Genomic DNA, 54,358 nt, shown 5'->3' on the forward strand with positions numbered 1-54,358 from the left:
GCTCGATCAGGAGATCACCTGAATAGACGCCGATAAAGCTCTGCTTGTTGCCAATCTCCTGACGAACATCGTCGCAGAAAATCACCTCAAGCTGAGTTCTTGTCATGACTGTGTCTCGCGCCTTGCCGTAATCGCATCGTCAACCGTATTCACATCCACTGCCAACGCAGCAGCCAGCTTTCTTACCGTTGACAGCCGCGGATCATCCAAACCGGCCTCGATCCGTGACAAGCGCGACTGCGCACCAGTTCGGAGCGCAAGCCGGTCAGCTCCTTTACCGCCTCGGCCAGCTCGATCATGGTGAGCTCGCCCGGATTGCGGAGATTCACCGGTCCGGCCAGCGCATCCGGGCTGTTCATCAGCCGCACGAAGCCCTCGATCAGATCATCCACGTCGCAGAACCAGCGCGTCTGGGTGCCGTCGCCATAGAGCGTGATCGGCTCGTTGCGCAGGGCCTGGACGATGAAGTTCGACACCACTCGCCCGTCGTTGGGATGCATGCGCGGTCCGTCGGTGTTAAAGATCCGCGCCACCGTGATGCGCAGGCCGTGCTGGCGCCGATCGTCGAAGCACAGCGTCTCGGCGCAGCGCTTGCCCTTGTCGTCGCAGGAGCGCTTGCCCTCGTCGTCGCAGGAGCGCTTGTCCTCGTCGTCGCAGGAGCGCGGGCCGATGGGGTTGACGTTGCCCAATCGTCCTCGGTCTGCGGGTGAATGCTCGGGTTGCCCTAGACCTCGCCGGTCGATGCCTGGAAGAGAAGGCCCAGCCTTGGAGCATTTTGACCGAGAAACCAAAGGGACTGCTCAATGCTTGGCCAGCCAGGCGTCAGATCGCCACCTTCCACTCCCACAACAGACCAACGGTCTGCGTAAGACCCTGCGTACGCAGCGTATCGAGGTATTCATCTGCTGTCTTCGGCGGGTTCTTGAGCGATCGGCGGTGCTTGGCGGCTGCCTCGCACACTCGACCCGGGTGCAGGTCGAGCAGGTCGACGATAAAGTCGTCAGGATGCTGTGCAGCTAGGTGATAGCGCCTGAGTTCCTCAAGCGGGAAGTCCTTCAAATTGAACGTCACGATCAGGCTCGCACCACTGTGAATGGCGGCTGCTACGACGTGGCGATCGTCCTCATCCGGCAGTTCTACGGACGCGATCAGATGGTCGAAATCGGTCACGAGGCAGTCCCGCACATGGGCATTCATCAGCGTGCGGGTGCGCTTCAGGTTCTCCGGCTTCAGGTCTGGCCGCTGCGCGAGGACGTTTCTTGTCCACTCGTCATGAATCATGTCAGACCAGCGCGCCCGGAACAGATCCGTCAGCGCCAAGCGCATCAGAAAATCGCGCAGGGGTGCAGGGTAGAGCACGCATGCATCGTAGACGACGGTGAAGTGGGAGCTCATTCATACCCCATGTCAAGCTCCTGGGCCTGCTCAGTCAGAACATCGAGCGCCTTGCTGCGCTCGGCGTCGATGCGCTCTTTATAGTCGACCACGTCCTGGTAGCGGACGCGTCGATGTGTGCCAACCCTGTGAAACGGGATCTCGCCGCGCTCCAGCAGCTGGACAAGGAACGGGCGCGAGACATTGAGTACATCCGCCGCTTCCTGGGTCGTGAGCTCTGCATGGATCGGGATGATGCTGACCGCGTTGCCCTCGCCAATTTCGGTCAGGACATCCACAAGCAAACGCAGCGCCGACACCGGCATGCGAACCGCATGGGATGAGCCCTTGTTGTCGAAGATCTCAATCTGCTGCGTCTCGGCACGGGTTTGCAGATGGGCTGACAGGACCCGGCCGCTCTCCCGGGCAAGCGCGATCTCTTCTGCCGTCGGTAGCTGGCGGGTGGGTAACAAGGTGGTCATAACAGCCTCTTCGAAATTTCAACCAGCACTAGGGCGGCTTATAACCGAAATAAACGAAAGAGACAATAACGCCATAAGGGTTCGCTTTCGTCGGACAGATGTCGTCGCCGGCACTCGTCGTCCCGGCCGGGAAGCCGGGACCCAGGCCATGGATGGTGAGCGGGCGGTAACCTGCTGAGCTTTGGTGCCTGCCGCGAGGTTGCTTTCCCTGCGCTGGATTCCGGCTTCCCGGCCGGAATGACGGAGGGGAAGGGGCCGGAATGACGTAGTGCCTGACTGCGATGCCGGAGGGAGGATTGACCGGAGCCGGCACCGGGGCGGATGGGGCGTTGTTCGAGCAGGCGGTGCAGGTCACCGATGCCGAGGGGCACACCTGGACCTGGCGGCGCATCGTGCTCGAGCTCGAGCGCCCGAGCCGCAACGGCGATCAGCAACTGACCCTCTTGACCAACCTGCCCGCCGAGGCCGCTGATGCCGCCACGGTGGCCGAGCTCTACCGCAGCCGCTGGACCATCGAGACGGCGTTTCAAAAGCTCGAGGGGCCTCTCAACTCCGAACTCAATACCTTGGGCTATCCGCAGGCCGCGCTGTTTGGCTTCTGCCTGGCCCTGGTCGCCTTCAACCTCTACGCGGTGGTGATGGCCGCCCTGCGCGCCGCCCACCCCGAGGCCAACGTCGACGAGACGGTCTCGGAGTATTACCTGGCCGGCGAGATCGCCCGCACCAGCGAGGGGCTCACCATCGCGGTCGAGGAGCAACACTGGCAGGTCTTTGCGCAGGCCGATCGCGCCCAACTCTGTGCCTTGCTGCTCGCCTTGGCGCAGCGCGTCAACCTCAAGAAGCTGCGCAAGAGCCCGCGCGGACCGAAAAAGCCTCCCACGCCGCGGACCAAGCATAAGGGCAAGCCGCATGTCTCCACGGCTAAACTCTTGGCTGGGCGTTAACACGGCTGGCGACCCACCTTTAAAGGGCTGACCCCAAGGACAACAAATTTCTCGCACTCGCCGAAGCTGCTGGAGCCGAACTCATCGTCGCCAGCGACCCGCACCTCACCGATCTACACCCATGGCGGGGCATCCCGATCATGCCGCCTGCGGCTTTTCTTGTCGGGATCAACTAACAAGCTCGGGCGCGAAAACGGCATCTGCGGCCGCGCCTTGCACCTTGATGCGCGCTATTCTAGCTTGGCCGCGCCACGCTTGGCGCGATTCGGCGTCGAGACCAGCGATCGAGCAACAACGGAGACCCTCGCCATGGCGACACCAGCTGAAGAAGTTTGGGCACTGTTTCGGGAAACCGACCAGCGGTTGAGGCAGCGTTTTGAAGAAACCGATCGCAAGATCGCAACCCTCAGCGAGCTCATCGGCCGGCAAGGCAATCGGCTCGGCGAATTCGTGCAGGAGATGGTGCGCCCGACCGTGGTCCGCCTGCTGCGCGAGCGCGGACTACCGGTACACCAAGTCGCGCCTAACCTCACCGCCTATGATGACAACGGCCAGGTGATCGCCGAGATCGATCTGCTCGCGCTCAACGACCAGGTCGCCGTTGCCGTTGAATGCAAATCCCATCTCAGCCTCGACGACGTCAACGCCCACCTTGCGCGCCTCGCCACCTTCAAGGACTGCTTCCCGCGGTACCGGTCGTATCAGCTCCTGGGCGCCGTGGCCGGCATGGTCGTGCCCGACCAGGTCAGTCGCTTCGCCGACCGCAAGGGGCTGTTCGTGCTCGCCCAATCCGGGCAGGCGATCGAGATCCGCAACGACGCGCGCTTTCAGCCCAGAACCTGGTAACACTGAGGCTCACCGCTCGCCCGGAGCCTGCGTCTCGACGGCAAAATCGACCAGGGTGCGCTGCCTGGGCGCGGTCAGTGAGACACTTCTTCGGGTTCGCCGTACGTTTCGATTCCCAGGCGCCGGGCAACATCTTGAGCGCGGCTGTCGATCATCGGTGAGATGACGATGAGACGGTTGGCCTGGCGCTCGTGCCGCCGCTCGTAGAACCGGGCCTTGCGCTCGAAGGTATACATCCCGGCTTTGTCGATCGAGGATTTCAGCTCACAGAGGATCAGCAGACCGTTTTTGATCAGGACATCGATCTCGACTTGGTCCGGACGGCCGAACACCTCGCCGTTGTCATCGTATTCGCTCACATTGAGCACCTCGACGCCAAAGGTCTTTTCCAAGATGCCGGCCAGTGCGTCGCGAAAGGCCTGCTCCGAGCGCAATCCCCAGCGCGCGCCCAGGGCACCGATGCCGCGGTCGATGCGTTTACCCAGCGCAAGGCTTTCCTCATGGAGCCCCTTGAGCTCTGCCTGGTTGGCTTCCCACTTGCGGTTCTGCTCTTCCCACTTGCGGTTCTGCTCTTCCCACTTGCGCTCGGCTTCCTGGCGCTCGCGCTCGAGGCGTTCGTCGTTCTTTCGCCAGAGTGCGTCTTGGCGTTCACGCTCTCGGCGCATTTCCTCCAGCGTTTGATGAAACCAATCGTTGGTCTCGTCGCGGCGACTGTAGAGGTTGGCGGTCAGACCGAGGATGGCTTCGCGAAAGGAAGGATCGGATTCGAGCCATGCGGGCAACTCGCGCTTGACGGTCTCTTTGAGTGATTCGAGCGTGGTCATCGGCTGCTCCAGGTTGATCCAGCATCAAACAATAGCCTTAGGGTAGCACCGGCGGTTACCTGCAAGTAGGCTGGTCGCAGGTTGCCATTGACCGCGGCCTGGGAGCGGTCTAGGTTTGCCTGCGCACCCTTTTGCAGCGAGCCCAGCCAACGACAAGCGGAGATCGCCTCATGGCATTGCAACCGACCCCCCACCTGAGCTTCGAAGACTGGCTGGAAGGCGAGCGCGCGGCGCTGTTGGCGCTGGCTGAAGTCTATGACCGGATCGACTTCGCCGTTGTTGGGCTGAGCTGACCCTCTCCTCAGGGTTTTGAGTAGCCAAGACTCGCCCCCCAGCGCTTCTATGCTGCGGCGCACCACTCGCGACAAGACGTCGACCAGTCCCTCGCCTCGGCGCGCGAAGGCTGGAATTTGAATGCGGGCTCGGTAAAACCCTCGGTCACAATGAGTACATGATCCATGGAAGCCATCCGCACGATTGAACGGGTCACCCAAGGCGAACTGCATCTGCAATTGCCCAAAGCCTTCTGGGGCAAGGAGGTCGAGGTCATCATCTTGGTCACCGCCAGCGAACCGGCCCCCGTCACCAAGCCACGCAAGAGTCTGCGCGGCAGCCTAAAAGAATATGCGCATCCCGAGCGCATGGCGCGCGAACAGACGGCCTGGTCGGATGCGGTGAGCGACGCGCCATGAGCCTGGTCGATGCCAATGTGGTCCTGCGCTATTTGCTTGAGGATCATGCCGAACTCTCCCCTCGGGCAGCCGAAATCCTTGAACAGCAACAGGTGACGCTCCCTATCGAGGCCGCCTGCGAGGTGGTCTATGTGCTGCAAAAGGTCTACGAGGTCGATCGGGACACCATCAGTCAGCGGCTCACCGAACTGGTGACTGAGGGTCTGGTGCGGATGGACAAGCCCGGCATCTTTCTCCGGGCATTGGACTGTTATCGCCAGCGCGGGCTCGACTTCGTCGATTGCCTGTTGGTGGGCTATCACCTGGAGGAGCAGCAGCCGATCATCACCTTCGATGACAAGCTGGCCAAAGTGATCAAAGCGCAAGCGCGAGGTGGCGCATGACCCAAGACCATCGCCCAGCCCCGCAAACCCGCATAGCACGGCTGGCGGCCATGCGGACTGACGCAGGGCCAGGGCCAACGCGATCAACTTGATGCGCTCTAGTCTAGCTTGGCCGCGTCGATCTTGGCGCGATTCGGCGTTAAGATCAGCGATGGATGAACACTGGAAACGCTCACAATGGCAACATCGGCTGAAGAAATTTGGGCACTATTTCGTGAAACCGATCGTAAGATGCAGGAAAACGACCAGCGGTTGAGGCAGCGTTTTGAGGAAACCGATCGCAAGACGCAAGAAACCGACCGCAAGATCGAGAAGCTCAGCGAACTCATCGGCCGGCAAGGCAACCGACTCGGCGAATTCGTGCAGGAGATGGTGCGCCCGGCCGTGGTCCGCCTGCTGCGCGAGCGTGGTCTGCCGATGCACCAGGTCGCGCCCAACCTCACCGCCTACGATGACAACGGCCAGGTGATCGCCGAGATCGATCTGCTCGCCCTCAACGAACAGGTCGCCGTGGCCGTGGAATGCAAATCCCATCTCAGCCTCGACGACGTCAACGCCCATCTTGCGCGCCTCGCCACCTTCAAGGACTGCTTCCCGCAGTACCGGGCGTATCAACTCCTGGGCGCCGTGGCCGGGATGGTGGTGCCGGACCAAGTCGGCCGCTTCGCCTACCGCAAGGGGCTGTTCGTGCTCGCCCAATCCGGGCAGGCGATCGAGATCCGCAACGACGCGCGCTTTCAGCCCAGCATCTGGTGAAACCAAAGCCGGTCGGCGCGGCGTCGATGAGTTGAAGACCCTAGGGCTTCGGCTCAAAGGGGTTGAGCAGTCTCGCTCCGCTCGACTTTACGTCACGAACATTGCGCGTGACCAGAACCAAATCGTGCTCTAAGGCGGTCGCGGCTAGCAGACTGTCAATGGCAGGGAGTGGGTCGGGCACCCCAAGGATGCCCCAACGCTCAGCAATCGCGACCGAGACAGGTAGGATGCGATCTCCCATAGCCACCTTGAGTGCCTCAAGGCGCTGCGCGAGCTGATCAGCCTGCTGGGGATCGCGGCGACGTAAACGCTCGATGCCCCGTCGAACCTCACCGACAACGAGCACGGAGACATGCAAAGCCTCAGGCTCAACGGAGGCGTACCAGCGCCTCACGCCGGCATTAGCGCGTCTGCCCTTCTGAAGTTCCGACCAGACGTTGGTATCGATCAGATATCCCATTGGACATCTCGTCCGAGATCACGAGGTCGATCTAAGTCTTCATCGGTCAATCCCTCGGTGGTGCTGGCAAACAGCGTCTTGAGATCACCGTCCTTAGTTCCTGGTTGCTCCCAGAGCAACACCACGCGCAGGCGCACGCCGTCCGGCACTTCCTCAGGGAGGTGGATACTGCGCTGCTCTGGCAGCGCATCGAATTCGATAGCGTTCATGGATCAATCCTTAAGTCGATTTCACCGACGTTCGGCTCTTGCCGAGCGCCTGAAATACCTTATCGAGATGGGCGCTCAGGCGTTCCGGGGGCATGTTCGGTGGTGGCGGCTCGCGGTTCGTCGGCGGTGTGCTTCCGGGCACGTGGTTCGCCACGGCCTGGGCGGCGCGAGAGGCGGCGCTGGGGCGATGACGCGCGGCTTGGGCGCGGCGCTGATGGACCTCGGAGAGATAATTCTCGAGCTTCTCCGGGGCAAACAGCGTCGCTGAGCGCAGGTAGCGGGCGCGCTCGGTGTCGCCCCACTGGCGTGTCTTGAGATCGATCACCGCGCAGAGCGTCTCGGGCGTTTGCATGCGCAGGGCGTGATTCGTGAGGCGATAGCTCTCGGTGCCGGGGGTGCTCGGGAAGCAGGTGCCTGCACGCTCTGAGCCCCCACCCGGCGCAGCACCGCGCGATAGCGATTGGTGCGCCGGCAGCCACCGGGCTCGATCTGCAGGAAGCCAAGACTCGCGAGCTGCTTGAGCGCGCGCTTGACCGAACTGAGCGAACTCTTGGAGCGCTTCGCCAGCGTGCGCAGCGAGGGCCAGGCGAAACCGCTCTTGGAGTTGATGAAGTGCGACAGCGAGGTGGCGACCGAGCGCGCGGCGTGGGTCAACTCGGGCTCGGCGCACAGGGCGCGCTGCCAGCGCAGGATGTCCACCGGCGAGGTGGCGAACTGAGCAACGGTGGCGGCTTGGGACATCGGCAATCTCCAGGTCGAACAGGGGTGGAGACCACCGACTGAACGGGTGAGATCACGGATGGACGCGGTATGCAGACGCCACCCCTGATGGGTGGGCTTCTTGCTAGAATACCGCTGGCCACTGGTGCGCTCGACTCGGTTGCAGTCGGGGCTTGACGCGGCGGGTGTTGGTAGCACCCCCGCGACAGTGGCATCCATCCTAGCCGCATCGGCTCGAGGTTGTCGAGTCCCCGTTGCGGATTTTTTTCTCTCCCCCTCTCCCCCGCTCCCTTGGCGCGTCGCGCAGCGCCTGAGCGCGCGCGGGCTGGGCGCGCGACGCGCTGGGCGGGCGCCGTTGCGGGCGTCGCGCGTTCTTAATTCGCCCGTTCGGGGCTCAGCATGGCCCCACCCCTGGGCTCAGGGTGAACCCACCCTGGGGTCAGCAGGAACCCAGCCTGGGTCCAGCCTGACCCCACCGACAGACCAGCGAGCGCGGCGACGAAGCGCGCGGGCGCGCATCGCGCAGGCGCGCAAGGCGTGGCTGAGAAAAGAAAAGGCGCCGCTGGCGGCATCGAATGATGCACGCTCAGCGGCGCCTTTGGAGGGAGGGATCGGAGCGGTGTTAGCCGTTGAGGACGCGGCGGCGGGCGAAGGCCAAGCCTAAGAGGCCGCTGCCGAGCAGGAACAGGGTGGCGGGCTCGGGGACTGAGAAGATGTCGGTGTCTCCACGGAACTCGAAGATGTAGCGTCCTTCGACATCGGAGTTATAGCTGTTGAAAGCCAGCGCATGAGGTCCATCGTTTAAAAACGCCCCAGGCTGGCCTGAGCCGGATAACTCGAAGAACGTCGTGTCAGTCGATCTGGTATTGCTAACGGTGCCCCAAGGGGGCGGGTTAGAGAAACCTGCTAGTGGAGCAGTGGTTGATAAATCGCCGGCTTCCCAGAAAATATCTTCATAGTTAAAGATGATATCAAAATCACCCTCCTCTCCATCATCTTGACGATCAACAAGAATGAGCTGAAAGCTGTTATTACTTTCCCCTGATCCAACGTAAGAATTGACATCAATCCAATTGACGCCAAATGCGCTGTAACCCTCAAAGAAACCTTGGCCGTAGGTGACTGCTGAGCCTATGCCATCATTGACGCTTCGCCACGCATCGACATCTGCGAAAAAAGGCGCAATCATCGTCTGGTCTGCTACGGCCAAGCTAGAGGCTGTATAAGATCCAAACGAGTTAAAGAAAGTTATATTGCCATTTTCGTTGACAAAAGTCCGGTCCCACCTCTCTCCAAAAAAATTGATCTCAAAGCCAAGCTCTACTTCTGGGCTCGATTGGTTTGTACCATTAGCAGAAAGGGTATTGCTGTTAAAAGCATCAAAAACAATAGGCGATGCATAGATCGTCGGCGACAATGCCAATCCAACGGCCAATGTGAAAATAGATTTTTGAAAGTTCATGTTCATCTCCATTAAGTAGAGCGAGATCAGTTGTTGGGCTGACAAGCGATGATGTCTCGATCATCGGCTTGCGCAGGATAAAACCGCACTATAATTAAAAGCAAATTTCGAGCCAATATAATAAAAGCTTAAAAATCAAGATTTTAGCATCTAGGAGCCCAGCAGAACGAAACACGTCAGCAATCAACTGTAAAGCGTAGTATGCCGGACAACTGCTAGTAGACTTGCATGCTAAGCAGTAAAATCAGCATCTTATATGACGCGAGAGGAAAATTCGGGCAGGAAGCGCAACATCAAAACTGTAAAAATTCTCGACAGCCTGGCCTGTCAACTTAGATGACATAAAAGTCTACGCAGCCAATTGTTAGGCCATTGACCATTAAAAGCAGAGGCTGCTTTTATGTTCAGCGACCTCCACCACCAGGAGGTGAAGAAGGTAGTGCTGCAGCAGAAATAACACGGTCAAATGTCACACTCATAGTAAGAACGCCATCAGGGAACATCCATTCGAACATCCCAGAAAGCATTGGCGCATAATGGAGATTCATTTTAACACTCACAAAATCACCAGGCTGAAAATCTCTTTCATTAGGAAATAAACCATGCTCCCCTGCTGCAAGTTCTATGTCAGCACAAGCAAAATCTGGATCATTTGGAGGCCTAAAATAGCGAACACAAAAAATATCGTCAGCATCAATGTGTTTTTCACCAACTGGCAAATCGAACCTTATTTTATCGTATACTAGTGACCTCACTTCATCTGAAAAAAGGCGTTTACCATCTGTTCTCATCCCTTCACTCGCTTGGCGCACCGCATACTCCGCTGTCCAAGATAGGGTTTCATAAACCCGAAGAATATTCGTGACTTCCAAAGTCAGGAACGTCAGAAGAAAAACCATCGGCACGAAGATCATGGCTTCAACGATTGCAGCACCCGCTTGCTGGCGCCGGCGCCGAGGGGCTGAGAAGAATGAGCGAATGCGTGAGGCCATGATCGTTCCGCGTTCCACACCGAGGTGATAAAAGTTACTTGACGATAAAGGGTTTAAGGCTCCCGCCAATGGCTCCACCAAGATCTTTTATATTGTCTAAATTGGCTAAACCAGCTTCATGAGCAATAATAATAAAATCATTGCCGCCAGGCGTACCATTGATATCCAGTTGCTTTGCGAAAACAGCACCTGAGACTGACTGAGATCCGCGGATAAGAACCTCACCTTTTGGTGCATAGACCAGTCCTCTCAAGGTTGCATTGCCGGCCAGGCGCACTTCATCACCGATACTCAAAATAAGCAGTTGAGGGATGGTGTTGCCATCGGCATCTGTGGTCAAGACACTAGACGCGGAGAGTTCCCCAGTATTGAATTGAAGCTTGCCCTCAACCATCAGCGTCAAGGTTGCACGAGGTTCGACGTCGAGGCGTGCGTTGTTGCCTGCGGTCTTGAAGTCACCCGTCACGTGCAGCGTGACATCATCACCACTTCTCACGGTAAGTTCACCTTGGAGAGTGAAGTCATCCACCTTTAGATAGCCGTTGTTGATGCGAGGAGCATCATCGCTCCCCGTAACACCGCTGGTTGTCAGTCGTCCGTCACCGCTGAAAGTCCAATCGCCGAAACTGGGGATATCCTCATAGCTTTGGAAAAACTCTTCGATACTATTGGGAGCATCCTCATCGGGGCCAGTGTTGCTAAAGAGTGGGTCAGGATCTGCACACGGATCTGCATATGTGTCAGTGTTGTTAAAAACGGCTAAATAATCAGGATCCCAGGCTACTTCCTCAGGATTCGTGGTATTAAGGTCAGGATTGGGAACCATTTTTTTAGCGCCATCGCAGACTTGTGCGTCCTCCTCGTCGTTATCTTCACAAAGCCCTCCATGCTTTCGAGCATCCGCCACGATTGCTGTAACAATTCCATCCGCAACCGTAAGATTCCCGCCGACGACCAGATCACCACTGACGTCGTTGATGTTCTGCCGAATACGAAAATCCCCTTGCACAAAAAGGCTTTCAGGTATTTTTAATACAGATCCAGATTGAGGATCTTGTATTGATGTTCTAAAATTCCCTTTTATGTAAATATCTCCGTCCATTTGACCAGAACCACTTTGTGAATGGTCACTGAAGATACCTTGGTTGCCGCTAAATTGCTCACGATCTACCTCGCTATCACCATCACTTTTCACGCCATAAAAAATTAAATCGCCCTTTAATTCTGAGCTTCTGCCCGTGAATGTGAATGCGTCATAAGTGATTACTCCGCCATATCCGTTTTGATCGGGATTTTTTTCAATAGCCGAATTACCGCCAAGGCCGACACCGGTGCTGTTTTCACTCGTTAGCACATATCCTCTAATCCTTGAATTACCACCGATTTGAGCTTTTTCGCACCCGGTAAACCCTCTGAAAATACCGCCAATATCATCCAAATTCACAGGTTCAACGCCAGTACCATCGGCAAACTCAACCAGTGCTTCCGAGGCATATCTAAAATTCAGGTCGGTACGCCCTATCCGAGATTCATCAGAGCCTTCGATCCGAGCTCTGATACGCCCCTGGTCATCAGAAGAAACAGTGCCGCCGCTGATTGGTGGGATCGTTGGGCTATCAGAGTCCTCCGCATAGGCGCTGTTAGACAGGGTAAGCACTTGCAGCACCGACTTTGCAAGAGAGGCAGGCCAGTCCGGTAAATGAATCGAAGTTTCATCGTTTGATGCGGAATCAGGATTGTCTAAAGCAGATTGCCTGCAAACGTCATCCTGCGCGCATTCATAAGCAAGCGAAAGCGCCGCATAGTCGGCCTGATGTTGGCTCATCCTGTTTTTGACTAAAGCAAGGCCTGGCTGCAATATGAAGCCAATGTAAAACATAAAGACAATTGGAACAGAGAAGATCAAGATCATGATCGTCATCGTGCCACGCTGGCTGCGGCATGTTGCGATTAGAGGGGCGCGTTTAATCTTCATGGCTAAATTCGACCTCGTTGAGGGAATTGTCATTTCATTCGTTACAAACGCATTAAGGCGCATCAAAGATTTGTCGATATACTTTGAATTCATGCGTGCGCCACTCTTTTATCATAATATGTTTAATAATTGGGGTGAATGGCTCGAATACGTTGCTCACTTCAACTTCGATAAACCTTCTTTCGTTGGCGCAGGTGCCGTCAACCGTATAAGTGAGTGTGACGGTATTATCTGATTCAAGGGTCAAATTAGGACAAGCATCAATTTCTGTGATCTCGATGTCAACATCATCGTCATCTAGGTCAAATTCAAGACCGCCCACGGCTGACTTGATATGCTCCTCAATCTCTTCCTTAAATTTTTCAGGTTCCACCAATGTAATCTCATCCGCATCTGGGTCATCTATCTGATATTTATTGTCACTTGCTGAATATAAATATCTCCGATACGCAAACTGCGCCCCTGCATCAGTTGCATAGGCCATCTGCTGAGCCCAGGTCGTCAAGCGACCTAGATCCGCCACTAGTATCAGCAAAAACATCAGGATCAGGACGACAAACGGAAACTCGACCATCGCCGAGCCCCGTTGCCGCCCCCAGTTGGCGCCGCGCCGAGGTCTTCTCATACGGAGTGTTAGAAAGGTGTTCATGAGTCATCCAGCCAGCCCCAACGTCGGCGAAGGTCGTTGACTCCAAGTATAGATCATGCCAAGCAGGATGCAGTTCCTTCTCCCGGCTCAGCGATCCCCCCGCAACGCCCGCACCCGCTCAGCGTTGTCGCTCGCCAGCGCGTAGTGCTTGGGCGAGAGCCGCAACGCCTGGTCGAAGAAGGATTCGGCGTCGTCCAGGCGCCCGGAGACCATGGCGATGTAGCCGACATCGTTGTAGGCCTCGGGCAGGTCTTGCACCTTGCCCAGGGCCTGCAGCGCGTCCCGATAGCGGCCTTGGCGCGCGTAGACCAGGGCCAGGTTGCGCCAGGCCAGGCGGTAGTCGGGGTTGCGTTCGCGCGCCTTCTCGAAGGCGGCGATGGCGCCGGCGTTGTCGCCGGCCAGGTAGCGCGAGTAGCCCAGGTTGTTGTGCAGCATCGGCGAGCTGGGCGCCAGCGCCAGGGCCGCTTCGTAATGGCGTTTGGCGCTGGGATAGTCGCGCCTGAGGTCGGCGAGCACGCCCAGGCCATTGTGGGCGCGCGCCAGGCGGGGGTCCTCGCGCACGGCGGCGCGCAGCAGCTCGGTGGCCTCGGCATAGTCGCGCTGGCGGGTGAGCAGGATGCCGAGCCCGGCTAGGGCGTCGGCATGGCGCGCATCGGCCTGCAGGGCTTGGCGGTAGGCGAGCGCGGCGCGTTGGCGGTCGCCGCGCGCCTCGTGGATGCCGCCAATGCGGGTGAAGGCCTCGGCGTTCTCGGGGTCCATGCGCGCGGCCTGCACATAGAAGAACAGCGCCCGGTCGAGTTCGCCCTGGCTGAGCGCGCTGTCGCCGGCGCTCAGCGCCTCGGCGGCGGTCTCGGGCATGCCGGCGGCGCCCGCGAAGGGGCCCTCGCCGCCGGGCGAGAGCGTCTCGCAGCCGCTGAGCAGCAGCAGGCCGAGCAGCAGGCTGAGCAGGCTGGCGGTGCGCGCAAGCCCGCGCGTGGGTTGTCTAGAAGCCGCCACTGAAGCTTCTCCCGATATCCATGATCGGTGGCATGACGGCGATGATCAAGAACGCTGGGATCATGAACAAGCCGATGGGGATGAGCATCTTGTTACCGACCTTGGCCGCCTGTTCTTCGGCGGCCTTGAGGCGTTTGTCGCGCATGTCGTCGGAGAAGATGCGCAGGGTGTTGGCGATGCTGGTGCCGAAGCGGATGGCTTGGATCAGGGTGCCGACCAGGGATTTGATCTCCTCCACGCCGGCACGCTGGACCATGTCCTCGAGCGCGGTCTTGGTATCGAGGCCGGCGCGCATCTGCACCATGGTCAGGGTGAACTCCTTGGCCAGCTCTGGATGCTGGTGGTCGATCTCCCTGGCGACGCGTTGGATGGCGGCGGTCAGTCCCAAGCCAGCCTCGACGCAGACCACCATCATGTCCAGCGCCTCGGGCAGCGCGCGGCGCAGCACGGTCTGGCGTTTGCGCACGCGCTTGGCGAGCCAGGAGTCGGGCAGCAGCAGGCCGATGGATAGGGTCAGGCCAACGAGCATGAACAGCGTGCTTTGGTCCATGCCGAGCAGCCACAGGCTGACACCGACCACTAACGGCAGCACCAGCATACCGACGATTTTGGTGGCGAAGAAGATCGGCGCGGCGCGGTTGGAGCGAAAGCCGGCCTGGGTGAGCTTGATGACGATGCGCCCGCGCTTGCGCGCATCCAGCGGCACCAACCCCTGCCCCAAGCGCTCGAGCAGGCGCAATGTGTTGGGGTCGCGATCGGGTGTGACGGCACCGATCGCGGCCTCGTACTCGGCGACCTGGGCATCGAGGCGGCGCTTGACCGGATCGTTCCAGGCCCGCATCAGCCAGGCGATGACCAAGCTGATCAGGAAGACCGCGAGCGCGCTACCGCCCACCACGCCGAGGCGCAGCAGGTCGACGTTTTCTGCCCAGCGGTTCAACGCCTCGGTGAGTGATGCGAGTAGATCCATGTTGGCCTAGATCTCGACCTTGACCAGCCGCCAGAGGACGAATGCGCCCATGGCCACCAGGCCCAGCGCGACGTAGATCAGCAGCCGGCCAAGCTCAGTGTCGAAAAAGCCGCTGATGTAGCCGGGCGAGATGAGTTCGAGCATGGCGGCGAGCGCAAAGGGCATGGAGCCGACGATCCAGGCCGCGACCTTGTTGCTGGCGGTGAGGGTCTTGAGCTGGCGCTGGAAGCGAAAGCGTTGACGCGCGAGGTGTTCGAGCTGATCGACCACATGTGCGAGGTTACCGCCGGTCTCGCGCTGGATCATGATGGCGGTGTTGAGGGTGGCGATGGTCGGGCTCGGTACGCGCTCGCTGAGACCATCGAGCGCGGCGCGGATCTCGCCGCCGTAGTTGAGGTCGGTGTAGACGATGCCGAATTCTGCCGGCACGACGCCGTCCATGTCGTCGGCGACGATTTTCAGAGACTGCGTCAGCGGCAGGCCGGCACGCAGGCTGCGCGCGAGCATCGAGAGTACATCGGGCAGTTCCTGCTCGACCTGTTGCAGGCGCTTTTGCTTGCGCACTTGCAGCAGCACCAGCGGCAGGCTGGTGGCGAGCAGAGCGCTCGGCGCCGCCGCCACTGGCAGTTCGGCAATCTGCCAGGTCAGCAAGGCGGTGCCAAGACCGAGGGCGAGCATGAACAGCAGGAGCTGGTAGGCCGGGCGCGACACGCCGGCCTGATCGAGCTGTTTGCGCAACGGTTGCAGGGCGTCGGAGAGTTCGAGCCGCCGCTCCAAGGGCGAGAGTTTCTGCAGATAGCTTTGGCGCAGCAAGGAGATGGTCGGCCGATCGTCCAGCTCATCGCCGGCGAGCATCCTGACGCGCGCGCGCAGACGCCGCTGATGCCGCGCCTCTTCGCTCAGGGTCCAGGCGGCGAGCCCCAGCAAGAGCAGCGCCACGCTGAGGAAAACGACGAGCAGGATGAGCGCGCGAGTACTCATTAGCCGCTAATGCAAGCCGCCGCCCAGCGACGGGCCTTGGGTATTGAACACGCTGACATCGAGCTGGATGCCGCGCTGGCGCAGGCGCTCGTAGCACTTGGGCACGAGGCCAGTGGGCTTGAAATCGCCGAGCACATTGCCCTCGGTGTCGATGCCCCGGCGCTCGAACTGGAAGATGGTGGCGGTGGTGATCATCTCGCCTTCCATACCTTGCACCTCGTCGATGCTGATCACCCGGCGCTTGCCGTCTTGCTGGCGCTCGAGCTGGATGAGGATGTCGAGCGCCGAGGTGACCTGCCCGCGCAGAGGCTTGGTGGGCAGGTTGAAGCCGGCCATGGCAACCATGGTCTCGAGCCGCGAGAGGGCATCGCGGGCGGTGTTGGCGTGGATGGTGGTGAGCGAGCCGTCATGGCCGGTGTTCATCGCCTGCAGCATATCGAGCGCCTCGCTGCCACGGATCTCGCCGAGGACGATGCGATCGGGGCGCATGCGCAGGGCGTTGCGTACCAGGTCGCGCTGATTGACCTCGCCCTTGTCTTCCATGTTGGCCGGGCGGGTCTCCAGGCGCACGACATGCGGCTGCTGCATTTGCAGCTCGGCGGAGTCCTCGATGGTGACGATGCGCTCATCGGAGGGGATCTCGGCCGAGAGCACGTTGAGCATCGTGGTCTTACCCGAGCCGGTGCCACCGGAGATGATCACGTTCAGCCGCGCCTCGACCACGGCGGCGAGGAACTGCGACATGGGGCGGCTGAAGGCATGGTATTCCAAGAGCCGTTCCATGGTCAGGCGCTCGACCGGGAAGCGACGAATCGAGAGGCTCGGCCCGTCGATCGCCAGCGGCGGGATGATGGCGTTGACGCGCGAGCCGTCCGCCAAGCGCGCGTCGACCATGGGCGAGGATTCGTCGATGCGCCGGCCGACGCTCGAGACGATGCGCTCGATGATGGTCATCAGATGGTTGTTGCTGTCGAAGGCGACCGGCGTGCGCTCGAGCTTGCCGCGGCGCTCGACATAGATATCGGCGTAGCCGTTGACCAAGATATCCGACACCGTCGGGTCCTTGAGCAGGATCTCGAGCGGTCCCAGGCCGAGGACTTCGTCTTGGATTTCGTTGATGATGCGCGAGCGCGTGGCTTGCGGAACCCCGACTGGCGGCGGGTTCTCCGCCATCAGTCGCTCGCAGGTGTCGCCAATCTGGCGCTGGGCTTCGGCGGGCTCCAGGTTCGTCGTCTGGCTCAGGTCGAGCGCCTTGACCAGGGCCTCGAAGAGGGTGCGCTTCCATTCCAGCTCGATGCCAGAGAGGACAGTGCTGCCCGTGCTCAGGGTGCGCGCCCAGACCTGCCTCGGCTTCGACTTCGCCGGCAGCTGGCTCGAGGCTGGTTGGTTGGCGGGCGGCTGAGCGACCGGTGGCGGGTTCGGCTCCGGGGGTCGGTCGGCGCTCAAGCGGCTCAATCGACGGCTGATGGGCATGATGGGACTCCTTGATCGAATCGCCGCGCGTCAAGCCGGCTGACGTTTGAGGAAACTTAGCCATCCCCGCTGTTGCTGTTCGTGCGGTTCCTCGCCCGAGATCAACGCCCGACTGGTGAGCACTTCGGCCAGGTTCGTCAGCCCAATGCCGAGGGGCGATTTCGGCGCTTTCTCGCACACCGGCTCGCCGAGATTGATGCTCTCGGAGGCGCGCACATAATCATTGGGCAGGGTTTGGATGGCCAATGTCGGGAACACGTCGCGAAAATCGTTGAAGCTCAGCTCGGCGCGGCGATCATAGCGGTTGATGACCAGCAGTAAGCGGTCGCTGTCGATATTCAACCGCTTGTGCAGCAAAAAGATCAAGCGTTTGGTCTCGTGCAGATGGGCGATGGTCTGCTGAGTGGCCAAGGCGATGACATCCGAGCGCTGCAGGATGGCGGCGATGGCGGCATCGATGCGATGTGGGAGGTCCACCAGGATGTTGCTGTAGATGCCATTGATGGTCTCGAACATCGCCTCGACACGGGCCGGGCTGACATCCTCCGGGATGATGATCTCGTCCATGGCGGCAGCGAGCAGATGCACCTGCGTGTCGTGGCGTTGAATATAGGCGCGCAAGGCGACCTCGTCGAGCGATTCGACGAATTGCAGCGCCTTGATCAGCCCGTCGCGCACCTTGAGATCGAGATAGGTGGGCAGACCGCCGAACTGGAAGTCGAAATCCATCAACAGCAGGCGCGGATCAGCACGCGCGCGCAGGGCCATGGCGATGGCGACATTGGCCGCGATCAGGCTCGCGCCGCTGCCGCCCTTGGTGTTCATGAACGAGATCAGCCGCGAGCCGGCGGCGCCACGCCGGGCGCGCTCCTCGCGCACGAGGCGCGCGATGGCGTTCGCGGTCTCCTCGGCCTGCAGCGGCAAGGTGAAGACATCGCGCACGCCCATGCGCATGGCCGTGCGCAGGAAGTCCATATCGTTGTTCGGGGTGATGATGAACAGCGGTGGGCGTGGATTGGGGATGGTCTCGATCAGCTCCCAGACGCCCTCGCGCCAGTCGGCATTGACGCAGCAGAGGATGGCATCCGGCAACGGGTACAGGGCCTCGTCCGGCAGGCTGTTGCTCGGCGCGACATAGGGCGTGAGCGTCAGCATCTGCTGCGACTCGGCAAGCTGCTGCGTGAGTTCCTCGACCCTCTCGGGCGAGCGGCCGACGATGAGAAGCTCAAGGGAGACGAGCATGGTCAATTTCCGCCGATATCACCGAGATCGCCGAGGTCGTCGAGCGTACCGGTTTGTTCCCGATAGGCATCAAAGGCCTTCCTAGACTTTTCGCCATCGAGTCCAGGCGCCTCGCGTGATGGGTCAGCCGTTTGCAGAGCGATCATGTGACGCACGGACTCGCCGAAGGGCGGGTCGAGCACGGTCGGCTCGGCGCAGCCGGTGAGCAGAACAGCGGCGATGGATAAGGAGAGTAAGAACTTCATGGCTGTCAGCTCATTTTACAAATCATGTCCGAAGGGACCCTCGGAGCCGCGTTTGTCTGGTCCGAGACGGCCCTTGCCCTGCCCTGCTGCTGTACTGCTTGGTCGGTCTCCATCTGGGGTGCCATAGAGACGCCCCTGCAGATAGAACTCGACATCGCCTGGATCAACGAAGTCTTCGGTCGGCAATTTGACTAAATCAGGATCGTACGGCCGTGCGAGGCGTGGCGTAACAAAAATGACCAGTTCAGTTTGGCGTTTTTGGAATTGCTGACTACGGAATAGACTCCCTAGGACTGGAAGATCGCCGAGGCCGGGATAGCGATTGCCGCTACTGCGTGCGGTTTCACTGAGTAGACCAGCGATGGCGATAGTCTGCCCGCTGGGCACTTCAACGGTTGCATCCGCACCACGCTTACGCAGGCTTGGCACTGCCAGTGAGGAGCCACCGCCTCCGACAACTAAAGCTGCTTCATCACTGAGTTCGGAGACTGAAACGTTGACCTTAAGACTAATTAAACCATTACCAAGCACAATAGGTAAGAATTGAAGTTGAATTCCGAATGGCTCGAATTCGATGCTCGTGCTTTGGAACTGACCGTCATCCGTTCCGCTTCCATTAAAAACTGGTACTGGAAATTCGCCACCCGAAAGAAATTCGGCTTTTTGCCCGCTTAGGGTGGTCAAGTTCGGTTCTGCCAGAATGCGCGCAAGTCCTTGGGACTGTGCAATATCTAACGCGACGGTAGTGCCAAGAAAATTACCACCAAGCAGTTCAAGTACCGCGCCCGTAGACGGCAAGACCATGCCTCCGATGATTTCTCTTGCGCCAAAACTTCCACTGTTATTTTGACTAAAATCTTGACGGCCAGATTGAGTAAACCCCTCACGGCCGGCTTGAGTGAACGCTTGACCGCCAGCCTGGCCGAAACGCTCTCCTCCGAATTGATTAAAGCGCTGATTGGTCGTTTGACTGCTGTTAAAAGGTGATCCGTTGGTAACACCATTCACAGAGGTAGACCGTGAACTTGCGCCGAACCCTGAATCAACCCTGGAGCCGGCGCTTGCATCAAAACTCGAGCCAGCACTTGTATCAAAACGTGAACCAGCGCTCGAGTCAAAACGCGAGCCGGCGCTCGAGTCAAAACGTGTACCCGCAGTTTGACTCAAGCTGCCTGTGTTAGCATTCCTCATCAGGTCGATCTTGACATCACCGCCGTCATACATGCCGATGAAATCAATTCCCATCTGTTTGCCGAACGAGCGTTGAACCTCGGCGACTCTGACCTCAAGCAGGACTTGCTGGGCGCCACCAACCTGCAACAGGTTGATGACCGTGCCGTCTTCGCCAGTAAAGCTCTTCGCTATCCGCACGGCGGCATCGAGCCGGCTTGGACTGGACGCTTCGCCGCTGAGCACGACAGCGCCTTGAGCAGATGAGACCCGAATCTCCTCCTTGGGCAGGAACTGATGAAACTTGGCTTTGAGCGTCTGCAGATCGTGCGTCACTTCGAGACCGATCTGGCGCCTGACACGATCGCCCTCGCCCCAGAGGATCATGTTCGTGGTGCCGAGTTCCTTGCCGTTGATGTAGATCTCGCGCTCGTTGATCGAGAGGATATCGGCGATGGCAGGGTTACCGAGCGAGATGCGGGCCGCCGGCACGGGCAGTTCGAGCACGCGCGATTTGTTGAGCGGTACGGTGATGGTGCCTTGATCGAGTTGCGGGCTCGGGCGCACCGAGTCCCAGGGGCCATTCGCCTGCGCGGGCAGCACGAGGAGAATGATCGCCTGCAACGCTAGCAGCCTGGTGAACCAGCGCAGCCGGTGCTGACGCCATTGATTGCGCACCGCAGGCTGTCTGTTGCAAGCGTTCATTGACAATTTTGCCCAGTAAAGGTATCGCACTGATTTGTACCGCGAATCAGAGTCAGGGCCTGGGTGTCGAGTGGCTGCGTATCGGATTGATTGCGTAACAAAAACCGTACATTGTTGCCGCTCGCGGCAAGGGCCAGCAATTTTGCTTGCTCTGGCGTGACCTCGAGCGTCACCGTGCCAGGTGTTTGTACCTCATCGCTGATCGTCGCTCCGCGCGGATTCAGGCTTTGATCAAGCGCAAGCACCTTGATATTGCTCAATATCAATCGGTTACGCGGGGCATCGTTCAATCCACCCGAGCCTAGCAGGACATCGACCCGAGTGCCGGGGGTGAGCGATCTCATTTGACCGGCTGTGACGCCGATACCAAAGGTGATAGCGCGCTTGCCTTCCGAGATAACCGACATCAGCGGTAACCTGTTGTCCTTGCTCAACCGCGTGGGCAGGAGGATGTCGCCCTCAGCGATTTCTCGGATCACGAGATTGCCGAGGACCTCTTCAGGGCGGGCGAAGGCATCTCCCGGCCTCTCAACGGGTAATACATCGCGCACGGTGACATCGTCTCTCGTGACTTGAGTGCCGATCGGCAGCTCTCGCGCGGCTACCAACACGGGGGCGGTCTCCGGCTCCGGAGTTCTACCCCGCTCCGCTTCGAGCCGGGCTTGTTCTTCCGCCAGGCGGTCTATCTCGGCCTGCAAACGCTCTCGTTCGGCTCGCAACTCGGCTTCGGTTCTCGTGACTCGTGCTTGCTGAGTGTCCATCCAATCGTTAATGAGAAAGGCAACGCCAGCGGCGAGCGCGAGCGCGATGAGGATAACCGCTAGGCCACTGAGTTTCATCTAAACGACTACCCCGAATCGACATTCAGCAAGGCTCAATCGAAAAGAAACGGCGCCGCCAGAACCGCGCAGGCGATGGCTGGTGCCATCGGCAGACGAGCGCCCATTGATTCGTTCGGGCTGGGTCTCATGTAGACGAACCGCCCAGAGGTGAACGAGGTTCGCGCCATCACCCGATAGCGAGCAAACGGCCCAGAGCGCCCCTGATGCCAGGCTGCGTAAACAGCGAACAGCAACGCCACGACTGCGCCAATCGGATAGTAGAGTAACACGGCATGGAGGCTGAGTTCAGGCCCAAGAAAACACCCCAATGCAGCCATGAGCTTGAGATCACCGCCGCCAGTGAATCCGAGTAGGAAGCCGGGCAAGAGCAGCCCAAGAACGACAGCGAATCCAGCCATGGCACCGATTAGTCCGGGAAGACCACCTACGCCGAATGCGAACAACAGCCCGAGCAGGCCAATAGTGAGGGTGAATTCGTTCGGGATGCGACGGGTCGCCAGATCAACAATCGAAGCGATCAGGACTGCGGCCAATGCTGATACATGGGCAAGTGCAGAGACGGGAAAGTATAACTGGTCCAAAGTAGACCCATATCTGAAAAATTTCGATGCGAGCGACTACAGCTTCCGATTTTTCGCTCTTTACCAAAAATTATTATTTGCAAAAAAGACGCAAGCTCGGTTGAACGAGCTTGCGCCTTTTCAGTACATATATAGAGCTGAAAACCTGTGAGTGTTACATGAACGTTCGCTTAGTCAGTCAGCTTTATTGATTGCGCTGGAGAGCTTGCTACCAACTTGATTAACCGCATCATTAACATTGTCACCGAGCAAGGCATAGGCAGCAATCGCAACACCAATCAGCACGGCGGCGACGATAACCCACTCGACCACCTCTGCCCCTTCTTCGTCTTTCCAAAGTTTACGTAAAAACTGTTTCATCTTTGTCACCTTGTCTGTTTCGAGCCGAACGGCTCACTGAGAGATCCACGAAGACCCGACCCAAGCATCAGACGTACCATTCGACGACTCGGCCCTGTACGGGATGCGAAAGGCTCACCACCGTCTACGACGCCCAAAGACTTTGTCCTGTTTAAGCATAGACCATCTCGAGCGCACAGTCAGCCCCTGCAAAGCACTTTCAGCGACGCGGATCGGGGTCATCCTCGTTCGCCGAACGGCTGCTGCGCCCGGCCAGGAAGAGCGCGGCCACACCGAGCCCAGCGAACAGCAGAAGCGAGATGGCGATCAGGATACCGACGAGCTGCATGGGTATTGCGGCCTGTTGCGGGTTGTCATGGGCGCCGGCGGCGCGCTGGGCGAATCATGGCCAGATGGTCCTCCCACAGATGCACTCGATGCAACCCAATATGATGCTCAAGATTGGTTTTAGCGCCCTGTTCCTTCTACTCATGCTCGCCGGCTGCGGCGAGGCCCCGGACTCGCAGCAGCAGGCCGAGGCCTTGCTCAACGGCGCCGAGTCGGGCGATGTCTCGACACTCGAACGCCTGCTCGGCCAGCGGGTCGATGCCAATGTGCGCAACAGTTGCCAGTGGACGCCACTGATGATGGCGGCGGTGAACGGGCATACCAATGCCGTTGAGCGGCTGCTCGCCGCGGGCGCCGAGGTGGATGCGGTCGATCAAGGCGGCTACACGGCGCTGTTGCTGGCGGCCTCGAACAACCACACCAAGGTGATGGAGCAACTGCTCGCCCAAGGCGCGATGATCGATGCCCAAGAGCAGACGCAAGGCTATACGCCGCTGATCTGGGCCGCGCATCGGGGGCATCGCGAGGCGGTCGAACTGCTGCTCGCGCAGGGCGCCGATGCCACCCTGCCCGACTTCGACGGCAAGACGGCGGCGGATCATGCGCGCGAGCAGGGACATGCGGGGATTCTTGCGCTGCTGCGCTGAGCGGATACACCCGCCTCCCCGTTTCAAAACAGCCAGATCGCCATCCCCTGCGCTCCAATGGCCAGCAAGACGGCCACCTTGAACAGCAATCGCCAGCCTCGCCGCTGCCACCGCGCCTTTAGCCAATAACGATAGGCCGCGAACCACAGGGGCGCCGAGGCGGTCAGCGCTTCCAACGGGTAGCGATACAGGGTCGCATTGGCTGGGTTGTAGCGATTCATCTTGAATTGCAGCAGCAGATAGATCAGCCCGCCAATCGCGGCACCGCGCACCCAGGGGTCACTCCGGCGCCAGGCCGGCCATAGGCCAGGCACCAGCAGCAGCAAAAACGGCGACAGCACCAGAAACCCCTGGAAGGGATCGAACAACCCGCCAAGCAGGTTGTCGAGGAAAGAGCGGGTTTCGGGCGTGACCAGCTTCTCGGCAAAGACAGCGCCGTAACCGCCGAGCACAGACCATCTGCCAAAGGTCAGACCATTGTAGGTCAGCAGGGCCAGTACCCCGAGCGAAGAGGCCAAGCCTACGCGCACAATCGGCGTCATGCGGCGCCCATAAGCGCCTAGACCCAGGCCAACTGCCGCCGGAATCACCGCTGTATGCGGTCGGGTCAGCACCGCCGCGCCAAAGGCAAGCCCCGAGCCCCAATAGCGCTGCCGGCTGCTGAGATAGACGCCCAGCGCAATCCACAGCATGGCCGGGCCGTGCATGAACAGCGCATCCGAGGCCACCGACCAGGCCGAGGTGCCCAGCGCAGCCACCCAGGTCGCCATCCAGGCCTCGCGCACCGTGCCCTGCTCGAGAAACGTCAAGCCCAGCAGGCTCATCGCCAGTGCCGTGGCGAGCACGGCAACCAGCGTCGAGGGCCACACCGGTGGCCATGGGATCTCGGTCTCAAGGTCAGGTCTTGCCGCATTCGCGATCGTCTCCAACGCGAGGTCACCCGGCGTGAGCGCATAGAGCGGCGCGGCGAGCAGCGCCGCACCGGGCGGATACTTCGAGACCGTGCCGCCGGGTGCCTCCATGAACGAGCCCATGAAGCCCTCGAAAGGCGGACGGGCCAAATGCTCGTACCCCGGCAACACCGGCGAACCGGTGTTGCCGAGATGCCAGGCGCTGACGATATTGGTGAGCACATCGAAGTCGTGCAGATGCCAGCTCGCGGTCGCGCCGTAGAGCAACGTCAAGGGCACCAACAACGACACAAGGAACGTCAGCCGTGAGCGCGCGATGGCACGCTCGAAGACGGTCGCGATAGTCAGGTTCAGCACGATACGATGACCTTCGTGAGCCTCATCCGCGACCGGCTCTAGCCACGCCCGCGCGCCGCCTTCCACAGCGCCCGCAAGCCCGCCGGCGCAAAGGTCAGGCTCACCGCGACCAAAGGCGCGCACAGGACACCCCAATAGGTATTATCCGGGCGACCGGCAATCATGAAACCGAGCGTGTAGACCGCCACCGTCACCCCCAAGCGGGTGCCGAGCGGGTGGCGCCACGCGCCCGCCCCCAGCACGGCCAGCGGCATGGCGATGACCACCAACCAGGGACCGAGGATCAACGCGACCACATTCCATTGCGCGGTCTCGAGCACGAAGCGCCAACCGCCGAACACCAACCAACCCGCGCTCGTGTTCGGGTCAGGCCCGAGATGCGCCGAGACCTGCCAGGCATGTACCGCAAGGTAAAGCGCGAACACCAGGATCGCCGCGCCCCAGCCGAGCGCCTCGCGACGCCGGCCCTCCAGCAGCGCGCAGACGCCCATGACTGCAACGAATGGCAAGGCGAGTTCCCGGAAGGCCAGCGCCGCCAATCCGCTCAGCACCGCCAGCGGCCAAGCCGACTGTCGCAGCCCTAGCGACAACGCGATCAAGACGCTCGCCCAGACTTCGTGCAGATACAGCGATGGCGCCGGCATCGGCAGCGCGATGATCACGCCCGTGCCGAGCAACAAGCTCGCCGCCAGGACTGTCCAGCGCTGCAGTCCGGCGCGCAGCAGTACCCAGATCCAGAACAGCACCGTGAATACCGCCAGCGCTTGCAGCAACATGCCGGCGCGTTGCTCGCCCAACATCGCGATCAGGGTCGCCGCTGTTGGCAGACGCCAGGTGACAAAGGGCGTGGTCGGATACCCGCGCGCGGCCTGTTCGACGCCGTTGGCCGCATAGAATCCCTCGCCCGCTTGCATGCGTGTGATCACCGCGCGATAGAGCGCGACATCGCCACGATCGGCCTTGAGCATCCGGGCGTCTTCGTCGCCTTCGATCACTGACTCCACATCGAGCGCCAGGCCAAGGCCGATGGCCAACAGCAGCGCCAGCAAGACGGCTTGAGCGAGCCGAGGCGGCCAAGAGGCGTAGCGAATCGGTTGAATAGCAGGCACCTTCGGCATCCCTTTAGAAGCGGCCCGGACTCTCGCAGCCGCGCCTTGATGCGCGCTATTCTAGCTGACCAGTGCCAATAACCAACAGTCGGCGCCGAATGCCCGATAGTTGACTGGCGGCGATGGTGAGTCGGTGCTAATGTGACTCATACCTTATCCTATTGGCCGATGTGAGATGACTCGCCTTACCATCACGCTGCAAGATGATTTACACCGCGCCTTGAAGCAGACTGCGGCCAGGCAGCAGCGCTCGATCACCTCGATCATTGAGGAAAGCCTGCGCCTTCGCGGCATTCGGGATCAGGCGAGTGCCCGATCGCTCGTCGATCAAGCGCGTGCACGTTCCGGTCTTGACGCCGATACAGCCCTGGCGCTGGCGGTCGAAGAGACGCGCGCCGCGCGCGGGCAATAATATCGCGGGTCTTCGTCGTCGATACGAACGTCCTGACCGCTGGCCTGATCACCAAGGACGCTCAAAGCCCAGTGGCGCGAATCGTCGATCACATGCTGTCGGGTGCGATTTTTTATCTATTGTCTCTAGCCTTGCTCGACGAGTACCGGGCCGTTCTGCTGCGGCCAAAACTCAGCAAATTACATGGGCTGACCGAGCGTGAGATCGACGCTCTACTGACTGATTTGGTCGCCAACGCGATTTGGCGAGATCCGGAACCGGTGAGTCCGGCGCCCGATCCCGGCGACGATCACCTTTGGGCACTGCTGGAGGGCCACGCGGGCAGCGTCTTGATCACAGGCGATCGTCTGCTCATCGAACATCCGCCGGATCGGGCCTCGGTCATCTCGCCACGAAGCCATGTCGAGCGCGGCGTGGATTTATCCAGTGCCAGCAACCGACCGTAGGCGCAACTTAGGCACAAGACCCATGGCCCTTGCCGAAGAAGACGAGTGGCTCGCCGATCAGCGCCTCGGCAAGCCGGTAGCGGTCTACGAGATCGAACTGCGCGAGCGCATGGTGCGCGTGGAGGAGGAACTCAAGCATCAACGAACCGGCTTGGTCAACGTCCGAACGCCCCAATCTTTTGCCCGATCCATGGTCGAATCCATCGAGAGGTGCACACATGAGCCGCAAAGCCCGTCTCCAAGCTTGCCTGAACACCGCGCTGACCCCGATGCACCTGGAGGTCTCGGATGAGAGCCACATGCACAATGTGCCGGAGGGCGCCGAGTCGCATTTCAAAGTGCTCGCGGTCAGTGAGGCCTTCGCCGGCGAGAAGCTGATCGATCGCCATCGGCGCGTCAACGCGCTGGTGCGCGACGAGCTGACCGACGGGCTGCACGCGCTCGCCATCCACGCCTGGACGCCGCAGGAGTGGTTCGACAAGGGCGGCGGCGCGGCGCCCGCCTCGCCCGAGTGCCTTGGTGGCAGCAAGCAGGCCAGTTGAGCGCGGCGAGATACCGCTCGCTTATACCAGTGCCCAGGCTGTTCAGCGATTATGCGGCAGTACCTGGTTCAGCCGTCTCGCTGCAGCATCGCTAACGGCAACCGGCTCGAAGCAAGCCTCGGGATACAGATAATCATCGCCTGATTCGTCGATGATGCGGATCATTCCATGCTCGGCATCCGTCTCGAGCACTTCGTAAAGACGCCCGACATGGATGTCGTCGCCTGACAGATCGCCGAGCTGCTCTTTCTGCAGGCACACCACGAAATTCAAAGCCATCGCTTCACCTTCAATTTGACCTTGCCAATGCCATGCGCTTCGTACCAGTGAAGCTCGGCATAGACGGATATTTCGTCCTCAACGCGCACCATCGCGATGCCCTTCTTCTTTTTCCAGTTTCCCGGTCCATAACGCTGGCGTAGCTGAGCAAGCTCGCGGATACCCCGCCCTTCCGCAATCGTCTCGATCTGCGTGATGGGCGGGATGATCTCCACGCGAACACCGCCGAACTAGCCTCGGCTAGCCTCTTCAGTCTTATTCTGGAAAAACGCCTGGGTGATCTTGAACACCACCGGGCTGAGCAGCACCAGCGCGATCAGATTCGGGATCGCCATCATGGCGTTGAGCGTATCGGCCAGTAGCCAGACGAAATCCAGCTGGCTGATGGCACCGATGGGCACCGCCAGCACCCAAAGCACGCGGAACGGGATGATGGCGTGGATGCCGAACAGGTATTCGATACAGCGCTCGCCGTAGACGCTCCAGCCCAGGATGGTGGTGAACGCGAACAGCGCGAGCCCAATGGAGACCACATAGGCGCCGCTGCCGGGCAGTTCCTCGCCAAAGGACACAGCGGAGAGCGAGGCGCCGGTGATGTTGCGATTGTGCTCTTCGCTAGCGCCCTCAGCGCCGGCGGCGGCGATCATGCAGACGGTACTCGGCTTGCGGATCATCCAGGAGCTGTCGACCCGCTCCTCGATGACCCCGCCGCGCTCGACACAGTCGGTGAATTCCGGGCTGTCGGCCTTCCACTGGCCCGAGATGACGATCACCAGGCCGGTGATGGTGCAGATGATCAGCGTATCGATGAAAGTGCCGAGCATCGCCACCGTGCCTTGGCGCACCGGGCTGTCGGTCTCGGCGGCGGCATGGGCGATAGGCGCGCTGCCGAGGCCGGCCTCGTTGGAGAAGATGCCACGCGCCACGCCCATCTGCAGGGCCAGCATCACCGAGGCGCCGGCAAAGCCGCCGACACCAGCGGCGGGTGTGAAGGCGTATTCGACGATGGTGACGAAGGCACCGGGGATCTCGCCGAGATTGAGCGCCAGCACGATGAGCCCGGCGAGCAGGTAGGCCAGCGCCATCAGCGGCACCAGCTTGCCGGCCACTTGCGCGATCCAGCGGATACCGCCGATCAGCACCAGCCCGACCAAGAGCCCCATCACCAGACCGGTGCCAAGTGCCGGCACGCCGAACTTGGTGGTGAGCGCATCGGCCACCGAATTGGCCTGCACGGTGTTGCCGATGCCGAAGCCGGCCATGGCGCCGAAGAGGGCGAAGAGCACCGCCAGCCAGCGCCAGTTCTTGCCGAGACCGTTGCGAATGTAGTACATCGGCCCGCCGACGTGGTTGTTCTTCTCGTCGACCTCGCGATAGCGCACCGCGAGCACGGCCTCGGCATATTTGGTGGCCATGCCGACCAGGGCGGTGATCCACATCCAGAACAGGGCACCGGGGCCGCCGATGGCGAGCGCGGTGCCGACGCCGGCGATGTTGCCGGTGCCGATGGTCGCCGAGAGCGAGGTCATGAGCGCGTTGAAGGATGTGATGTCGCCCTTGCCCTGCTCCTTGCGGCCGCGCCAGAGCATGCGAAAGCCGTAGCCGAGCCGGTAGAGCGGCATGGCCTTGAGGCCGATCGAGAGATACAGCCCCGTGCCGAGGATCAGCACGAGCATCGGCGGGCCCCACACCCAGCCGTTGATGGAGCCGATGATCGCGGAAATCTGGTCCATGGAGACCTCCTGGGAATGGTCGATGAGAGGGCGCGACACGCAAGCGGCGTACTATACCGCCCTCTTGCGCGCGGCTCATCCTCGCGCGCGCTTGGTCCGCGCCGGTTCGGGCGTATATTGGCCGATACACTGTGACGTACACCAACAGAGATCATCCGATGGCAGCACCCGACTTGACGCCCATTCAACCCTTGGTTGAGGAACTCAACCAGCATCCGATCTATGCCGAACTCCAGGATATCGACGATCTGCGCGTGTTCATGACCCATCACGCCTTCTCGGTGTGGGATTTCATGTCTTTGATCAAATATCTGCAGGGCAAGCTGGCGCCGACGCAGGTGCCCTGGATTCCGCAAGGTAACCCGGCGGTACGCTATTTCATCAATCAGTTGGCGCTGGAAGAGGAATCCGATGTCATCGAGGGCAGCACTCGCCCGAGCTATAGCAGTCACTTCGAGTTCTATTGCACGGCCATGCACGAGATCGGCGCCGACGGCGATAACCCGCTCCGCTTTATCGAGCGGGTGCGCGAGCAGGGGCTGGATGCGGCGCTCTACTCGGAGCTGGTGCCCCTGCCCTCGCGCTATTTCACCGAGACCACCTTCTGCTTCATCCGCGAGGATAAGCCGCATGCGGTCGCCGCGGCGCTCGCGGTTGGGCGCGAGCGGGTGATCCCGGAGATGTTTCGCTCGCTGCTCGCGCGCATGGCGATCACCGAACAGGACGCGCCGGCCTTCCACTATTACCTGCACCGCCACATCCATCTGGATGAGGATTTCCACGGGCCGCTGTCGCTGTCGATGCTCGATCAGCTCTGCGGGGAGGATCCCGAGCGTCTCGAGGAGGCTGTGATCGCGGCCGAGGAGGCGGTCTGTGCACGCATCCGCTTTTGGGACGGCGTGCTGGAGGCGGTTCGGGCGGCACGGGAGTGATAAACCCTGGTGGGTATAAGGTGGAATCTTGGCGTTGCGAGGCCATTTAGGACGGTACAAACCTACACTCTATGCAGAAATCGATACGACGAGGTGTTTCATGACCGTAGCCGTCCCACTCGACAACGAAGGCTTCTTGCTCAATCGCGACGACTGGACCGAAGAGCTTGCCGTCGAACTCGCCGAGCAAGACGACTTCGAGATGAACGAGCAGGTGATGCAGTTCATCCGTGATGCGCGCGGCATGTACGACAACGATGGCGTGGTGCCGCCGATTCGCATCTTCGCCAAGAAGCAAGGCGTCTCGACCAAGGAGCTTTACACCATCTTCAAGAAAGGCCCAATGAAGCTGATCTGCAAGTGGGGTGGCCTGCCCAAGCCGACGGGTTGTGTCTGATGGGCTGATCGATGCGCACTGGCCTCAGTGAGCCTCGGCTCAGGGGCCAGTCTAAGCGAGCGGCATCGGCTGCCGCCCGGCAACACGCTCGGGCTCGACTTGACGGCCATCGGCGCCGAAGCAGAGCCCATCCCTGAGGGCGATCAGATCGCCCTCGCCCAGCGGTTCCCAGCGTTCATCGGTCAGCGGCACGCTGGCGATCAGGGCCACGTCCTGGCGGATCGAGCAGAGGTTGACGCCCGCCTCTTGAAGCTCGGGCGCGGTGCGCCAGCAATAGCGCTGCAGCAAATAGAGGCCGGGGGCGCTGAGCTGGCCATTGGGCTGGGTGCGCCGATCGGCATGCACGAACAGGGCATCGCTGTCTGAGTAGATGAAGTTGGCCGGGCCGAGCGCCCGCAGTTCGCGCGCGTAGTCGGCGATCACGGCTAGACGTGTCGTCAGGTCCGGCACCTCACCCCAGACATCATCCCAAACCGGCGCGAGCGCGGTCATCAGGCCGCAGAAGGCGCGCTCGGAGTCGGAATCGCCCACTGGCGAGAAGCGGGCCGGATGCTTGGCCTGTAGATCGGCCAGGGTCGGCATATCCCCGTTGTGCGCGAAGACGTGCATGCGCCCGCTAAGTTCGCGCGCGAAGGGTTGGGTGTTGCGCAGCGCCAGCGCGCCGAAGGTCGCGAGTCGGATGTGGCAGAGACCGAGCTTGGTGCGTAACCCCTGATGTTCCATGAACTGCATCAGGGGGCTCTCGCTGGCCGGGCGCGGCTCGCGCAGCAACAGACAATCCGCGCCTTCGTAGAAGGCCAAGCCCCAGCCGTCGCGATGCGGGCCCTCGGCGCCACCGTGGCGTGCCAGGCGCTCGAGCGAGAAGCCCAGGGTCGCCGGCACTCGACTCGACATGGCAAAGAGTTCGCACATCGTATTCTTGTCCTCGGGGTTGATCGGCGGGCGTGCCCTCCGAATGCTCGGTGATCCCGCTCTCGAGAGCACAATACAGTACAGGCGGTATATCATTCCGCTGCTGTCCTAATCGCCCGTTGATGGAGCCGTCCCGCGTTCATGGACCCCGAGGCCTTTGTTCAATCCTCCGTGCTGTTGCTGATCGCCGCCGCGACCGCGGTGGCGTTGTTCAAACACTTCGGCCTCGGCTCGATCCTCGGTCTGCTGGTGGCCGGTGTCTTGATCGGCCCCTATACCCCAGGTCCAGCGGTCACCGGCAATGTCGATGATCTGCGCCACTTCACCGAGCTGGGCGTGGTGCTGCTGCTGTTCATCATCGGCCTCGAGCTGCATCCGAGCCGCCTGTGGGAGATGCGCCGGACGCTGTTTGGACTCGGTTCGTTGCAGATCCTGTTCTCTGGCCTGGCCCTGGCGGTCTATTTTCGCCTCTTTGTCGAGACCTGGCCAATCGCGCTATTGATCGGCTTCAGCCTGGCCCTGTCCTCAACGGCGCTGGTGATGCAGATGCTCTACGAGAAGGGCGAGATCGCCACGCCGCGCGGGCAGACGGCCTTCTCGGTCTTGCTGATGCAGGATATCGCCGTGGTGCCGATGTTGGCGCTGCTGCCGCTGGCGGCGGCCAGTGGGGCGAGCCTGCCCGAGCCACATCTGGGCGAGCAGTTGGGGTTGATCGTGCTGATGCTCGCCGGCGTCATCGTCTCTGGCCGTTATCTGGTGCCGCTGATATTGGATCTGCTGGCGCGGCAGGGCAATCGCGAGGCCTTCTTCTTGGTGACCTTGGCGGCGGTCTTCATCGCCGCCTGGGCGATGAACCGCGCCGGCCTGTCGATGGCGCTCGGCGGCTTCCTGCTCGGCATGATGCTCTCGAACTCGCGCTACAGCGTGCAGGTACATGCCAGCATCGAGCCGCACAAGGGGCTGTTGATGAGCGTGTTCTTCGTCACCGTCGGCATGTCCTTGAATCTGGGCGTGCTAGCGGCCAAGCCGCTGCTCTTCGTGCTGCACCTGGTGATCCTGATCGCGATCAAGGTGGGGTTGATCTATGTGCTCGCGCAGCGCTTCTGCCAATCACGCAAGAGCGCGCTGCAGGTCGCCTTCATGCTTGGGCAGGCGGGCGAGTTCGGCTTCATCCTGTTCGGCGCGGCGAAGATACTCGGCATCATCGATGCGGCGACCTTTACCATGGCGGTCGCGCTGATCTCCGGCAGCATGCTGGCAACGCCCTTGCTGGTGCGTCTTGGGGCCTTCCTGAGCGCGCGCTTTAGCGATGAGGAAGGGCCAGTGGATGAGCGCTTCCGTTATCAGCCCGGGCAGGAGGATGGAGCGCAGGCGGTCATCGCCGGTTATGGACGGGTGGGCCACACCGTCGGCGCGGTGCTGGCCAGCCATGGCATCCGTTTCATCGCCTTCGATCAAAATCCAGGGCTGGTGGCGCGCTGGCGCGCCGAGGGGCAGCCGGTGTTCTATGGCGACATGCGCAACCCCGCGCTGCTGGCGGCGGCCAAGATCGAGCAGGCCAAGGTGGTGGTCTTGACCATCGATGATCCGCGCGCCTGCATCGAGGCGACGACCCTGATTCGGCATTATGCGCCGGAGATCATCATCGTCGCGCGCGCGCGCGATCTGACCGCCTGCGATGCGCTGTTCCGGGCCGGCGCCAGCCGCGCCTTCCCGGAGGCGGTCGAGGCGAGCCTGCGCCTGGCCGCCGAGACCCTGGACGGGCTTGGCATCACCGATGAGGATGCCGAGCAGATGGTGCAGCAAGCACGCGGCGAGGATTATGCGTTGGTGCGCTCGGAGGTTACCGAGCAAGCGCCGATCGTCGACCCATCGGCGCCGAAGCGGTGATGGTCCAAGCCCGAGTATTGGGGTATCAGGCCGCTGGCCAGAGTCTAAGCACGCCGATGATGATGCCGCCAGTGCCGATGGTGATGCCGAAGGACCAGCGCATAAAGCTGTCCATGCGCTGTTGCAGAGCGCGGATGTCTTGCTGCACGCTCTCGAAGCGCTTATCCATGTTCGACTGCATAGACTCGAAGCGCTTATCCATGTTCGACTGCATAGACTCGAAGCGCTTATCCATGTTCGACTGCATAGACTCGAAGCGGTTATCAACCTGCTCGAAGTGCTTCTCAACCTGCTCGAAGTGCTTCTCAACCTGCTCGAAGTGCTTGTCAACCTGCTCGAAGCGCTTGTCCATGTTCGACCGCATAGACTCGAAGTGCTTGTCAATCTGCTCGAAACGCTTCTCAGTCTGCTCGAAACGCTTGTCCATTTGCGCGAAACCTTCGCGCATCAGTTCGCGCTGGTGACGCAGCTCTTCTTCCACGCGCACCATGCGCTCGCGCAACTCGATCTCGTAGACCACCGGCGGCTTGCCAAGGCTTTGCTCGGCCAGCCAAATGCCGAGGTTTTCCTTGACGTAGTCACCCAACTGTTGCTTGATCAACTCAAGGTCTTCTTGCGCGAGTGCCATATCATCGAGCCCATTGAAATCCGAGATCACTCGGTTGGGATCCTAACACCGTTCGAGGCATTCATCCTCGGCGAGACGCGCGCGCAGGCGCAGGTCGGGACCGATCTGGCGCAGGTCGAGCAATTGCAGCGACACGCGCTCGCGCATGCTGGCAAGCGGCCCGAACTGGAACAGTCCGCGCGCATCGCTGCCCATGAGGTGCGGCGCCAGGTAGAGCACCAGTTCATCGACCAGGCGCTGCTCGACCGCGGCGCCGGCCAGCGTCGGCCCGGCCTCGATCAGTACCTCGTTGATCTCGCGTTCGGCGAGATAGCGCAGCAGGGCCTTGAGATCGACGCGTCCGGCCGCATCCGGCGGGCTAACCCAGACTTCGGCACCGGCGGAGGTGACGGCGGCGATGCGCCGCGGGTCTTGGATACAGGTCGCGACCAGGGTGGCGCCCGGTAGCGGGAGCATCTTCGCCCCAAGTGGCAGGCGCAGCGCGCTGTCGAGGATTACGCGCAGCGGTTGCCGCACCGGTTCGCCCTCCTCTAGCGCCGGGATCAGCGCCGGCGCGAGCCGGACATTGAGCGAGGGATCATCGGCTAACAGGGTATCGACGCCGGTGAGGATAGCCGAGGAGCGCGCGCGCAGCCAGTGCACATCGGTGCGCGCCGCTGTGGAGGTGATCCAGCGGCTCTCACCATTGGCCAGCGCGGTGCGCCCGTCGAGACTGGCCGCGAGCTTAACCCGCACAAATGGCAGGCCGAGACGCATACGTTTGTCGAAGCCCGGATTGAGCGCGCGGCAAGGGCCTTCGAGTACGCCGGTGACGACCTCGACACCAGCCGCGCGCATGCGCTCGAGCCCGCGTCCATGGACGAGCGGGTTTGGATCTTCCATGCCGACCACAACCCGGCTCACGCCCGCCGTGAGCAAGGCCTCGGTGCAGGGCGGCGTGCGGCCATGATGGCAGCAGGGCTCGAGGGTGACATAGGCGCTCGCGCCACGCGCCCGCGCGCCGGCCGCGTCGATGGCCAGGCGTTCGGCATGCGGCTCGCCGGCACGGCGGTGCCAGCCTTCACCGACAATCTGCCCCCCTTTTGCCAGTACGCAACCGACGCGTGGATTGGGATCGGTGGTATACAGCCCGCGCTCGGCGAGTTGGACGGCGCGCGCCATCAGCGCTAGGCCATCCGGCCCTTCATCCCTCATGCTTAAGATTTCTTGTCGAGTGTATCGAGCAGATCGAGCTGGGCACGACGCACATCGGGCGCGGGGTTGCGCTCAAGGCGCTCGATCTCCTCGCGGAAGGCGGCGACATCCTCGAACTTGCGGTAGACCGAGGCGAAACGCACATAGGCGACCTCGTCGAGGCCGCGCAGCTCGGCCATCACCAGTTCACCGATCGCGCGCGCGCTGATTTCGCCGTCGGCGGTGCCGAGCAGCTTGCGCTGGATGCGTGCGATGGCGGCCTCAACCTGCTCGGTACTGATTGGGCGCTTCTCGGCCGCGCGCATCAGTCCGCTGCGCAGTTTGAGGCCGTCAAACGGAACCCGGGTTCCGTCGCGCTTGATCACGCGCGGCAGATTGAGTTCGGCCGCCTCGTAGGTGGTGAAGCGTTCGGCGCAGACGACGCAGCGCCGGCGGCGGCGGACCTGATCGCCGTCGCCGGAGAGCCGGGAATCCATGACCTTGGTGTCCTGCGCACCGCAGTAGGGACAGCGCATGCAAGCGTCTCTGTCTCAGGAGCGATGCTGGCCGCTGCCGACGCTGAGCCGCTTCAACGGGCGTAGACCGGGAGGCGTTTGCAGAGGTCGAGCACCTTGGCCTTGACCTGCTCGATCGCCGTTTGATCCCCGCGCGCGTCAATGACATCGCACATCCAGCCGGCCAGCGCGCGTGCCTCATCGAGGCCGAAGCCGCGGGTGGTCATCGCCGGGGTGCCGACGCGGATACCACTGGTAACGAAGGGCGACTGCGGATCGTTCGGCACCGCATTTTTGTTGACGGTGATGTTGGCCGCGCCGAGCCAGGCATCGACGTCCTTGCCGGTCAGGCCCTGCTCAATGAAGCTGACCAGGAACAGATGATCGTCGGTACCGCCGGAGACGACATCGTAGCCACGCGCGAGGAAGGTCTCGGCCATGGCCTGGGCGTTGAGCACGACCTGCTTCTGATAGTCCTTGAACTCAGGCTCCATGGCCTCCTTGAAGGCGACGGCCTTGGCGGCGATCACATGCATCAGCGGGCCGCCCTGGGTGCCCGGGAAAACCAGCGAGTTGAACTTCTTCTCCAGCTCCGGGTTGGACTTGGCCAGGATCAGGCCACCGCGCGGCCCGCGCAGGGTCTTGTGCGTGGTGGTGGTGGTGACATCGGCGATCTGCACCGGGCTCGGATAGACGCCGGCGGCGACGAGCCCGGCGATATGGGCCATGTCGACCAGCAGATAGGCACCGACCTCATCGGCGATATCGCGGAAGCGCTGCCAGTCGATGACACGCGCGTAGGCCGAGAAGCCGGCGATGATCATCTTCGGCTTGTGCTCGCGGGCGAGCGATTCGACCTGAGCGTAGTCGATCTCGCCGGTGGCCGGGTCGAGCCCGTATTGGACGGCGTTGTAGAGCTTGCCGGAGAAATTGGGCTTGGCGCCGTGGGTCAGGTGGCCGCCGTGGGCGAGGCTCATGCCAAGCACGGTGTCGCCCGGCTGGCACAGTGCCATGAACACCGCCGCGTTGGCCTGCGAGCCCGAATGCGGCTGCACATTGGCATAATTGGCGCCGAACAGAGCCTTGGCGCGCTCGATGGCGAGGCGCTCGGCGACATCGACGAACTCGCAGCCGCCGTAGTAGCGCTTGGCCGGATAGCCTTCGGCGTACTTGTTGGTCATCACCGAGCCCTGCGCTTCCATCACGCGGGGGCTGGTGTAATTCTCGGACGCGATCAGCTCGACATGTTCTTCCTGACGGCGCTCCTCGTCGCGCAGGGCTTGAGCGAGCTCGTCATCGTAGCCGGTGATCTGCATGCTAGCGTCGAACATAGGGACTCCTGGAAACCAAAAGCCGTTCAGTATAACGCGCTTCGGCTCGCGTTTCAGATCCGATGCCGATCGGGCTGCCAGGCGGCCTCGAGCTGTTTGAGCACATCGCGACGGCTGATGATGCCCATGAGGCGGCCCTGCTCCATCACCGGCAGGCGGCGGAAGTGGCTGGTCGCGAACAGCTCGGCGACCTCGGTGATCGGGGTATTGGCATCCACGGTGACCACCGAGGGGGTCATGAAGTTCTCGACGCGACCGCCATCCTCGCTGTGATAGCCGGCACCGAGCGCGATGCGCATACAGTCGCGCTCGGTGAGCATGCCGATCAGATTACCGATCTGGTCGACGACCGGGGCACCCGAGAGGCGCTGTTCGACCAGGATGCGCAGTGCCTCGAGCACATCCATCTCGGGCGTCAGGGTCACCAGAGCCCGTGACATGGCCTGTTTGGCGGTCTTGCTCGCTTTCATGCCGATATCCTCGCGGTAGCTTCGATTGTTTGAGCGCCTGCTTGGGCAATGGCTCAGACGGATGATTTGGTCGGCAATCGGTCTCGTCTAGGCGCTGTCGGAGCGATTCAGGCAAGTTTGGCCCCGCTGGCAGACACCGCCACAGTCGGAGCTGAGGCCGGGGATCTGATTGAGCCCGCCGCAACTGCCCTTGAGCGCGGCGCGGCCATTGAGCACGCCGAGCGCCAAGCCAATGAAGGCGAGCGAGAAGATGAGCAGTGCGAAGGCGAATTCGAGCATCTGGTGACAACCGTCAACCGCCAAAATCGTCGAGCAGGATGTTGTCGTCCTCGACCCCCAGGCTGCGCAGCATGCCGATCACCGCCGCTGTCATCATCGGCGGGCCACACATGTAGAACTCACAATCCTCGGGCGCCGGATGGTTCTTCAGGTAGCGCTCGAAGAGGACGCTGTGGATGAAACCGACCTCTCCTTGCCACTCATCCTCGGGCTGTGGTGATGAGAGTGCGATATGCCAGCTGAAGTTCTCGTGCTCGCGGGCGAGCGCGTCGAAATCCTCTTGGTAGAAGATCTCGCGCTTGCTGCGCGCGCCATACCAAAAGGACATCTTGCGCTGGGTGTTCAACCGCTTGAGCTGATCGAAGATGTGGCTGCGCATCGGCGCCATGCCGGCACCGCCGCCGACGAAGATCATCTCGGCCTCGGTCTCCTTGGCGAAGAACTCACCGAAGGGGCCAGAGATGGTCACCTCATCGCCGGGCTTGAGGCCGAAGATGTAGCTCGACATGATGCCGGGCGGCACCTCGGGATGGTCGGGCGGTGGCGTGGCGATGCGCACATTGAGCATGATGATGCCCGCCTCGCCCGGATAATTGGCCATCGAATAGGCGCGCGTGACCGGCTGCTTGGTGCCGGCCTTGAATCTCCAGAGATCGTATTGATCCCAATCGGCGCGCAGATGCTCGGGGATCTCGATATCGGCATAGTCGAGTTCGTAGGGCGGGCATTCGATCTGGATATAGCCGCCGGCGCGAAAGGCGACGTCCTCGCCCGGTGGCAGTTCCAGGATCAGCTCCTTGATGAAGGTCGAGACGCTGCGGTTGGAACGCACCCGGCAGGTCCAGCGCCGCACACCGAAGATCTCGCGCGGCACCTCGATGCGCAAATCCTCTTTGACCGCGACCTGGCAGGCGAGCCGGTAGCCCTCACCGGCTTCACGCCGATTGATCAGACTCGCCTCGGTCGGCAACAGCTTGCCGCCGCCCTCGAGCACCTTGACCCGGCACTGACCGCAGGTACCCCCGCCACCGCAGGCCGAAGGCACGAAGATCTCGCCATCGGCCAGCGCGCCGAGCAGCTTACGACCGGCCGTGGTGACCATGTCGCGCTCTTCGTTGATGTCGATATGGACATCACCGCTGGGCACCAGCAGGCGCCGCGCGTTGAGGATGACGAACACCAGCGCCAACACCACGCCGGTGAAGACCAGGATGCCGAAGGTCAGATCAAGCACGCGCAGCCTCCTGACAGCCGATCACAACTGAATCCCCGAGAACGACATGAAGGCCATCGCCATCAGCCCGGTGGTGATGAAGGTGATGCCAAGGCCCTGCAGCCCGTCCGGCACATCGCTGTACTTGAGCTTCTCGCGGATACCGGCCAGCAGCACCAGCGCCAGCGCCCAGCCAAGCCCGGTGCCGAAGCCATAGACGGTGCTCTCGCCCAGATCGTAGCCCCGCTCGACCATGAACAGCGATCCGCCCAAGATGGCGCAGTTGACGGTGATCAGCGGCAGAAAGATGCCGAGCGCCTGATAGAGCGCCGGGAAGTAGCGATCGAGCAACATCTCCAGGATCTGCACCATGGCGGCGATGACGCCGATATAGGTGATCAGCCCGAGGAACGAGAGATCCAGCGCCGGCAGCCCGAGCCAGGCCAAGGCACCTTCCTGCAACAGATACTGATGGATTAGGCTGTTGACGGGCACGGTGATGGTCTGCACCACGATGACCGCGATTCCGAGCCCAATCGCGGTCTCGATGCGCTTGGAAACAGCAAGGAAGGTGCACATGCCGAGGAAGAAGGCCAGCGCCAGGTTCTCGACGAAGATCGCCTTGAACAGCAGGGACAGATAGTGCTCCATTATCGCGATTCCGTCCGGTGCACGACATTGATCCGGTATTCAGGCCTCTCGAGCTGTGCCGGCTTCCAGCTGCGGATGGCCCAGATCATCAGCCCGATGATGAAGAAGGCGCCAGGGGCGAGCAGCATCAGGCCATTGGGCTCATACCACCCGCCCTCCTTCACCAGTGGCAAGACCTGCACATCGAGCAGGCTGCCGGAGCCGAGCAGCTCGCGGATCGCGGCGACACTGATCAGGATCAGGCTGTAGCCGAGCCCATGGCCGAGGGCATCGAGGAAGCTCGGCCAGGGCGGATTCTTCGACGCAAAGGCCTCGGCGCGACCGAGCACGATGCAGTTGGTGATGATCAGTCCAACGAACACCGAGAGCTGCTTGGAGAGCTCATAGGCGAAGGCTTGCAGCACCTGATCGACCAGGATCACCAGCGAGGCGATGATGGTCATCTGGATGATGATGCGGATGCTCGACGGCATGTGATGCCGGATCAGGCTGATGATGACGCTGGCGCCAACGATCACCGCCGTCAGCGCGATGCTCATGGTGATGGCCGGCGCCAACTTGGTGGTCACCGCCAAGGCCGAGCAGATGCCGAGGATCTGCAGGGTGATCGGATTGTTGTCGACGATCGGCTCGAGTAGGAGCCGGGCGGATTGGGTGGCCATGCTGCGTATCCCCCTGTTCGGCCTGTTCGGCTCGGCTGGTCAGCCGCGGTGATCGTCGCGGAGCCGGGCCAGGAAGGGCCCATAGCCCTGCTCGCCCAGCCAGAAGTGCATCAGGTTGGTGACCCCATTGCTGGTGAGCGTGGCACCGGAGAGCCCATCGACGCGGTGCTCGGCATTGGGGGCATCAGGATCGACGTTGCCCTTGACGACCTCGATCACCGGCTCGCCAGTCTCATCGATGAGCACCTTGCCCGGCCATTCGGAGAGCCAGCGTTGGCCGGCGACCTCGCTGCCGAGGCCAGCGGTCTCGCGCTGCTCGTAGAAGGTGAGCGCCTGGGTGGTACGTCCGTCCGGCGCCAGTGCCAGCAGCCCGTGCATGGTCGACCAGAGGCCGGCGCCATAGACCGGCAGGATGATGGTCTGCAGCTCGCCGGCGTGGCGCACCAGATAGACCGGCATGCGATCGGGTCGTCGCTGCAAGCCGGCGCGCTCGGCCTCCTCGATCGCACTGCTCGCGGCTGGGTCCTTGGCCGCATCACGATAGGAATAGCTCAGCGGATCGGCGTCCTCGACGAACTCACCGGTCTCAAGGTCGACCAGGCGACGCTCGATCTGCTCGAAGGCCTGATCCAGGCTCATGTCGGCGGTCTCGATGCCAGCGACCTTGATCACCTCCGACTTGAGCGCACGCGCGGCATTGCGCTCCTGCAGCGGGCGCAGACTGACCGCTGTGGCCGAGACCACCACCGAGCAGGCCAGGCAGAGCACCAGCGCGACCGCGATGGTCTTGCGCGGATCATCGTTCGGCAGCCTAAAAACCGCCTTCGCCGACGCTAGCAAAGCGCCCGCGCGCACGGATGGAGCCTGCGAATGCGAGTCAGCCGACATGGCGCCGTGCCCTCCTGCGGATGTTGGCCTGGACCACGAACCAGTCGATCAGCGGCGCGAACAGGTTGGCGAACAGGATCGCCAGCATCACACCCTCCGGATAGGCCGGATTGAGCACCCGGATCAGCACCGTCATGAAGCCGATCAGGGCGCCATAGAACCATTTGCCGGTCTCGGTCATCGACGCCGAGACCGGATCGGTGGCCATGAACACCAGCCCGAAGGCGAGCCCACCGAGCACCAGATGCCAGTGCCAGGGCAGCGCGAAGGCCGGGTTGGTCTCGCTGCCGAGGGTATTGAACAGCAGCGCGGTGCCGATCACGCCGATCAGCACGCCGGCCATGATGCGCCAGGAGGCGACGCCGGTGTAGACCAGGAAGAGCGCGCCGGCGCTGATCAGCAGGGTCGAGGTCGCGCCGATCGAACCCTGCACGGTGCCGAGGAAGGCATTCCACCAGGTCACGCCGGCGGCCTGGATCGCGCCCACTCCGCCCTCGGCGGCGAGCATCAAGGGCGTGGCGCCGCTGAAGCCATCGACCGCGGTCCAGACCGCATCACCGGAGATCTCGCTCGGATAGGCGAAGAACAGGAAGGCGCGCCCGGTCAGTGCCGGATTGAGGAAATTCTTGCCGGTGCCACCGAACACCTCCTTGCCGATGACGGTGCCGAACGAGATGCCGAGCGCCACCTGCCAAAGCGGGATATCGGGCGGCAGGGTCAGCGCGAACAGGATCGAGGTGACGAAGAAGCCCTCGTTGACCTCGTGGTTGCGCACGGTCGCGAACAGAATCTCCCAGAAGCCGCCCGCGGCCATGGTGACGATGTAGATCGGCAGGAAATAGACCGCGCCATGCCAGAAATTATTCCAGACGCTGTTCGGATCAGGGCCGCCAGCACCGAGCAGCCACAGCAGCCCACCGCGCCAGCCCTCGACCTGCTCGAGGCCCATCGCCGCCATGGCGCTGTTGGCCTGCAGGCCGATGTTGACCATGCCGAACAGGGCGGCGGGCAGGACCGCGATCCAGACGAAGATCATCACCCGCTTCAGGTCGATCCCATCGCGCAGATGCGGGGTGCCGGCGGTGACCGTCGACGGGGTGTAGAAGAAGGTGTCGACCAGCTCGAACAGGGCGCCGAAGCGCTCGTAGCGACCGCCGGGCAGGAAGTGGCGCTCCTGGCGATCGAGGTATTTGCGCAGGGCCTTGATCATGGATCAGTGACTCTCGTGCCAGATCTTGTTCAGGTTGCGCCGCAGCACCGGCCCGAAATCGTGCTTGCCGCAGTCGACGAAGCTGCACAGCGCCAGATCGTCCTCTTCCAGCTCGAGCGCGCCGAGCGCCTCGGCGGTTTCGATATCATCGACCAGCAGCGCGCGCAGCAACTGCGTTGGCAGCAGATCGAGCGGCATCACCCGCTCATAGGCGCCGATCGGCACCATCGCGCGCGGACTGCCGTGCTGGGAGGTGCCCAGTGGCAGGGCCTCGCCCCGCGCGCGCCCCGACCAGAACAGATTCAGGGCCGAATAGCGGCCGCGCCCGGGCTTGAGCCAACCGAACCATTCGCGCTCGCGCTCCTCGGCCAGCACCGTGATCTGATTGTGGAAGCGACCCAGGAAGGCACTGGTGCCGACCGCGTGGCGGCCACCCAGCACCGAGCCCGAGATCACCCGCGCCTCGCGGCGGCCGCTCAGCTCGCCCTGGACCAGGTCATTGGTGCTGGCGCCGAGCCGGGTGCGGATCAGGCGCGGGTTGGCGACCATGGGACCGGCGAGCCCGATGACCCGCGTCGGGTCGAGGCGCCCGCTGCGAAACAGCCGGCCAATCTCGATCACGTCCTGATAGCCGATGTACCACGCCGCGCGCTCGAGACTGACGGGCGCCAGCAGATGGATATGGGTGCCCGGCAGGCCGGCTGGATGGGGGCCGGCGAACGCGGCGACCTGGAAGCCGGATGTCGCCGGGACGGGGAGCGCGGCACCGGGACGTTGACAGCAGTAACGGGGTCCGTCGGTCAGCTTGCCGAGCACGCGCAGGCCGTCGGCGAAGGCCTCGCCGGCGTCGTCGATGATGATGGCCGGATCCGGTGCCAACGGATGCGTGTCGATGGCGGTCACGAACAGCGCCGCCGGGCTGCTGTCCGGCGGCGGGATCATGCCGAACGGGCGGGTGCGCAATGCCAGCCAGGAGCCGGAGGCGAGCAGATTCTCGCGCACCTGTTCGCCGTTCAGCGTATCCAGCTCGGCGGCCTGGTAGGCATTGAAGGTTTCTTGATCGGCTGTCGGCGGGAGCGGGTCATCGCCGTCGCGCGGGTGATCGAGCCGGATGACGATGGTCTCGAGCACCCGGCGGGGGCCGCGATGGATGGCCTCGACCACCCCGCTACCGGGTGCCGTCGCAGCGATCTCGCGGTAGGCCTTGCGCCGCGAGATGGGCTCGCCAAGACGCACGCGGTCGCCGACCTCGATCTCGAGCGAGGGCAGCCGTTTGACACCGATGCAATCGGTGCCAACGTGCGCCACCCGAGTGACCACCGGACTGGCATCGATGCGCGCCTCGGGCGCGCCGGCGAGCGGGATATCGAGCCCTCGCTTGAGTCGAAAATGCCGTGGGCGTCCATCGCTCGATGAACCTTGGGCTGTGCGCGCTCGGAAGACGGCCACTGCTGATCGGAACGCCATGGTTAAGTGTCGGTGCCTCGCGTTATACCATCCCTGAGCCGCCGGCTAAAGCGCCGTCGCTCCCCGCGCGATGACGAAGATGCGCGCCGATAGCTCCAGCGTCATAGTCCAGCGATAGGCATCGCGAATGTTTGCGCCACAGGCGTAGACACCATGGCCGGCGATGATGCAGACCGGATAGGAGGCGAGCGCTTCAGCGACTTTGGCCGGCGCTTGGTCTTGATGGGCATCGGGCTCCACGCGCAGCACCGGGACATTACCAAGCAGTCGCGCCCCTTCGAAATCGGGCGGCTCGAAGTCGCGCCCGGCGAAGCTCACGGCGACCGAGTGCGGCCCGTGAGAGTGCAGCACCGCGCCGATCTCGGGTTGTCGCCGATAGACCTCGCGATGAACGGGCGTGTCGAGCGAGGCGCCCTCGGGTAGGGGCGCGTCGAGCGAGCAGGCGACCAGGTCCTCCGGCGCGACCGCGTCGCGCACCGCGCTGCTCGGGGTGATCCAGAAACGCTCGTCCTGGCGCACCGAAGCGTTACCGGTCGCGGCATCATTGTAGCCATCGGCGCGCAAGCGCCGCAGCGCTTGGATCAGGCTAGCGCGCGGATCATCGGTGGCACCGGCACTATCGCGCACCAAACCGCCGATAAAATCGGCCAAGGCCTCCAACTCGCTCAGTGGCAGCAGCGGTGGATGCGGCTCAACCGGCAGTGGATCATCGCTGACCACGGCGACGATGCCATTGTCATCGGGATAGAGCGGGGTCTTGCCGGTGGCGGCGCGGAAGACCTCAATCTTGGGCACCGCGGCGGCGCGAAAACCTTCAATCAACAGCAGATCGAGGCTGTCGGCATCGAAGCGCGCGCGCAGCGCATCCAGCCCGGCGGGATGGTCCTCGGCGCGTTCGTTGGCGCGGCTGAGCAAGGCCCAGTGCTCGCCGGAGACCAGCATCACTTGGCGCGCGCCGGCGGCGGCGACCTCGTAGCTATCCTTGCCGGGCCGATCGAGCGCGAAGCCATGATGGGCATGCTTGAGGTAGCCGATGCGCAACCCACGCTGGCGCAGTAGCGGCACCAGTTTGCGCAACAGGGTGGTCTTGCCGCTGCCGCTCGGCGCCACGACACCGATGGCGGGGAGCTGTTCTGCGCTCATGACTGGACTCATGCGGGCAACGTCCTCGTGGTGGGAGACAAGCGTGGTCGATTGGGCCCAAGGGCGATCCAGCCTACCGGGATCGAGCGCGGTGGCCGCCCGGCCGAGACGGATGTGCTTGGACATTCTAGCCGAGAGGCGGCAGAATCGTCGCTTGATCGCGCTGCGCGGCCAGCTCCGCTGAGTCGCTGCCCCGGAGGCCAAGCGCAGTCCTGCCCTCAGCCGCGTCTCAGTCGCGCCAGCCAATCGGACCAGGCCCTTGCCCTGATACGCCGACTCGGGGGCTTTAACCGCTCACATCAAGCTTTTTCAACCGTCAACCAGGTCTGCTACGAGATGGCGCAATACATCTACACCATGAACCGCGTCGGCAAGGTCGTGCCGCCCAAACGCGTGATCCTGCGCGACATCTCCCTGTCGTTCTTCCCCGGCGCCAAGATCGGCGTGCTCGGTCTCAACGGCGCGGGTAAGTCCACGCTACTGCGCATCATGGCCGGCCTCGACACCGAGATCGAGGGCGAAGCGCGGCCGCAGCCGGGCATCAACATCGGCTATCTGTCGCAGGAGCCGCGGCTCGATGAGTCCAAGGACGTGCGCGGCAATGTCGAGGAGGCGGTGGCACCGATCAAGCAGGCGCTCGAGCGGCTGGACGCGGTCTATGCCGCCTATGCCGAGGAGGATGCCGACTTCGACGCGCTGGCCAAGGAGCAGGCGGAGCTGGAAGACCTGATCGAAGCCACCGATGGCCATAATCTGGATCGCACCCTGGATCAGGCCGCCGATGCGCTGCGCCTGCCGCCCTGGGATGCGGAGGTGAGCAAGCTCTCGGGCGGCGAGCGCCGGCGCGTCGCGCTCTGCCGGCTACTGCTGTCGAAGCCGGATATGCTGCTGCTCGACGAGCCGACCAACCATCTCGATGCCGAGTCGGTGGCCTGGCTCGAGCGCTTCCTCAAGGAGTACAGCGGCACCGTGGTCGCGGTGACCCATGATCGCTACTTCTTGGACAACGTCGCCGGCTGGATCCTGGAGCTGGATCGTGGCCACGGCATCCCCTGGCAGGGCAACTACTCGAGCTGGCTGGAGCAAAAGGAGAAGCGCCTGGAGCAGGAGGAGAAGTCCGAGCAGGCGCGCATCAAGGCGATGAAGCACGAGCTCGAATGGGTGCGCACCAACCCCAAGGGCCGGCAATCGAAGAGCAAGGCGCGTCTGGCCCGCTTCGAGGAGCTGCAATCGCAGGAGTTCCAGAGCCGCAACGAGACCAACGAGATCTATATCCCGCCGGGTCCGCGCTTGGGCGACCTGGTGATCGAAGCCAACGGGCTGCGCAAGGCCTATGGCGACCGGCTGCTCTACGACGATCTCTCATTCAACCTGCCCAAGGGTGGCATCGTCGGCGTGATCGGCCCGAACGGCGCCGGCAAGACCACGATGTTCCGCATCATCACCGGCCAGGAGCAGCCCGACGGCGGCGAGATGCGCGTCGGCGAGACAGTCGAGATCGCCTATGTCGATCAGAGCCGTGACGCGCTCGACGGTAAGAAGACGGTCTGGGAGGAGATCTCAGACGGTCAGGACATTTTGGTCGTCGGCAAGTTCGAGATGCCCTCGCGCGCCTATGTCAGCCGCTTTAACTTCAAGGGCTCGGACCAACAGAAGCGCATCGGTGACCTCTCCGGCGGTGAGCGCAACCGGGTGCATCTGGCCAAGCTGTTGAAAAGCGGTGGCAACCTGCTGCTGCTCGACGAGCCGACCAACGATCTCGATGTCGAGACCCTGCGCGCGTTGGAAGAGGCCGTGCTGAACTTCCCCGGCTGCGTGGTGGTGATCAGCCATGATCGCTGGTTCCTGGATCGCATCGCGACCCACATCCTGGCCTTCGAAGGCGATTCCAAGGTGACCTGGTTCGAGGGCAACTATGCCGATTATGAGGAAGATCGTCATCGCCGGCTCGGCACCGAGGCCGATCAACCGCATCGCATCCGTTACCGGCCACTGACGGCCTAACGCGGGCTCAGACCGTCTGAGCGATCATTTTCAAGCGAAAAACGAGCGCTTCTGGCTACACGGCACCTCGAAAGAACCACAGATGAACACAGATGGAGACGACATGTTGCTGCGGCACCGCTTCTGTCTGCGTGAATCTGTGGCTCAAGTTCTTGCATCCTTATGGCCGCAACACTCGATCAATTCTTGATTCGGCTCGACGCCCTGCTCGACCGTATTGAGCCCTGGCTGCCAGTGCCAACAGCGACCGACTGGAACGCGATCGCCTGGCGCTGGCGCAAGGATGGACCGCAGGGGCAGCATGGCCGGGGCCGGCTGGAGGCGATCCGCCGGCCGCATCAGCTGCGGCTCGAGGATCTGCGCGGCATCGATCGCCAGCGCGACGAGATCGACCGCAACACGCGGCAGTTCCTCGCCGGCGCCAGCGCCAACAATGTGCTGCTGTCCGGCTCGCGCGGCACCGGCAAGTCGTCGCTGATCAAGGCGCTGCTGAATCGCTATCAGGCGCAAGGGCTGCGGTTGATCGAGGTCGACAAGGACGATCTGACCGACCTGCCGGCGATCATCGCGTGCGTCGAGGACCGCCCCGAGCGCTTCATCCTCTACTGCGACGATCTCTCGTTCGAGGCCTCGGAGTCGGGCTACAAGGCGCTGAAGGCGGCGCTCGATGGCTCGCTCAGCGCACCGCCCGAGAATCTGCTGATCTACGCCACCTCCAACCGCCGCCATCTGCTGCCGGAGTATCAGCACGAGAACCAGGCCGCGCGCATGAACGACGGCGAGATTCATCAAGGCGAAGGCGTCGAGGAGAAGATCTCGCTCTCGGATCGCTTCGGCCTCTGGCTCTCGTTCTACCCGTTCAGCCAGGAGCAGTACCTGGAGGTGGTGCGCCACTGGCTCGAGCAGCTCGGTGTCGGCGAGCCTGCAGGTGCGACAGAGCCGGTGCCAGCGACAGCGCCCGACGCCACCACCAGCGAGCAGGCCGCCCTGCAATGGGCGCTGCGGCGCGGCTCACGCAGCGGGCGCACCGCCTGGCAGTTCGCCCGCGACTGGGCTGGGCGCCAGCACGGTGATGCGCGCCTCAGCCGCCGTTGACCTGCACCCCGTGATCGGCGAGCCATTGGACGTCGAGTTCCCACTCGACGCGATCCACGCCCGGCTGCGATGACACCAACCCCTGGGTGCGCTTCTGATGATCGACCAGATCCTGTTGGGCGGCGATGACCTTGGGATCATCCTGCGCCAGCCCGGCGAGTTCGGGATGGATCACCTCGAGAAAGCGATACGCTGGCACCTGGACGTTGCGCGGTGTGGAGAGGGTGGCGACACCCTCCTCGAGCCGTTTCACCCGGAATTGGTAAGGATAGTCGGCCAGTTCGGCGTCGGCCTCGAGGACCTCATTGATCTCCCAGACCGCTGGCTGCCAGATCGAGCTGAGCCACCAGGCGGCCAGGGCGATGACGACGATCCCCAGAACGATGCTGTAATTACGCGTAAACTTGTCCATCGAGTCTCTACCCTGTTGTGCTGTTTGCGAGCCATTGCGTGGTATCTTCCCGCGAACGGGAATCGTTCTCCATGAAAATAGTCAAGTATTCCTAAGGGCGCCCGCATGATCCAGGAAACCAAGCAGGATATGATCAACAAGACCGTACTGCTCGGGCTGGTCGGCATCATCTCGTTGCTGTTCCTCACCATGGTCCAGCAATTCCTGGTCGCCATCTTCCTGGCGGCGGTGTTCGCCGCGTTGACGCATCCGGGCTACATGACCCTCAATCGGTGGCTGGGCGGCCGGCGCTACCTCGCCTCGCTGATCACGCTGCTGCTGCTGCTGACGGTGGTGTTGATTCCGGTCGTGATCCTGACCATGGTCTTCGTCGGACAGGCGATCAATGTCGGCCAGTCCCTGACCCCCATCGTGGCCGATTTCCTCAAGGAGCCGGGCAGTTTCCGGGAGTTTCTCGAGCAAATGCCCTTCTACGAGGCGCTGATCCCCTATGAGGATCAGATGACGACGCAGATCGCCAGCGCCGTCGAGGGCTTCGGCCGGCTCTTGGTCAATAAGATCTCGAGCATTGCCTTGGGCACGGTGCAATTCCTGTTCCTCACGGTGGTGTTCTCCTACACCCTGTTCTTCTTCCTGATCGACGGCGATAAGGTCGTGCGCGCCATCCTCTATTATCTGCCGCTCGAGGAGCATGACGAGCGCCTGATATTGAGCAAGTTCACGACGGTGACGCAGGCGATGGTGGTTGGCACCCTGCTGATCGGCATGCTGCAAGGGACACTCGCCGGGATCGCCTTTGCGGTCGCCGGGGTCTCGAATGCGGTATTCTGGGGCACGGTGATGGCCGTGCTATCGATCATTCCCGGGATCGGCTCGGCGCTCGTCTGGGTGCCGGCCTCGATCCTGCTGATCGTCCAAGGCGCCCTGGGGGCCGGTCTGGGCCTGATGCTGTTCTGCCTGCTGGTGGTCGGGAGCGTCGACAACCTGCTGCGGCCAAGCCTGGTCGGCAAACACACCGATATGCACGAGTTGATGATCTTCTTCGGCACGCTCGGCGGCCTGTTCACCTTCGGCATGGCCGGACTCTTGATCGGCCCCCTGATCGCCTCGCTCTTTATCACCATCTGGGCGATCTATGGCGAGGCGTTCAAGGACACCTTACCTGCGGTTCATCATCAGGAGACCGAGGATGCTTCAGGCGCTGAAACCAGCGCGACAACGGCGAAAGAGACGGGGGCGAGCCTCTTCCATGAGGGCGGCAGTGAAGAATAGTCTCCGCCGGCAACGGCCAGCTATCAAAGCATGCCGAGGGTGAGCTTGGCCTCGTCGGACATGGTGTCCGGGGTCCATGGCGGGTCCCAGACCAACTCCACGTCAACCTCGCCAACGCCATCGACGGTTTTGACCGCGTCCTTGACCATGACCGGCATCATGCCAGCGACGGGGCAAGCAGGCGCGGTCAGGGTCATATCGACATCGACATCGCCATTGCCAGCGATATCGATCTTATAGATCAGACCCAAGTCATAGATATTCACCGGGATCTCCGGGTCGTGAACCCGGCGCAGCGCGGCAATGATCGGCTCGCGCAGCGATTCGGAATCGCCCGTTGCTTGACCCGAATCCGTGGTCACATCGGCGGTCGCATCTGCCGCACCGACGATCTCGGCGCCCGGCTCATCATCACGATCAATCCGTCCATGATCGCCCGCGCCGAACCCGGCGAATCTGGCTAACCTGTTCATCAGAGGATCACCTCGACTGCAAAGGACTGTATGAGATCACTCCAGCGGCACCCTTTCGAGCCGCTCACCAACCTGCTCAGTGACATAGTCGCGCAATGCCTCAGGTCCAAGGACGTCGATAATCTCACCGGCGAAGCCCAAGCACAGCATGCGCCGAGCCAGCGCCGCCGAAATGCCGCGGGAGCGCAGATAGAACAGCGCCTCGGGTTCGATCTGACCGACCGTGGTGCCATGACTGCACTTGACGTCGTCGGCGTAGATCTCGAGCTGCGGTTTGGTATCAACTTCGGCATTCGGCGACAGGATCAGATTGCGGTTGGACATATCGGCATCGGTCTGTTGAGCGTCGCGCGCCACATAGACCAGGCCATCGAACACCGCGCGCCCCTTGCCGTGGAGAATGCCCTTGAAGCGCTCGCGGCTGCGGCAATGCGGCAGGCCGTGGCGGACATCCATGTGGTAATCGATCAACTGCTTGTCGCCGGCCAGATAGAGCCCCTGGAGATCGCACTCGGCATGCTCGCCGCTGAAGCGGGTCACCAAATCGGTGCGCGCCCAGGTGGCGCCGAGGCCGATATTGACCCCCGCATAACGGCTATTGGCGTCTTGGCTGAGGTAGAGACCGGTGATATGGAAGGCGTTGAGGCTCTCTTGCTGCACTCTGGCATGCGTGAGCAGGGCATCGCGCCCGAGCGCGATCTCGAGCACCGAATTGGTGCAATAGAGCGCGTCACCGAGGCTGACATAGCGCTCGATCACCTGCGCCTGGGCGCCCTCGCCCAGGCTGATCAGGTGCCGGGGTTGGGCGACCCGAGGTGCGTCCATGCCCACCGAGAGATGGATGACCTCGATGGGACGCTCCATCAGCGCGGCCCGCTCGAGCAGCACCACCAAGCCATCCTGCATCGCAGCGGTGTTCAGCGCCGCGAAGACATGGTTGCCCGCGCCGGCGATGCGGGTCAGCACGCCTTGCAATGCCTCCGGGTCCGAGGCGAGCATCGCGCGTAGGCTGCCGATGCGCACCCCGCGCGGCAGCGCACCGAGGTCCGAGAGGGTCTCCGAATAACGCCCGTTGACCAACACCACGCGACAGGCATCGAGACCGGGCACCAGGACCTCCTCGATATCCTCCGGGGTGAGCGCGGTCAGCGGCTCATCGACCTGCACGAAGCCCTGGTCGATCAGCGAGCGCAGGCCGGTATAGCGCCATTCCTCGGACTTGCCGGTCGGCACCGATTGCGCGCGCACCCGCTCGGCGGCCTGCTGGCGCTCGGCGCTGAGCCAGCCCTGCTCCTCGCCTGCGGTGCTCCCGTCGGCCAGGCCCTGGAGCCAGCCGGCAAAGGCCTCGGCCGCCGCGGCCTGGGGTCGGTTGGTTGCCGCGCTCATGCCGCCTCCCCGTCGACGATCCAGCCGTAGCCTTTCTCCTCGAGTTCCAGCGCCAGCTCCTTACCGCCGGAGCGGATGATGCGCCCCTTGGCCAGCACATGCACATGGTCGGGCTCGATGTAATCGAGCAGGCGCTGATAATGGGTGACCACGATCATCGAACGCTCTGGGCCACGCAGGGCATTGACGCCATCGGCGACGATGCGCAGGGCATCGATGTCGAGCCCCGAGTCGGTCTCGTCGAGGATCGCCAGCTTCGGCTCGAGCATGGCCATCTGGAAGATCTCGTTGCGCTTCTTCTCGCCGCCCGAAAAGCCGAAGTTGACCGGACGCTTGAGCAGGCTGTCGTCGAGGTGCAGGACCTTCAATCGCTCCTTCATCAGGCGCATGAAGGAGACGGCATCGAGCTCCTCCTCGCCGCGCGACTTGCGGATCGCGTTCAGCGCCGCCTTGAGAAAGTACATGTTGTTGACGCCGGGCAGCTCGACCGGGTACTGAAAGGCGAGGAACAGCCCCAGGCGGGCGCGCTCCTCGGGCTCGAGTGCGAACAGATCGGTGCCCTCCAGCGTGGCGCTGCCGGCCGTGACCTCGTAGCCCTCGCGCCCGGAGAGCACATGGGCGAAGGTGCTCTTGCCGGAGCCATTCGGCCCCATGATCGCGTGCACCTCACCGGGCTTCACCTCGAGATCGAGCCCCCGCAGGATCTCTTCATCACCGACATTGGCCTTCAGGCCTTTCACAGACAACATACGGATGCTCCTAAAGTGTGGTGTGCCGTTCTCGCTAACCGACCGCGCCTTCGAGGCTGATACTGAGCAATTTCTGTGCCTCGACCGCGAATTCCATCGGCAGCTCGTTGAAGACTTCCTTGCAGAAGCCGTTGACGATCATCGACACCGCGTCCTCCTCGGAGAGCCCGCGCGCGCGGCAATAGAAGAGTTGGTCCTCGCTGATCTTCGAGGTGGTGGCCTCGTGCTCCATCTGCGCGCTCGGGTTCTTGACCTCGATGTAGGGGAAGGTGTGCGCGCTGGACTTGTCGCCGATCAGCAGGGAGTCGCACTGGGTATGATTGCGCGCGCCTTCGGCCCGCCCGGCGATGCGCACCAGTCCGCGGTAGGCCTGCTGGCCGTGCTGGGCGCTGATGCCCTTGCTGACGATGGTGGAACGGGTGTTCTTGCCGAGATGGATCATCTTGGTGCCGGTATCGGCCTGCTGGCGGCCCTTGGTCACCGCCACCGAGTAGAACTCGCCGACCGACTCATCGCCGCGCAGGATGCAACTCGGGTACTTCCAGGTGATCGCCGAGCCGGTCTCGACCTGGGTCCAGCTGATCTTGGAGCGATGGCCGCGGCAGTCACCGCGCTTGGTGACGAAGTTGTAGATGCCGCCCTTGCCGTTCTCGTCGCCCGGGTACCAGTTCTGCACCGTCGAGTACTTGATCTCGGCATCGTCGAGCGCGATCAGCTCGACCACGGCGGCATGCAGCTGGTTCTCGTCGCGCTGCGGGGCGGTGCAGCCTTCCAGATAACTGACATAGCTGCCCTCGTCGGCGACGATCAGGGTGCGCTCGAACTGACCGGTGTTGGCGGTGTTGATGCGGAAATAGGTGCTCAGCTCCATCGGGCAGCGGGTGTTCTTCGGCACATAGACGAAGGTGCCATCGGTGAACACCGCCGAGTTGAGGCCGGTGTAGAAGTTGTCGGTCGGCGGCACCACGCTGCCGATGTATTGCTTCACCAGTTCCGGGTAGTCCTGCAGCGCCTCCGAGATCGAGCAGAAGATGACGCCGGCCTCGTGCAATTTCTCGCGGAAGGTGGTCGCCACCGAGACGCTGTCGAAAACCGCGTCGACGGCGACACCGGCGAGCGCCTTCTGCTCCTCGATCGGGATGCCGAGCTTCTCGTAGGTCTCGAGCAGCACCGGATCGACCTCGTCGAGGCTCTTGGGGCCGTCCTTCTTCTTCGGCGCCGAGAAGTAGGAGATGGCCTGATAGTCGATCTGAGGGTAGTGCACCGAGGCCCAGGTCGGGGTCGGCATCTCGAGCCACTTGTGGTAGGCCGTAAGGCGCCAATCGGTCATCCATTCGGGCTCGCCCTTGCGCAGCGAGATGGCCCGGATCACGCTTTCATCCAAACCCGGCGGCAAGGTGTCGGATTCGATGTCGGTGATGAAGCCGTGCTCGTAGCCGGCATTGACCAAATCATCATATTGGCCGGTTGTGTCGGCCTTCGTCTTGACCGTGGTGGCCTCTGCTGGGATAGCGCTCATGGGGTCCGCTCCGATACCTGAGTAGTTTACTAGGTTATAGTACGACGCCAATGCTGAGTTTCAAGACCCTTGGTCATGATTTCGTGAAAATCCGCCCGCTCGGGTCGGATGCGTGGCGTCAAGGTCATTGCTCGCGCAGGCACTTTCAAGCAGCGATCCGAAAGGTGCCGTTGCTCAGCAGATTAATCGCAACCATTCTCATCAGTCTTGTTATTTTTGCTCAATTCAGACAGACTCCTCACCAGAGTGTCTGCGTTGCGGTCCTCGTCACCTCCCATCACACCCTTTCTGGAATCTTGACATGATACCGATCTGCTCCCGCCGCTTCCTGTCTTCCGCTCGCGTGCCCCTCGTCGCCCTCTGCGTGGCGCTCGCGGCGGCCCCAAGTCTTGCCGCCGCCGAGGAGGTCAATCTCTACTCGGCGCGCAAGGAAGCCTTGATCAAACCCTTACTCGATCGCTTCAGCGAGGAGACCGGGATCGAGGTCAACCTGGTCACCGGCAAGGCCGATGCCTTGCTGCAACGGCTCAAGAGCGAAGGGCGCAACAGCCCGGCCGATGTGCTGCTGACCGTCGACGCCGGCAATCTGCA

Annotated in this window: 65 protein-coding genes and 2 pseudogenes (2 of these 67 cut by a window edge); 17 read left to right on the plus strand and 50 right to left on the minus strand. The window is 62.1% G+C overall.

From position 1 onward, the window contains the following. The 5 genes and pseudogenes from CCR82_RS11465 to CCR82_RS11480 all read right to left on the minus strand — a co-directional run. Positions 1-106, minus strand: the 5' portion of a protein-coding gene (locus CCR82_RS11465; RefSeq protein ID WP_201245915.1) for a DUF6941 family protein. It extends 314 nt beyond the left edge of the window; the window shows 106 of its 420 coding nt (coding positions 1-106); it begins with the start codon at positions 104-106; the stop codon falls past the left edge of the window. After that, positions 103-231 carry a hypothetical protein gene (locus CCR82_RS19390; protein WP_420827325.1) on the minus strand — a complete coding sequence of 43 codons (129 nt, stop codon included), beginning with the start codon at positions 229-231 and terminating at the stop codon, positions 103-105. Before CCR82_RS19390 ends, CCR82_RS11465 begins: the two co-directional genes overlap by 4 nt. A gap of 11 nt (positions 232-242) precedes the next feature. Next, a pseudogene (locus tag CCR82_RS11470) lies at positions 243-754 on the minus strand (NAD-dependent epimerase/dehydratase family protein); the annotation flags it as partial. Positions 755-822: 68 nt separating this feature from the next. After that, on the minus strand, positions 823-1,395 hold the full coding sequence (locus CCR82_RS11475; protein ID WP_201245916.1) for a VapC50 family PIN domain-containing toxin: 573 nt from the start codon (positions 1,393-1,395) through the stop codon (positions 823-825). After that, positions 1,392-1,856, minus strand: a complete 465-nt coding sequence (locus tag CCR82_RS11480; protein WP_201245917.1) for a helix-turn-helix domain-containing protein — start codon at positions 1,854-1,856, stop codon at positions 1,392-1,394. Before CCR82_RS11480 ends, CCR82_RS11475 begins: the two co-directional genes overlap by 4 nt. A 296-nt stretch (positions 1,857-2,152) precedes the next feature. Here CCR82_RS11480 and CCR82_RS11485 point away from each other — a divergent pair, with 296 nt between their 5' ends. Beyond that, a complete protein-coding gene (locus CCR82_RS11485) occupies positions 2,153-2,800 on the plus strand; it encodes a transposase (protein WP_201245918.1) in 648 nt (215 codons plus the stop codon). A 159-nt stretch (positions 2,801-2,959) separates the two neighbouring features. Continuing rightward, a complete protein-coding gene (locus tag CCR82_RS11490) occupies positions 2,960-3,646 on the plus strand; it encodes a DUF3782 domain-containing protein (RefSeq protein ID WP_242513413.1) in 687 nt (228 codons plus the stop codon). A gap of 74 nt (positions 3,647-3,720) precedes the next feature. On the opposite strand, the gene CCR82_RS11495 is transcribed toward CCR82_RS11490, so the two are convergent. After that, complete coding sequence (locus CCR82_RS11495) at positions 3,721-4,470, minus strand: PD-(D/E)XK nuclease family protein (protein ID WP_201245919.1); 750 nt, start codon at positions 4,468-4,470, stop codon at positions 3,721-3,723. A gap of 170 nt (positions 4,471-4,640) precedes the next feature. On the opposite strand from CCR82_RS11495, the gene CCR82_RS18940 reads away from it, so the two are divergent. The 4 genes from CCR82_RS18940 (at position 4,641) to CCR82_RS11510 (ending at position 6,301) form a co-directional block, all read left to right on the plus strand. Beyond that, positions 4,641-4,763, plus strand: coding sequence for a hypothetical protein (locus CCR82_RS18940; protein WP_276570565.1), 123 nt, complete (start codon positions 4,641-4,643; stop codon positions 4,761-4,763). A 165-nt stretch (positions 4,764-4,928) separates the two neighbouring features. Next, positions 4,929-5,162 (plus strand): hypothetical protein, encoded by a 234-nt coding sequence (locus tag CCR82_RS11500; protein ID WP_201245920.1) that lies wholly within the window; start codon positions 4,929-4,931, stop codon positions 5,160-5,162. Further along, a complete protein-coding gene (locus tag CCR82_RS11505; RefSeq protein WP_201245921.1) occupies positions 5,159-5,545 on the plus strand; it encodes a type II toxin-antitoxin system VapC family toxin in 387 nt (128 codons plus the stop codon). Before CCR82_RS11500 ends, CCR82_RS11505 begins: the two co-directional genes overlap by 4 nt. Positions 5,546-5,776: 231 nt before the next feature. Continuing rightward, the gene (locus CCR82_RS11510) at positions 5,777-6,301 is read left to right on the plus strand and encodes a DUF3782 domain-containing protein (protein ID WP_242513414.1); all 525 of its coding nucleotides are present in this window, start codon (positions 5,777-5,779) and stop codon (positions 6,299-6,301) included. A 40-nt stretch (positions 6,302-6,341) separates the two neighbouring features. On the opposite strand, the gene CCR82_RS11515 is transcribed toward CCR82_RS11510, so the two are convergent. The 19 genes and pseudogenes from CCR82_RS11515 to CCR82_RS18945 form a co-directional block, all read right to left on the minus strand. After that, positions 6,342-6,761: a type II toxin-antitoxin system VapC family toxin gene (locus CCR82_RS11515; protein ID WP_201245923.1), complete on the minus strand. Its 420-nt coding sequence runs from the start codon at positions 6,759-6,761 to the stop codon at positions 6,342-6,344. Further along, positions 6,749-6,970 (minus strand): hypothetical protein, encoded by a 222-nt coding sequence (locus CCR82_RS11520; protein ID WP_201245924.1) that lies wholly within the window; start codon positions 6,968-6,970, stop codon positions 6,749-6,751. The genes CCR82_RS11515 and CCR82_RS11520 overlap by 13 nt, the downstream gene beginning before the upstream one ends. A 10-nt stretch (positions 6,971-6,980) precedes the next feature. Beyond that, positions 6,981-7,556, minus strand: a complete 576-nt coding sequence (locus CCR82_RS11525; RefSeq protein WP_338073162.1) for a conserved phage C-terminal domain-containing protein — start codon at positions 7,554-7,556, stop codon at positions 6,981-6,983. Continuing rightward, a pseudogene (locus tag CCR82_RS19130) lies at positions 7,475-7,909 on the minus strand (helix-turn-helix domain-containing protein); the annotation flags it as partial. The gene CCR82_RS11525 and the pseudogene CCR82_RS19130, both read right to left, overlap by 82 nt. Positions 7,910-8,312: 403 nt before the next feature. Continuing rightward, on the minus strand, positions 8,313-9,152 hold the full coding sequence (locus tag CCR82_RS11535; RefSeq protein ID WP_201245926.1) for a nidogen-like domain-containing protein: 840 nt from the start codon (positions 9,150-9,152) through the stop codon (positions 8,313-8,315). A gap of 404 nt (positions 9,153-9,556) precedes the next feature. Beyond that, positions 9,557-10,144 carry a TadE/TadG family type IV pilus assembly protein gene (locus CCR82_RS11540; protein ID WP_201245927.1) on the minus strand — a complete coding sequence of 196 codons (588 nt, stop codon included), beginning with the start codon at positions 10,142-10,144 and terminating at the stop codon, positions 9,557-9,559. A gap of 34 nt (positions 10,145-10,178) precedes the next feature. Further along, a complete protein-coding gene (locus tag CCR82_RS11545; protein WP_201245928.1) occupies positions 10,179-12,119 on the minus strand; it encodes a DUF7305 domain-containing protein in 1,941 nt (646 codons plus the stop codon). Between the two features lie 52 nt (positions 12,120-12,171). Beyond that, the gene (locus CCR82_RS11550) at positions 12,172-12,768 is read right to left on the minus strand and encodes a TadE/TadG family type IV pilus assembly protein (RefSeq protein WP_201245929.1); all 597 of its coding nucleotides are present in this window, start codon (positions 12,766-12,768) and stop codon (positions 12,172-12,174) included. Positions 12,769-12,855: 87 nt separating this feature from the next. Further along, positions 12,856-13,764 carry a tetratricopeptide repeat protein gene (locus tag CCR82_RS11555; protein ID WP_201245930.1) on the minus strand — a complete coding sequence of 303 codons (909 nt, stop codon included), beginning with the start codon at positions 13,762-13,764 and terminating at the stop codon, positions 12,856-12,858. Further along, on the minus strand, positions 13,751-14,734 hold the full coding sequence (locus tag CCR82_RS11560) for a type II secretion system F family protein (protein ID WP_201245931.1): 984 nt from the start codon (positions 14,732-14,734) through the stop codon (positions 13,751-13,753). The genes CCR82_RS11555 and CCR82_RS11560 overlap by 14 nt, the downstream gene beginning before the upstream one ends. Positions 14,735-14,740: 6 nt before the next feature. Next, positions 14,741-15,715 (minus strand): type II secretion system F family protein, encoded by a 975-nt coding sequence (locus CCR82_RS11565; RefSeq protein WP_201245932.1) that lies wholly within the window; start codon positions 15,713-15,715, stop codon positions 14,741-14,743. Positions 15,716-15,721: 6 nt separating this feature from the next. Continuing rightward, positions 15,722-17,188: a TadA family conjugal transfer-associated ATPase gene (locus CCR82_RS11570; protein WP_201245933.1), complete on the minus strand. Its 1,467-nt coding sequence runs from the start codon at positions 17,186-17,188 to the stop codon at positions 15,722-15,724. 30 nt (positions 17,189-17,218) lie between these two features. Then, entirely contained in the window at positions 17,219-18,430 is a 1,212-nt protein-coding gene (locus CCR82_RS11575) for a CpaE/TadZ family protein (RefSeq protein ID WP_201245934.1), read from the minus strand. A gap of 2 nt (positions 18,431-18,432) precedes the next feature. Then, positions 18,433-18,675 (minus strand): hypothetical protein, encoded by a 243-nt coding sequence (locus CCR82_RS11580; protein WP_201245935.1) that lies wholly within the window; start codon positions 18,673-18,675, stop codon positions 18,433-18,435. Between the two features lie 15 nt (positions 18,676-18,690). Next, complete coding sequence (locus CCR82_RS11585) at positions 18,691-20,469, minus strand: secretin GspD/PilQ domain-containing protein (RefSeq protein WP_201245936.1); 1,779 nt, start codon at positions 20,467-20,469, stop codon at positions 18,691-18,693. 77 nt (positions 20,470-20,546) lie between these two features. Continuing rightward, a complete protein-coding gene (gene cpaB, locus CCR82_RS11590) occupies positions 20,547-21,389 on the minus strand; it encodes a Flp pilus assembly protein CpaB (RefSeq protein WP_201245937.1) in 843 nt (280 codons plus the stop codon). Between the two features lie 35 nt (positions 21,390-21,424). Further along, positions 21,425-21,973 carry a prepilin peptidase gene (locus CCR82_RS11595; protein ID WP_201245938.1) on the minus strand — a complete coding sequence of 183 codons (549 nt, stop codon included), beginning with the start codon at positions 21,971-21,973 and terminating at the stop codon, positions 21,425-21,427. Between the two features lie 174 nt (positions 21,974-22,147). Then, positions 22,148-22,333, minus strand: a complete 186-nt coding sequence (locus CCR82_RS11600; protein WP_201245939.1) for a Flp family type IVb pilin — start codon at positions 22,331-22,333, stop codon at positions 22,148-22,150. Positions 22,334-22,532: 199 nt separating this feature from the next. Then, positions 22,533-22,661 carry a hypothetical protein gene (locus CCR82_RS18945; RefSeq protein WP_276570566.1) on the minus strand — a complete coding sequence of 43 codons (129 nt, stop codon included), beginning with the start codon at positions 22,659-22,661 and terminating at the stop codon, positions 22,533-22,535. Positions 22,662-22,749: 88 nt separating this feature from the next. Here CCR82_RS18945 and CCR82_RS11605 point away from each other — a divergent pair, with 88 nt between their 5' ends. Then, entirely contained in the window at positions 22,750-23,307 is a 558-nt protein-coding gene (locus tag CCR82_RS11605; protein ID WP_201245940.1) for an ankyrin repeat domain-containing protein, read from the plus strand. A gap of 23 nt (positions 23,308-23,330) precedes the next feature. Here the strand turns inward: CCR82_RS11605 and CCR82_RS11610 are convergent, their stop codons facing one another. Further along, positions 23,331-24,575 (minus strand): hypothetical protein, encoded by a 1,245-nt coding sequence (locus CCR82_RS11610; protein ID WP_201245941.1) that lies wholly within the window; start codon positions 24,573-24,575, stop codon positions 23,331-23,333. Positions 24,576-24,613: 38 nt separating this feature from the next. Then, positions 24,614-25,684, minus strand: a complete 1,071-nt coding sequence (locus CCR82_RS11615) for a hypothetical protein (RefSeq protein WP_201245942.1) — start codon at positions 25,682-25,684, stop codon at positions 24,614-24,616. Between the two features lie 175 nt (positions 25,685-25,859). On the opposite strand from CCR82_RS11615, the gene CCR82_RS11620 reads away from it, so the two are divergent. Beyond that, a complete protein-coding gene (locus tag CCR82_RS11620; protein ID WP_201245943.1) occupies positions 25,860-26,096 on the plus strand; it encodes a ribbon-helix-helix protein, CopG family in 237 nt (78 codons plus the stop codon). Further along, positions 26,096-26,542 (plus strand): putative toxin-antitoxin system toxin component, PIN family, encoded by a 447-nt coding sequence (locus tag CCR82_RS11625; RefSeq protein ID WP_338073163.1) that lies wholly within the window; start codon positions 26,096-26,098, stop codon positions 26,540-26,542. The genes CCR82_RS11620 and CCR82_RS11625 overlap by 1 nt, the downstream gene beginning before the upstream one ends. Positions 26,543-26,549: 7 nt before the next feature. Here the strand turns inward: CCR82_RS11625 and CCR82_RS18950 are convergent, their stop codons facing one another. Beyond that, positions 26,550-26,681 carry a hypothetical protein gene (locus CCR82_RS18950; protein WP_276570570.1) on the minus strand — a complete coding sequence of 44 codons (132 nt, stop codon included), beginning with the start codon at positions 26,679-26,681 and terminating at the stop codon, positions 26,550-26,552. Between the two features lie 79 nt (positions 26,682-26,760). Between CCR82_RS18950 and CCR82_RS11630 the strand changes: the two genes are divergently transcribed. After that, positions 26,761-27,084, plus strand: coding sequence for a BolA family protein (locus CCR82_RS11630; protein WP_201245944.1), 324 nt, complete (start codon positions 26,761-26,763; stop codon positions 27,082-27,084). A gap of 42 nt (positions 27,085-27,126) precedes the next feature. On the opposite strand, the gene CCR82_RS11635 is transcribed toward CCR82_RS11630, so the two are convergent. The 3 genes from CCR82_RS11635 to CCR82_RS11645 are packed head-to-tail and all read right to left on the minus strand — an operon-like array spanning position 27,127 to position 29,096. Next, on the minus strand, positions 27,127-27,363 hold the full coding sequence (locus tag CCR82_RS11635; RefSeq protein ID WP_201245945.1) for a hypothetical protein: 237 nt from the start codon (positions 27,361-27,363) through the stop codon (positions 27,127-27,129). Next, on the minus strand, positions 27,354-27,578 hold the full coding sequence (locus tag CCR82_RS11640) for a hypothetical protein (protein ID WP_201245946.1): 225 nt from the start codon (positions 27,576-27,578) through the stop codon (positions 27,354-27,356). The genes CCR82_RS11635 and CCR82_RS11640 overlap by 10 nt, the downstream gene beginning before the upstream one ends. A 15-nt stretch (positions 27,579-27,593) precedes the next feature. Beyond that, the gene (locus tag CCR82_RS11645; protein ID WP_201245947.1) at positions 27,594-29,096 is read right to left on the minus strand and encodes an alanine/glycine:cation symporter family protein; all 1,503 of its coding nucleotides are present in this window, start codon (positions 29,094-29,096) and stop codon (positions 27,594-27,596) included. Positions 29,097-29,254: 158 nt separating this feature from the next. Between CCR82_RS11645 and CCR82_RS11650 the strand changes: the two genes are divergently transcribed. Continuing rightward, a complete protein-coding gene (locus tag CCR82_RS11650; RefSeq protein WP_201245948.1) occupies positions 29,255-30,028 on the plus strand; it encodes a DUF3050 domain-containing protein in 774 nt (257 codons plus the stop codon). A gap of 100 nt (positions 30,029-30,128) precedes the next feature. Beyond that, positions 30,129-30,425 (plus strand): TusE/DsrC/DsvC family sulfur relay protein, encoded by a 297-nt coding sequence (locus CCR82_RS11655; RefSeq protein WP_201245949.1) that lies wholly within the window; start codon positions 30,129-30,131, stop codon positions 30,423-30,425. A gap of 51 nt (positions 30,426-30,476) precedes the next feature. Here CCR82_RS11655 and CCR82_RS11660 read toward each other — a convergent pair whose 3' ends face one another. Continuing rightward, a complete protein-coding gene (locus CCR82_RS11660; protein ID WP_201245950.1) occupies positions 30,477-31,337 on the minus strand; it encodes a class II glutamine amidotransferase in 861 nt (286 codons plus the stop codon). Positions 31,338-31,478: 141 nt separating this feature from the next. Between CCR82_RS11660 and CCR82_RS11665 the strand changes: the two genes are divergently transcribed. Beyond that, entirely contained in the window at positions 31,479-33,227 is a 1,749-nt protein-coding gene (locus CCR82_RS11665) for a cation:proton antiporter domain-containing protein (RefSeq protein WP_201245951.1), read from the plus strand. A gap of 25 nt (positions 33,228-33,252) precedes the next feature. Here CCR82_RS11665 and CCR82_RS11670 read toward each other — a convergent pair whose 3' ends face one another. The 13 genes from CCR82_RS11670 to mobB form a co-directional block, all read right to left on the minus strand. Beyond that, positions 33,253-33,885, minus strand: coding sequence for a hypothetical protein (locus CCR82_RS11670; protein ID WP_338073156.1), 633 nt, complete (start codon positions 33,883-33,885; stop codon positions 33,253-33,255). Between the two features lie 12 nt (positions 33,886-33,897). Beyond that, positions 33,898-35,049, minus strand: a complete 1,152-nt coding sequence (gene ribD / locus CCR82_RS11675; protein WP_242513415.1) for a bifunctional diaminohydroxyphosphoribosylaminopyrimidine deaminase/5-amino-6-(5-phosphoribosylamino)uracil reductase RibD — start codon at positions 35,047-35,049, stop codon at positions 33,898-33,900. Positions 35,050-35,051: 2 nt separating this feature from the next. Then, positions 35,052-35,564, minus strand: a complete 513-nt coding sequence (gene nrdR / locus CCR82_RS11680) for a transcriptional regulator NrdR (protein ID WP_201245952.1) — start codon at positions 35,562-35,564, stop codon at positions 35,052-35,054. A gap of 53 nt (positions 35,565-35,617) precedes the next feature. After that, on the minus strand, positions 35,618-36,874 hold the full coding sequence (gene glyA, locus CCR82_RS11685) for a serine hydroxymethyltransferase (RefSeq protein WP_201245953.1): 1,257 nt from the start codon (positions 36,872-36,874) through the stop codon (positions 35,618-35,620). Between the two features lie 53 nt (positions 36,875-36,927). Then, on the minus strand, positions 36,928-37,344 hold the full coding sequence (locus CCR82_RS11690; RefSeq protein WP_201245954.1) for a CBS domain-containing protein: 417 nt from the start codon (positions 37,342-37,344) through the stop codon (positions 36,928-36,930). Between the two features lie 87 nt (positions 37,345-37,431). After that, entirely contained in the window at positions 37,432-37,623 is a 192-nt protein-coding gene (locus CCR82_RS11695; protein ID WP_201245955.1) for a hypothetical protein, read from the minus strand. A 13-nt stretch (positions 37,624-37,636) separates the two neighbouring features. Continuing rightward, entirely contained in the window at positions 37,637-38,857 is a 1,221-nt protein-coding gene (gene nqrF / locus CCR82_RS11700; RefSeq protein ID WP_201245956.1) for an NADH:ubiquinone reductase (Na(+)-transporting) subunit F, read from the minus strand. 21 nt (positions 38,858-38,878) lie between these two features. After that, a complete protein-coding gene (gene nqrE, locus CCR82_RS11705) occupies positions 38,879-39,487 on the minus strand; it encodes an NADH:ubiquinone reductase (Na(+)-transporting) subunit E (protein WP_201245957.1) in 609 nt (202 codons plus the stop codon). Then, positions 39,487-40,149, minus strand: a complete 663-nt coding sequence (locus tag CCR82_RS11710) for an NADH:ubiquinone reductase (Na(+)-transporting) subunit D (RefSeq protein ID WP_201245958.1) — start codon at positions 40,147-40,149, stop codon at positions 39,487-39,489. Before CCR82_RS11710 ends, nqrE begins: the two co-directional genes overlap by 1 nt. A 39-nt stretch (positions 40,150-40,188) precedes the next feature. Next, positions 40,189-41,037 carry a Na(+)-translocating NADH-quinone reductase subunit C gene (locus CCR82_RS11715; RefSeq protein ID WP_201245959.1) on the minus strand — a complete coding sequence of 283 codons (849 nt, stop codon included), beginning with the start codon at positions 41,035-41,037 and terminating at the stop codon, positions 40,189-40,191. Next, positions 41,027-42,247 (minus strand): NADH:ubiquinone reductase (Na(+)-transporting) subunit B, encoded by a 1,221-nt coding sequence (locus CCR82_RS11720; protein ID WP_201245960.1) that lies wholly within the window; start codon positions 42,245-42,247, stop codon positions 41,027-41,029. The genes CCR82_RS11715 and CCR82_RS11720 overlap by 11 nt, the downstream gene beginning before the upstream one ends. Positions 42,248-42,250: 3 nt before the next feature. After that, positions 42,251-43,714: a Na(+)-translocating NADH-quinone reductase subunit A gene (locus CCR82_RS11725; RefSeq protein WP_201245961.1), complete on the minus strand. Its 1,464-nt coding sequence runs from the start codon at positions 43,712-43,714 to the stop codon at positions 42,251-42,253. Between the two features lie 45 nt (positions 43,715-43,759). Further along, on the minus strand, positions 43,760-44,857 hold the full coding sequence (gene mobB / locus CCR82_RS19135; protein WP_201245962.1) for a molybdopterin-guanine dinucleotide biosynthesis protein B: 1,098 nt from the start codon (positions 44,855-44,857) through the stop codon (positions 43,760-43,762). A gap of 336 nt (positions 44,858-45,193) precedes the next feature. Between mobB and ettA the strand changes: the two genes are divergently transcribed. Together ettA and CCR82_RS11740 are read left to right on the plus strand one after the other, a co-directional pair. Continuing rightward, the gene (ettA, locus tag CCR82_RS11735; protein WP_201245963.1) at positions 45,194-46,861 is read left to right on the plus strand and encodes an energy-dependent translational throttle protein EttA; all 1,668 of its coding nucleotides are present in this window, start codon (positions 45,194-45,196) and stop codon (positions 46,859-46,861) included. A gap of 162 nt (positions 46,862-47,023) precedes the next feature. Next, positions 47,024-47,956: an ATP-binding protein gene (locus CCR82_RS11740; RefSeq protein ID WP_201245964.1), complete on the plus strand. Its 933-nt coding sequence runs from the start codon at positions 47,024-47,026 to the stop codon at positions 47,954-47,956. Here CCR82_RS11740 and CCR82_RS11745 read toward each other — a convergent pair. Then, positions 47,943-48,368 carry a hypothetical protein gene (locus CCR82_RS11745; protein ID WP_201245965.1) on the minus strand — a complete coding sequence of 142 codons (426 nt, stop codon included), beginning with the start codon at positions 48,366-48,368 and terminating at the stop codon, positions 47,943-47,945. The two genes, CCR82_RS11740 and CCR82_RS11745, sit on opposite strands and share 14 nt — an antisense overlap. Positions 48,369-48,473: 105 nt before the next feature. Here CCR82_RS11745 and CCR82_RS11750 point away from each other — a divergent pair, with 105 nt between their 5' ends. Beyond that, positions 48,474-49,640 carry an AI-2E family transporter gene (locus CCR82_RS11750; RefSeq protein ID WP_201245966.1) on the plus strand — a complete coding sequence of 389 codons (1,167 nt, stop codon included), beginning with the start codon at positions 48,474-48,476 and terminating at the stop codon, positions 49,638-49,640. Positions 49,641-49,663: 23 nt separating this feature from the next. Here CCR82_RS11750 and CCR82_RS11755 read toward each other — a convergent pair whose 3' ends face one another. From CCR82_RS11755 to sufB, 4 genes are read right to left on the minus strand one after another with little or no spacing between them, the layout of a single operon-like run. Continuing rightward, entirely contained in the window at positions 49,664-50,113 is a 450-nt protein-coding gene (locus tag CCR82_RS11755; protein WP_201245967.1) for an SUF system Fe-S cluster assembly protein, read from the minus strand. Positions 50,114-50,149: 36 nt separating this feature from the next. Next, positions 50,150-51,499, minus strand: a complete 1,350-nt coding sequence (sufD, locus tag CCR82_RS11760) for a Fe-S cluster assembly protein SufD (RefSeq protein WP_201245968.1) — start codon at positions 51,497-51,499, stop codon at positions 50,150-50,152. Beyond that, complete coding sequence (sufC, locus tag CCR82_RS11765) at positions 51,496-52,248, minus strand: Fe-S cluster assembly ATPase SufC (protein WP_201245969.1); 753 nt, start codon at positions 52,246-52,248, stop codon at positions 51,496-51,498. Before sufC ends, sufD begins: the two co-directional genes overlap by 4 nt. A 34-nt stretch (positions 52,249-52,282) precedes the next feature. Continuing rightward, entirely contained in the window at positions 52,283-53,767 is a 1,485-nt protein-coding gene (sufB, locus tag CCR82_RS11770) for a Fe-S cluster assembly protein SufB (protein WP_207190976.1), read from the minus strand. A gap of 301 nt (positions 53,768-54,068) precedes the next feature. On the opposite strand from sufB, the gene CCR82_RS11775 reads away from it, so the two are divergent. Beyond that, a protein-coding gene (locus tag CCR82_RS11775) for a Fe(3+) ABC transporter substrate-binding protein (RefSeq protein WP_201245970.1) crosses the window boundary here: on the plus strand, positions 54,069-54,358 show its beginning. The gene runs 772 nt beyond the window's last position; 290 of the gene's 1,062 nt are visible here — the first part of the coding sequence; its start codon is at positions 54,069-54,071; its stop codon lies off the right edge, out of view.

Source organism: Halochromatium salexigens (assembly GCF_016653295.1).
GTDB classification, from domain to species: Bacteria; Pseudomonadota; Gammaproteobacteria; order Chromatiales; family Chromatiaceae; genus Lamprobacter; species Lamprobacter salexigens.

Coding starts and splice junctions, on each gene's coding strand:
- CCR82_RS11475 (WP_201245916.1), bottom strand. CDS start 1,395: ATGAGCTCCCACTTCACCGTCGTCTACGATGCATGCGTGCTCTACCCT.
- CCR82_RS11480 (WP_201245917.1), bottom strand. CDS start 1,856: ATGACCACCTTGTTACCCACCCGCCAGCTACCGACGGCAGAAGAGATC.
- CCR82_RS11495 (WP_201245919.1), bottom strand. CDS start 4,470: ATGACCACGCTCGAATCACTCAAAGAGACCGTCAAGCGCGAGTTGCCC.
- CCR82_RS18940 (WP_276570565.1), top strand. CDS start 4,641: ATGGCATTGCAACCGACCCCCCACCTGAGCTTCGAAGACTGGCTGGAA.
- CCR82_RS11500 (WP_201245920.1), top strand. CDS start 4,929: ATGGAAGCCATCCGCACGATTGAACGGGTCACCCAAGGCGAACTGCAT.
- CCR82_RS11505 (WP_201245921.1), top strand. CDS start 5,159: ATGAGCCTGGTCGATGCCAATGTGGTCCTGCGCTATTTGCTTGAGGAT.
- CCR82_RS11510 (WP_242513414.1), top strand. CDS start 5,777: ATGCAGGAAAACGACCAGCGGTTGAGGCAGCGTTTTGAGGAAACCGAT.
- CCR82_RS11515 (WP_201245923.1), bottom strand. CDS start 6,761: ATGGGATATCTGATCGATACCAACGTCTGGTCGGAACTTCAGAAGGGC.
- CCR82_RS11520 (WP_201245924.1), bottom strand. CDS start 6,970: ATGAACGCTATCGAATTCGATGCGCTGCCAGAGCAGCGCAGTATCCAC.
- CCR82_RS11535 (WP_201245926.1), bottom strand. CDS start 9,152: ATGAACTTTCAAAAATCTATTTTCACATTGGCCGTTGGATTGGCATTG.
- CCR82_RS11540 (WP_201245927.1), bottom strand. CDS start 10,144: ATGGCCTCACGCATTCGCTCATTCTTCTCAGCCCCTCGGCGCCGGCGC.
- CCR82_RS11545 (WP_201245928.1), bottom strand. CDS start 12,119: ATGAAGATTAAACGCGCCCCTCTAATCGCAACATGCCGCAGCCAGCGT.
- CCR82_RS11550 (WP_201245929.1), bottom strand. CDS start 12,768: ATGAACACCTTTCTAACACTCCGTATGAGAAGACCTCGGCGCGGCGCC.
- CCR82_RS11560 (WP_201245931.1), bottom strand. CDS start 14,734: ATGGATCTACTCGCATCACTCACCGAGGCGTTGAACCGCTGGGCAGAA.
- CCR82_RS11565 (WP_201245932.1), bottom strand. CDS start 15,715: ATGAGTACTCGCGCGCTCATCCTGCTCGTCGTTTTCCTCAGCGTGGCG.
- CCR82_RS11570 (WP_201245933.1), bottom strand. CDS start 17,188: ATGCCCATCAGCCGTCGATTGAGCCGCTTGAGCGCCGACCGACCCCCG.
- CCR82_RS11575 (WP_201245934.1), bottom strand. CDS start 18,430: ATGCTCGTCTCCCTTGAGCTTCTCATCGTCGGCCGCTCGCCCGAGAGG.
- CCR82_RS11580 (WP_201245935.1), bottom strand. CDS start 18,675: ATGAAGTTCTTACTCTCCTTATCCATCGCCGCTGTTCTGCTCACCGGC.
- cpaB (WP_201245937.1), bottom strand. CDS start 21,389: ATGAAACTCAGTGGCCTAGCGGTTATCCTCATCGCGCTCGCGCTCGCC.
- CCR82_RS11600 (WP_201245939.1), bottom strand. CDS start 22,333: ATGAAACAGTTTTTACGTAAACTTTGGAAAGACGAAGAAGGGGCAGAG.
- CCR82_RS18945 (WP_276570566.1), bottom strand. CDS start 22,661: ATGCAGCTCGTCGGTATCCTGATCGCCATCTCGCTTCTGCTGTTCGCT.
- CCR82_RS11605 (WP_201245940.1), top strand. CDS start 22,750: ATGCAACCCAATATGATGCTCAAGATTGGTTTTAGCGCCCTGTTCCTT.
- CCR82_RS11620 (WP_201245943.1), top strand. CDS start 25,860: ATGACTCGCCTTACCATCACGCTGCAAGATGATTTACACCGCGCCTTG.
- CCR82_RS18950 (WP_276570570.1), bottom strand. CDS start 26,681: ATGCTTGAGTTCCTCCTCCACGCGCACCATGCGCTCGCGCAGTTCGAT.
- CCR82_RS11630 (WP_201245944.1), top strand. CDS start 26,761: ATGAGCCGCAAAGCCCGTCTCCAAGCTTGCCTGAACACCGCGCTGACC.
- CCR82_RS11635 (WP_201245945.1), bottom strand. CDS start 27,363: ATGGCTTTGAATTTCGTGGTGTGCCTGCAGAAAGAGCAGCTCGGCGAT.
- CCR82_RS11645 (WP_201245947.1), bottom strand. CDS start 29,096: ATGGACCAGATTTCCGCGATCATCGGCTCCATCAACGGCTGGGTGTGG.
- CCR82_RS11650 (WP_201245948.1), top strand. CDS start 29,255: ATGGCAGCACCCGACTTGACGCCCATTCAACCCTTGGTTGAGGAACTC.
- CCR82_RS11655 (WP_201245949.1), top strand. CDS start 30,129: ATGACCGTAGCCGTCCCACTCGACAACGAAGGCTTCTTGCTCAATCGC.
- CCR82_RS11660 (WP_201245950.1), bottom strand. CDS start 31,337: ATGTGCGAACTCTTTGCCATGTCGAGTCGAGTGCCGGCGACCCTGGGC.
- CCR82_RS11665 (WP_201245951.1), top strand. CDS start 31,479: ATGGACCCCGAGGCCTTTGTTCAATCCTCCGTGCTGTTGCTGATCGCC.
- ribD (WP_242513415.1), bottom strand. CDS start 35,049: ATGAGGGATGAAGGGCCGGATGGCCTAGCGCTGATGGCGCGCGCCGTC.
- nrdR (WP_201245952.1), bottom strand. CDS start 35,564: ATGCGCTGTCCCTACTGCGGTGCGCAGGACACCAAGGTCATGGATTCC.
- glyA (WP_201245953.1), bottom strand. CDS start 36,874: ATGTTCGACGCTAGCATGCAGATCACCGGCTACGATGACGAGCTCGCT.
- CCR82_RS11690 (WP_201245954.1), bottom strand. CDS start 37,344: ATGAAAGCGAGCAAGACCGCCAAACAGGCCATGTCACGGGCTCTGGTG.
- CCR82_RS11695 (WP_201245955.1), bottom strand. CDS start 37,623: ATGCTCGAATTCGCCTTCGCACTGCTCATCTTCTCGCTCGCCTTCATT.
- nqrE (WP_201245957.1), bottom strand. CDS start 39,487: ATGGAGCACTATCTGTCCCTGCTGTTCAAGGCGATCTTCGTCGAGAAC.
- CCR82_RS11710 (WP_201245958.1), bottom strand. CDS start 40,149: ATGGCCACCCAATCCGCCCGGCTCCTACTCGAGCCGATCGTCGACAAC.
- CCR82_RS11715 (WP_201245959.1), bottom strand. CDS start 41,037: ATGTCGGCTGACTCGCATTCGCAGGCTCCATCCGTGCGCGCGGGCGCT.
- CCR82_RS11720 (WP_201245960.1), bottom strand. CDS start 42,247: ATGATCAAGGCCCTGCGCAAATACCTCGATCGCCAGGAGCGCCACTTC.
- CCR82_RS11725 (WP_201245961.1), bottom strand. CDS start 43,714: ATGGCGTTCCGATCAGCAGTGGCCGTCTTCCGAGCGCGCACAGCCCAA.
- mobB (WP_201245962.1), bottom strand. CDS start 44,857: ATGAGCGCAGAACAGCTCCCCGCCATCGGTGTCGTGGCGCCGAGCGGC.
- ettA (WP_201245963.1), top strand. CDS start 45,194: ATGGCGCAATACATCTACACCATGAACCGCGTCGGCAAGGTCGTGCCG.
- CCR82_RS11740 (WP_201245964.1), top strand. CDS start 47,024: ATGGCCGCAACACTCGATCAATTCTTGATTCGGCTCGACGCCCTGCTC.
- CCR82_RS11745 (WP_201245965.1), bottom strand. CDS start 48,368: ATGGACAAGTTTACGCGTAATTACAGCATCGTTCTGGGGATCGTCGTC.
- CCR82_RS11750 (WP_201245966.1), top strand. CDS start 48,474: ATGATCCAGGAAACCAAGCAGGATATGATCAACAAGACCGTACTGCTC.
- CCR82_RS11755 (WP_201245967.1), bottom strand. CDS start 50,113: ATGAACAGGTTAGCCAGATTCGCCGGGTTCGGCGCGGGCGATCATGGA.
- sufD (WP_201245968.1), bottom strand. CDS start 51,499: ATGAGCGCGGCAACCAACCGACCCCAGGCCGCGGCGGCCGAGGCCTTT.
- sufC (WP_201245969.1), bottom strand. CDS start 52,248: ATGTTGTCTGTGAAAGGCCTGAAGGCCAATGTCGGTGATGAAGAGATC.
- sufB (WP_207190976.1), bottom strand. CDS start 53,767: ATGAGCGCTATCCCAGCAGAGGCCACCACGGTCAAGACGAAGGCCGAC.